At 62.2% G+C, this 56,215-nt stretch carries 51 protein-coding genes, 2 pseudogenes and 1 riboswitch (1 of these 54 cut by a window edge); of the genes and pseudogenes, 41 read left to right on the plus strand and 12 right to left on the minus strand.

Features of this window, described 5'->3' with window-relative positions:
* Nucleotides 1-231 precede the first annotated feature (231 nt).
* The 6 genes from AC0ZT5_RS08725 (at nucleotide 232) to AC0ZT5_RS08750 (ending at nucleotide 8,724) form a co-directional block, all read left to right on the plus strand.
* A complete protein-coding gene (locus tag AC0ZT5_RS08725; RefSeq protein ID WP_488496115.1) occupies nucleotides 232-939 on the plus strand; it encodes a hypothetical protein in 708 nt (235 codons plus the stop codon).
* A 3-nt stretch (nucleotides 940-942) separates the two neighbouring features.
* Nucleotides 943-1,473: a hypothetical protein gene (locus tag AC0ZT5_RS08730; protein ID WP_488496116.1), complete on the plus strand. Its 531-nt coding sequence runs from the start codon at nucleotides 943-945 to the stop codon at nucleotides 1,471-1,473.
* The gene (locus tag AC0ZT5_RS08735; protein ID WP_488496117.1) at nucleotides 1,474-4,266 is read left to right on the plus strand and encodes a hypothetical protein; all 2,793 of its coding nucleotides are present in this window, start codon (nucleotides 1,474-1,476) and stop codon (nucleotides 4,264-4,266) included.
* Complete coding sequence (locus AC0ZT5_RS08740) at nucleotides 4,266-4,865, plus strand: T6SS immunity protein Tdi1 domain-containing protein (protein WP_488496118.1); 600 nt, start codon at nucleotides 4,266-4,268, stop codon at nucleotides 4,863-4,865. The genes AC0ZT5_RS08735 and AC0ZT5_RS08740 overlap by 1 nt, the downstream gene beginning before the upstream one ends.
* 513 nt (nucleotides 4,866-5,378) lie before the next feature.
* Entirely contained in the window at nucleotides 5,379-7,493 is a 2,115-nt protein-coding gene (locus AC0ZT5_RS08745) for an SGNH/GDSL hydrolase family protein (RefSeq protein WP_488496119.1), read from the plus strand.
* Nucleotides 7,494-7,587: 94 nt separating this feature from the next.
* Nucleotides 7,588-8,724 carry an acyltransferase family protein gene (locus AC0ZT5_RS08750; protein WP_488496120.1) on the plus strand — a complete coding sequence of 379 codons (1,137 nt, stop codon included), beginning with the start codon at nucleotides 7,588-7,590 and terminating at the stop codon, nucleotides 8,722-8,724.
* Between the two features lie 105 nt (nucleotides 8,725-8,829).
* Here AC0ZT5_RS08750 and AC0ZT5_RS08755 read toward each other — a convergent pair whose 3' ends face one another.
* Together AC0ZT5_RS08755 and AC0ZT5_RS08760 are read right to left on the minus strand one after the other, a co-directional pair.
* Nucleotides 8,830-10,812, minus strand: coding sequence for an acyltransferase family protein (locus tag AC0ZT5_RS08755; RefSeq protein ID WP_488496121.1), 1,983 nt, complete (start codon nucleotides 10,810-10,812; stop codon nucleotides 8,830-8,832).
* Nucleotides 10,813-11,333: 521 nt separating this feature from the next.
* Nucleotides 11,334-12,407, minus strand: a complete 1,074-nt coding sequence (locus AC0ZT5_RS08760; protein WP_488496122.1) for an acyltransferase family protein — start codon at nucleotides 12,405-12,407, stop codon at nucleotides 11,334-11,336.
* Nucleotides 12,408-12,488: 81 nt separating this feature from the next.
* On the opposite strand from AC0ZT5_RS08760, the gene AC0ZT5_RS08765 reads away from it, so the two are divergent.
* Genes AC0ZT5_RS08765 through AC0ZT5_RS08785 form a run of 5 tightly spaced genes read left to right on the plus strand, consistent with a single transcriptional unit; the run spans nucleotide 12,489 to nucleotide 14,139 of the window.
* Complete coding sequence (locus tag AC0ZT5_RS08765; protein ID WP_488496123.1) at nucleotides 12,489-13,196, plus strand: glycoside hydrolase family 108 protein; 708 nt, start codon at nucleotides 12,489-12,491, stop codon at nucleotides 13,194-13,196.
* Nucleotides 13,196-13,417 (plus strand): hypothetical protein, encoded by a 222-nt coding sequence (locus AC0ZT5_RS08770; protein ID WP_488496124.1) that lies wholly within the window; start codon nucleotides 13,196-13,198, stop codon nucleotides 13,415-13,417. Before AC0ZT5_RS08765 ends, AC0ZT5_RS08770 begins: the two co-directional genes overlap by 1 nt.
* Nucleotide 13,418: 1 nt before the next feature.
* Entirely contained in the window at nucleotides 13,419-13,646 is a 228-nt protein-coding gene (locus tag AC0ZT5_RS08775) for a hypothetical protein (RefSeq protein WP_488496125.1), read from the plus strand.
* Nucleotides 13,631-13,816 carry a hypothetical protein gene (locus AC0ZT5_RS08780; RefSeq protein WP_488496126.1) on the plus strand — a complete coding sequence of 62 codons (186 nt, stop codon included), beginning with the start codon at nucleotides 13,631-13,633 and terminating at the stop codon, nucleotides 13,814-13,816. Before AC0ZT5_RS08775 ends, AC0ZT5_RS08780 begins: the two co-directional genes overlap by 16 nt.
* Nucleotides 13,816-14,139, plus strand: a complete 324-nt coding sequence (locus AC0ZT5_RS08785) for a hypothetical protein (protein WP_477286595.1) — start codon at nucleotides 13,816-13,818, stop codon at nucleotides 14,137-14,139. Before AC0ZT5_RS08780 ends, AC0ZT5_RS08785 begins: the two co-directional genes overlap by 1 nt.
* Before the next feature lie 99 nt (nucleotides 14,140-14,238).
* On the opposite strand, the gene AC0ZT5_RS08790 is transcribed toward AC0ZT5_RS08785, so the two are convergent.
* Entirely contained in the window at nucleotides 14,239-14,946 is a 708-nt protein-coding gene (locus AC0ZT5_RS08790; RefSeq protein WP_488496127.1) for a hypothetical protein, read from the minus strand.
* Between the two features lie 195 nt (nucleotides 14,947-15,141).
* On the opposite strand from AC0ZT5_RS08790, the gene AC0ZT5_RS08795 reads away from it, so the two are divergent.
* Nucleotides 15,142-16,686: a glycosyltransferase family 39 protein gene (locus AC0ZT5_RS08795; RefSeq protein WP_488496128.1), complete on the plus strand. Its 1,545-nt coding sequence runs from the start codon at nucleotides 15,142-15,144 to the stop codon at nucleotides 16,684-16,686.
* A 135-nt stretch (nucleotides 16,687-16,821) separates the two neighbouring features.
* Nucleotides 16,822-17,340, plus strand: coding sequence for a peptide-methionine (S)-S-oxide reductase MsrA (gene msrA / locus AC0ZT5_RS08800; protein ID WP_488496129.1), 519 nt, complete (start codon nucleotides 16,822-16,824; stop codon nucleotides 17,338-17,340).
* An 80-nt stretch (nucleotides 17,341-17,420) separates the two neighbouring features.
* Here msrA and AC0ZT5_RS08805 read toward each other — a convergent pair.
* Nucleotides 17,421-18,513, minus strand: a pseudogene (locus AC0ZT5_RS08805) (nucleotidyltransferase family protein).
* A gap of 185 nt (nucleotides 18,514-18,698) precedes the next feature.
* Nucleotides 18,699-19,436 (minus strand): SDR family oxidoreductase, encoded by a 738-nt coding sequence (locus AC0ZT5_RS08810; RefSeq protein WP_488496130.1) that lies wholly within the window; start codon nucleotides 19,434-19,436, stop codon nucleotides 18,699-18,701.
* Between the two features lie 144 nt (nucleotides 19,437-19,580).
* Here AC0ZT5_RS08810 and AC0ZT5_RS08815 point away from each other — a divergent pair, with 144 nt between their 5' ends.
* The 5 genes from AC0ZT5_RS08815 (at nucleotide 19,581) to AC0ZT5_RS08835 (ending at nucleotide 23,962) form a co-directional block, all read left to right on the plus strand.
* Nucleotides 19,581-20,501, plus strand: a complete 921-nt coding sequence (locus tag AC0ZT5_RS08815) for a LysR family transcriptional regulator (protein ID WP_488496131.1) — start codon at nucleotides 19,581-19,583, stop codon at nucleotides 20,499-20,501.
* Between the two features lie 102 nt (nucleotides 20,502-20,603).
* Nucleotides 20,604-20,717: riboswitch (TPP riboswitch) on the plus strand.
* Nucleotides 20,708-21,316 carry a YkoF family thiamine/hydroxymethylpyrimidine-binding protein gene (locus AC0ZT5_RS08820; protein ID WP_488496132.1) on the plus strand — a complete coding sequence of 203 codons (609 nt, stop codon included), beginning with the start codon at nucleotides 20,708-20,710 and terminating at the stop codon, nucleotides 21,314-21,316. (Overlaps the previous riboswitch by 10 nt.)
* 99 nt (nucleotides 21,317-21,415) lie before the next feature.
* Nucleotides 21,416-22,171 carry an ABC transporter permease gene (locus tag AC0ZT5_RS08825; RefSeq protein ID WP_488496133.1) on the plus strand — a complete coding sequence of 252 codons (756 nt, stop codon included), beginning with the start codon at nucleotides 21,416-21,418 and terminating at the stop codon, nucleotides 22,169-22,171.
* Entirely contained in the window at nucleotides 22,168-22,947 is a 780-nt protein-coding gene (locus AC0ZT5_RS08830) for an ABC transporter ATP-binding protein (RefSeq protein WP_488496134.1), read from the plus strand. Before AC0ZT5_RS08825 ends, AC0ZT5_RS08830 begins: the two co-directional genes overlap by 4 nt.
* On the plus strand, nucleotides 22,940-23,962 hold the full coding sequence (locus tag AC0ZT5_RS08835) for an ABC transporter substrate-binding protein (protein ID WP_488496135.1): 1,023 nt from the start codon (nucleotides 22,940-22,942) through the stop codon (nucleotides 23,960-23,962). Before AC0ZT5_RS08830 ends, AC0ZT5_RS08835 begins: the two co-directional genes overlap by 8 nt.
* 83 nt (nucleotides 23,963-24,045) lie before the next feature.
* Here AC0ZT5_RS08835 and AC0ZT5_RS08840 read toward each other — a convergent pair whose 3' ends face one another.
* Together AC0ZT5_RS08840 and AC0ZT5_RS08845 are read right to left on the minus strand one after the other, a co-directional pair.
* Nucleotides 24,046-24,801 (minus strand): hypothetical protein, encoded by a 756-nt coding sequence (locus tag AC0ZT5_RS08840; protein WP_488496136.1) that lies wholly within the window; start codon nucleotides 24,799-24,801, stop codon nucleotides 24,046-24,048.
* Between the two features lie 49 nt (nucleotides 24,802-24,850).
* Entirely contained in the window at nucleotides 24,851-28,783 is a 3,933-nt protein-coding gene (locus AC0ZT5_RS08845; protein ID WP_488496137.1) for a tetratricopeptide repeat protein, read from the minus strand.
* Nucleotides 28,784-29,141: 358 nt separating this feature from the next.
* Here AC0ZT5_RS08845 and AC0ZT5_RS08850 point away from each other — a divergent pair, with 358 nt between their 5' ends.
* The 4 genes from AC0ZT5_RS08850 (at nucleotide 29,142) to AC0ZT5_RS08865 (ending at nucleotide 32,302) form a co-directional block, all read left to right on the plus strand.
* Nucleotides 29,142-29,822, plus strand: a complete 681-nt coding sequence (locus tag AC0ZT5_RS08850) for a methyltransferase family protein (protein WP_488496138.1) — start codon at nucleotides 29,142-29,144, stop codon at nucleotides 29,820-29,822.
* 482 nt (nucleotides 29,823-30,304) lie between these two features.
* A complete protein-coding gene (locus tag AC0ZT5_RS08855) occupies nucleotides 30,305-30,937 on the plus strand; it encodes a hypothetical protein (protein ID WP_488496139.1) in 633 nt (210 codons plus the stop codon).
* A 252-nt stretch (nucleotides 30,938-31,189) separates the two neighbouring features.
* Nucleotides 31,190-31,354, plus strand: a complete 165-nt coding sequence (locus tag AC0ZT5_RS08860) for a DUF3309 family protein (RefSeq protein WP_379103714.1) — start codon at nucleotides 31,190-31,192, stop codon at nucleotides 31,352-31,354.
* 462 nt (nucleotides 31,355-31,816) lie between these two features.
* On the plus strand, nucleotides 31,817-32,302 hold the full coding sequence (locus AC0ZT5_RS08865) for a pyridoxamine 5'-phosphate oxidase family protein (protein ID WP_488496140.1): 486 nt from the start codon (nucleotides 31,817-31,819) through the stop codon (nucleotides 32,300-32,302).
* A 6-nt stretch (nucleotides 32,303-32,308) separates the two neighbouring features.
* Here the strand turns inward: AC0ZT5_RS08865 and AC0ZT5_RS08870 are convergent.
* The 3 genes and pseudogenes from AC0ZT5_RS08870 to AC0ZT5_RS08880 all read right to left on the minus strand — a co-directional run bounded on the left by AC0ZT5_RS08870 (nucleotide 32,309) and on the right by AC0ZT5_RS08880 (nucleotide 34,282).
* Nucleotides 32,309-33,374, minus strand: a pseudogene (locus AC0ZT5_RS08870) (sensor histidine kinase).
* A gap of 160 nt (nucleotides 33,375-33,534) precedes the next feature.
* Entirely contained in the window at nucleotides 33,535-33,819 is a 285-nt protein-coding gene (locus tag AC0ZT5_RS08875; protein ID WP_488496141.1) for a hypothetical protein, read from the minus strand.
* Between the two features lie 205 nt (nucleotides 33,820-34,024).
* Nucleotides 34,025-34,282 carry a hypothetical protein gene (locus tag AC0ZT5_RS08880; RefSeq protein ID WP_095091414.1) on the minus strand — a complete coding sequence of 86 codons (258 nt, stop codon included), beginning with the start codon at nucleotides 34,280-34,282 and terminating at the stop codon, nucleotides 34,025-34,027.
* A gap of 74 nt (nucleotides 34,283-34,356) precedes the next feature.
* Here AC0ZT5_RS08880 and AC0ZT5_RS08885 point away from each other — a divergent pair, with 74 nt between their 5' ends.
* From AC0ZT5_RS08885 to AC0ZT5_RS08955, 15 genes are all read left to right on the plus strand, one after another.
* Nucleotides 34,357-34,638: a DUF982 domain-containing protein gene (locus AC0ZT5_RS08885; RefSeq protein ID WP_488496142.1), complete on the plus strand. Its 282-nt coding sequence runs from the start codon at nucleotides 34,357-34,359 to the stop codon at nucleotides 34,636-34,638.
* 212 nt (nucleotides 34,639-34,850) lie between these two features.
* Nucleotides 34,851-35,576 (plus strand): GntR family transcriptional regulator, encoded by a 726-nt coding sequence (locus tag AC0ZT5_RS08890; RefSeq protein WP_488496143.1) that lies wholly within the window; start codon nucleotides 34,851-34,853, stop codon nucleotides 35,574-35,576.
* 3 nt (nucleotides 35,577-35,579) lie between these two features.
* Nucleotides 35,580-36,620: an ADP-ribosylglycohydrolase family protein gene (locus AC0ZT5_RS08895; protein ID WP_488496144.1), complete on the plus strand. Its 1,041-nt coding sequence runs from the start codon at nucleotides 35,580-35,582 to the stop codon at nucleotides 36,618-36,620.
* Nucleotides 36,617-37,591: a PfkB family carbohydrate kinase gene (locus AC0ZT5_RS08900; RefSeq protein ID WP_488496145.1), complete on the plus strand. Its 975-nt coding sequence runs from the start codon at nucleotides 36,617-36,619 to the stop codon at nucleotides 37,589-37,591. Before AC0ZT5_RS08895 ends, AC0ZT5_RS08900 begins: the two co-directional genes overlap by 4 nt.
* Nucleotides 37,592-37,649: 58 nt before the next feature.
* Complete coding sequence (locus tag AC0ZT5_RS08905) at nucleotides 37,650-38,711, plus strand: ABC transporter substrate-binding protein (RefSeq protein ID WP_488496146.1); 1,062 nt, start codon at nucleotides 37,650-37,652, stop codon at nucleotides 38,709-38,711.
* A 67-nt stretch (nucleotides 38,712-38,778) separates the two neighbouring features.
* Entirely contained in the window at nucleotides 38,779-39,642 is an 864-nt protein-coding gene (locus AC0ZT5_RS08910; protein WP_477286639.1) for an ABC transporter permease, read from the plus strand.
* A complete protein-coding gene (locus AC0ZT5_RS08915) occupies nucleotides 39,642-40,430 on the plus strand; it encodes an ABC transporter permease (RefSeq protein WP_488496147.1) in 789 nt (262 codons plus the stop codon). Before AC0ZT5_RS08910 ends, AC0ZT5_RS08915 begins: the two co-directional genes overlap by 1 nt.
* Nucleotides 40,430-41,497 carry an ABC transporter ATP-binding protein gene (locus AC0ZT5_RS08920; protein WP_488496148.1) on the plus strand — a complete coding sequence of 356 codons (1,068 nt, stop codon included), beginning with the start codon at nucleotides 40,430-40,432 and terminating at the stop codon, nucleotides 41,495-41,497. The genes AC0ZT5_RS08915 and AC0ZT5_RS08920 overlap by 1 nt, the downstream gene beginning before the upstream one ends.
* Nucleotides 41,498-41,568: 71 nt before the next feature.
* A complete protein-coding gene (locus tag AC0ZT5_RS08925; protein ID WP_488496149.1) occupies nucleotides 41,569-42,819 on the plus strand; it encodes an aconitase X in 1,251 nt (416 codons plus the stop codon).
* Entirely contained in the window at nucleotides 42,816-43,268 is a 453-nt protein-coding gene (locus AC0ZT5_RS08930; protein WP_488496150.1) for an aconitase X swivel domain-containing protein, read from the plus strand. Before AC0ZT5_RS08925 ends, AC0ZT5_RS08930 begins: the two co-directional genes overlap by 4 nt.
* A gap of 212 nt (nucleotides 43,269-43,480) precedes the next feature.
* Nucleotides 43,481-44,569, plus strand: a complete 1,089-nt coding sequence (locus AC0ZT5_RS08935) for a Gfo/Idh/MocA family protein (protein ID WP_488496151.1) — start codon at nucleotides 43,481-43,483, stop codon at nucleotides 44,567-44,569.
* Nucleotides 44,570-44,626: 57 nt separating this feature from the next.
* The gene (locus AC0ZT5_RS08940; RefSeq protein ID WP_488496152.1) at nucleotides 44,627-45,541 is read left to right on the plus strand and encodes a sugar phosphate isomerase/epimerase family protein; all 915 of its coding nucleotides are present in this window, start codon (nucleotides 44,627-44,629) and stop codon (nucleotides 45,539-45,541) included.
* A 20-nt stretch (nucleotides 45,542-45,561) separates the two neighbouring features.
* Nucleotides 45,562-46,653 (plus strand): fatty acid desaturase family protein, encoded by a 1,092-nt coding sequence (locus tag AC0ZT5_RS08945; protein WP_488496153.1) that lies wholly within the window; start codon nucleotides 45,562-45,564, stop codon nucleotides 46,651-46,653.
* Between the two features lie 11 nt (nucleotides 46,654-46,664).
* Nucleotides 46,665-46,979 (plus strand): MocE family 2Fe-2S type ferredoxin, encoded by a 315-nt coding sequence (locus tag AC0ZT5_RS08950; protein ID WP_488496154.1) that lies wholly within the window; start codon nucleotides 46,665-46,667, stop codon nucleotides 46,977-46,979.
* A gap of 38 nt (nucleotides 46,980-47,017) precedes the next feature.
* Nucleotides 47,018-47,818: a 3-methyl-2-oxobutanoate hydroxymethyltransferase gene (locus AC0ZT5_RS08955; protein WP_488496155.1), complete on the plus strand. Its 801-nt coding sequence runs from the start codon at nucleotides 47,018-47,020 to the stop codon at nucleotides 47,816-47,818.
* Here the strand turns inward: AC0ZT5_RS08955 and AC0ZT5_RS08960 are convergent.
* Nucleotides 47,783-49,300 (minus strand): HAL/PAL/TAL family ammonia-lyase, encoded by a 1,518-nt coding sequence (locus AC0ZT5_RS08960; RefSeq protein WP_488496156.1) that lies wholly within the window; start codon nucleotides 49,298-49,300, stop codon nucleotides 47,783-47,785. The genes AC0ZT5_RS08955 and AC0ZT5_RS08960 overlap by 36 nt on opposite strands.
* The gene (locus tag AC0ZT5_RS08965; RefSeq protein WP_488496157.1) at nucleotides 49,297-50,298 is read right to left on the minus strand and encodes an ornithine cyclodeaminase family protein; all 1,002 of its coding nucleotides are present in this window, start codon (nucleotides 50,296-50,298) and stop codon (nucleotides 49,297-49,299) included. The genes AC0ZT5_RS08960 and AC0ZT5_RS08965 overlap by 4 nt, the downstream gene beginning before the upstream one ends.
* A gap of 118 nt (nucleotides 50,299-50,416) precedes the next feature.
* Between AC0ZT5_RS08965 and AC0ZT5_RS08970 the strand changes: the two genes are divergently transcribed.
* The 4 genes from AC0ZT5_RS08970 to AC0ZT5_RS08985 all read left to right on the plus strand — a co-directional run.
* A complete protein-coding gene (locus tag AC0ZT5_RS08970) occupies nucleotides 50,417-51,850 on the plus strand; it encodes a DHA2 family efflux MFS transporter permease subunit (protein WP_488496158.1) in 1,434 nt (477 codons plus the stop codon).
* A gap of 266 nt (nucleotides 51,851-52,116) precedes the next feature.
* The gene (locus AC0ZT5_RS08975) at nucleotides 52,117-53,103 is read left to right on the plus strand and encodes an ABC transporter permease (protein WP_477286665.1); all 987 of its coding nucleotides are present in this window, start codon (nucleotides 52,117-52,119) and stop codon (nucleotides 53,101-53,103) included.
* Between the two features lie 100 nt (nucleotides 53,104-53,203).
* Complete coding sequence (locus AC0ZT5_RS08980; protein WP_488496159.1) at nucleotides 53,204-54,229, plus strand: sugar ABC transporter substrate-binding protein; 1,026 nt, start codon at nucleotides 53,204-53,206, stop codon at nucleotides 54,227-54,229.
* Nucleotides 54,230-54,304: 75 nt separating this feature from the next.
* Nucleotides 54,305-56,215 carry the 5' portion of an ABC transporter permease gene (locus tag AC0ZT5_RS08985; RefSeq protein ID WP_488496160.1) on the plus strand. 213 nt of this gene lie beyond the right edge of the window, so 1,911 of the gene's 2,124 nt are visible here — the first part of the coding sequence; the start codon lies at nucleotides 54,305-54,307; the stop codon falls past the right edge of the window.

The following is a 56,215-nucleotide window of genomic DNA, read 5'->3' on the forward strand; positions in this document are numbered from 1 at the left end:
CCCACCCCCCTCCGGCCTGCCGGCCATCTCCCCCGCAAAGGGGGAGATCAGACGGCACCCCTGCCTTCGCCAATCGCCAACGTTGTAGGCGTAGCGGCAACGCCTGAACTGCCAATCTCCCCCCTTGAGGGGGAGATGGCCGGCAGGCCAGAGGGGGTGCTGTCCCGCCGGCGTTGATCTTTTCCGCTTCGCAGATCGCCCCTCACTCCTCCTCCCAAAAGGACCCCACCCATGACATCCCTCCATGCCGAGCAGCTCGGCAGGGCGCGGACGGCTGCGGAATTCGCTGCCGTCATCGCTTTGCTCGACACCGACCTAACCGACGCGCTTGCCCGCAGAGCCGAGCTGGCGCAAGCCGAGGACTGCGCGGTGTTCGGCGATGGCGACCTTGCCGCCGCGCGCGCCGCGCTCGATGACTGCAACGACACCGTCGCGCTGCTGGAAAGGACCATCGACGCCGCCGGCAAGCGCCGCGCGGAGGTCGCGCAGAGCGAAGCCCGCGCCGACATCGCAGCGCTTGGCGACGAGATCAAGGCGAGGGCGGCTCTGCTCGGCGAGCGCTGGCGCTGCGTCCGCCGGCTGGTCGAAGAGCTGCGCCAGCAACTGTTCGAGGCCGATGCGCTGGCTCGCGCGATCGCCACCGCCAACGGCCTGTTCGACGCCGCCGGCGTCGCCGATTTGAAGGTGAACCTGACCACCACCCGCCGCACTGCGATGGCCGGGCCGCGTGCCGCCGTGCCCGCTCGGCTCAGCCGGCCGGCGCTGCAGGCCGACCGGCTCTTGCTGTCCTTCCTCAGCCCCGGCGGCGCGCTCGACCCGCGCCCGGCGCTCGGCGCGCCAGTCAAGCGCGTCGAAGGCAAGTCCCCCGAAGTGAGGCGTCCCGGGGGCGCCAAAAGCCAATTCCTTCCCGCAACCAAACTCTTCGGCGAACGAGGCTGAACCATGTGCACACTCGCTCTTCTCGGCACCGCTCTTTCGGTCGGCGGCGCGCTGGCCGAGGGCCGGCAGTCGAAGCAGATGGCCGACGCCCAAGCCAGGGCCTACGAGCAACAGGCGCGGGCCGACGCGCAAAGCGCCGCCTTCGAACAGGGCCGGGAGCGCCACAAGCAGGATCTCCTGCACGCGCAGGCGCGCGCCGAGGCCGGCGCTTCCGGCGTCGGCATCGCCGGCTCGCCGGCCGAGGTGCTGGCGGCCAACGCCGGGCAGGGCCAGCTCGACCTCAAGGCGATCCAGTACAGCTCGCAACTGCGCCAGAACAATTTTGGCACGCAGGCTGCCATCTCGCGCTTTTCCGGCCGGCAGGCGGTGGCAGCGTCGATCTTCAACGCGGGCAATGCCCTCGTTGGTGGCCTTTCCAAAATCTACGACCCGACGAAGAGCCCGACCTCAGGCACGGCAACGAGCGCGGTGCCGACACGGTCGGTGATCCTCGGCGGTTCGACCCTCAGGGCTCCGTGGGCAGGGAACATCTAAATGGCGACCATTCCTCTCCAAATAGCCCAGCGCCGGCTCGAGACCGGCAATGCGGTGCAATACCCGCAGGGATCGCCGGCCGGCCGGGCGATGCAGGGTTTTGGCGACGAGCTTTCCGCTGTCGCCGAGCGCTACCGGCAAATGAAAGAGCGGCAGGACGCGTTCGACGCCGAGATCGCGCGCCGCCGCTTCAACGGCCGCATCGCGCAGGCGGAAGACGAGGTGACGGCCAATGCGCCGGCCGACGGCGCAGGCCTGCATGACGCCATGTACGGCCAGGTCGATCCGCGCACCGGCCGGGTGGCCAAAACCGGCCTGTTCGACACGCTGTTCGACGAGGCCTTGCAGACCATGCCCGAGAGCCAGCGCGCCGCTTTCGCCAGCCAGAAGGAGGCGATGCGCGCGCCCGGCTCGCGGCGCATGGCGGCGAGGCAGCAAGCGCGGCGTGATGATTATGAGCTGGCCGAGTTGACCGAGGTCGACAACATCTCGACCAGCGCGATCGCAAAAGGCAATCCGAACGACATCGGAAGTTTCGAAGCGATCCGGCAGAGCGGGCTTGACCTGATCGCCAAGATCGGCAACCCGCTCATCAGGCAGGCGGCGGAGGCCAACTGGCGCGGCAACACGGCCAAGGCGCTGGTCCAGGCGATGATCGCCCAAGACCCGAAGCGCGCCGCCGAGATGCTTGGCACGGCGCAGACCGGAAGCCGGACCAAGGACGGCAGCGCCGAGGCCGTTGGCGAGCAGCAGGGGAATGTCGCAAGTGCTGTGACGACGGCCGTTCAGAGCGCCGGGACGTCAAGCTCTACCCCTGTTGGGGGCCTTCCGAGCGATCGGCAGGGCGCTCCGGTCCAACAGGCTCCCGCCGCTACAACAGACAGCGTCGGTCAGCGCTTGAATGGCTCCAAGGCACCATCCGCGAAAGGCGACCGCGCCGGCAAGGCGACGCCCGATGAGAGAGTGGCTCAGGCTTTCCAGAATCACAATTCGGCACAGTCCGATGGAGAGGTCATTTGGGCCGAGGCTCCATGGATTGCAGACTTGCGACCAGGAGACCTGCAGGATCTCGGTCAGCGGGCCCAAGCGACCATTGCAGTGCAGCTCTTCGATGCGCGCGCCAATGTCGAACTCGCCTACCAGAACGCACCCGACGCCCTCATGTACACCGGCAACTACTCCGGAAAAAAGCCGGACGATGGAGACTTTGCCGCAGTCTATGGCGTCGATGAGGGCGGCAAACAGTCTCTGGATCTCCAACGTACGTTCAAGGTCAGTCTTCAGGCATTCGACATGCTCAGAATGCCCAAAGACGCCATTGATGCGGCGGTTCTCGCGGCCAAACCCAAGCCAGACAGTGCGACGCCGGAACAGGATCAAGCGCAGTTTGAGATAGCAGTGTCGGCTGCCAAGCGGGTTTTGCAGGCACGTGCCGCCGCTCCCGCTGATTTCGCTCGCAAGATCGACCCGACAGCGGACGCCTACTGGAAAGCGGTATCGAGCGAGGACAGCTACGATCCGACTGGCTACCAGAAGGCGATTGCCCGTTCTGTCGCCGTGCAGTTGCAGCTTGGCATCAAAAACATCCAGCCCTTGCCGCAGTCGATCGTCAAGAATCTCGTCGACACGTTGAACGATGAGAACGTGCCGCAACGAGAGCGGGATGCAATCCTGCGTGATCTGTTCACGGGCACATCAGATCCGGGTGTTCAAGCAGCCATGGCGCTGCAACTGGCCAACGAGAACCAGGCGCGGATCGCGCGGGCCATCGCCAACAATTCAGTTCCCGTGTCTGCAGAGGAGCGCGTGAATCGAAATCTGGCGGCCTTCGACGCCTTGCCTACGCCCCTGAAGCCGCTCGTCGCTCTCAATGACACCGTGCGGCTGATGGCGGATGGCGCCACATTTGGCTACGCGGACAAATTTGCCGCCCTCATGAATTCGCTGATCTCGGGCAGCAATTACGAAGAACAACTCGTTGCTCAACGTGCAGGAACACAAGATGCACAGGATCGAGCCGGGTATGCGGGTACTGCGGCAGAGATCCTTGGCGGCTATCTCAGCGGCAGGGCCCTCGGCCAAGCGGGAATAACTCTCGTTGGCCGGTTTGGCACCGCCGCTATGGAAGGCCTGTCCGGATTTCTCGCTCGCACTGGCCTTCTAGACGTTGAGGGTGCCGTGTACGGCACTGTAGAGGCCACTGGTCGCGACCAACCCATTGGCAGCGGAGCAGCTTCCGGCGCATTTTCGAGTGCTGGCAGCAATGTTCTTGGGGAAGGCCTTGGCGCTGCCTATCGCCTGGCGGCAGACTGGTCAAGGAGACGGGCGACGTCTTTCGGGCGATCTGCTGAGCCAACAACGGCAGAAATTGCTTCAGATTCCACGATCTCTGGGGCTGGTCCAAGCTCTCCGGTTGGGGGTGGCGCTCCAACCAATAAGGCCCCTGTCGGCCAAGACCTGGGCTTAACCTACATGCCTCATTGGAACGCCGCGCAGCGGGCGGCCGCAGATCTCAAGGTGAAGATGTTGACGGAGGCCGTTACGGTGGTTAGCCGTGCGGTTCGCGTAGGGACGTCCGCCCGACAAATTTTCAAGAGGGCGGGGTTTTTAATTCCATTCGGCAACGATATCGATCACATAATTGACTTACAATTAGGCGGCCTTCACCAGCTGTCCAACTTCGCCATACTGGATTCAAGTGTTAATCGAAGTTTGGGAAAACAAATTCACGATTTAATCAAAAACTTACCTGTGGGAACTGTCATAAATAAGGTCACAATAGGAGAACGATAGTGTTCGAAGCATTCCGACAAAATTTCCTCATCGACAGCAGGGTTGCGGCGGAAGCCGGCAGACCTGTCGTGGACACCGGAGTCCCCGGCCTGAATGAACTGCTGGCCAGCTTCGGCGGCGCCTCTTTCAAGCAGGGCCTATACAGGATCATTCGGGCGCAGGACATTCCGGCCTGGAATGCGAGGGTTGATCTGGCGTTCCCCGAAGCCAATGGCAGAATCACTTGCTTCGGCTACGAGTGGCAAGGCTCCGTGTTTGCAGTTGACACTCAGAGGCTTGAGGAAGGACAGCCTGGCGTACTCCTGTTTGAGCCGGGTACAGGCGAGGCACTTGAGATCCCTGCCAATATCGAAACCTTCCACGACGGCCTGATCATCGAAAACGCGGATGCCGCACTGGCAGCCAGTCTGTATGAAGAATGGCTGGCGGCAGGCGGGGCGCAGCCAGCCTACGACCAATGCATTGGGTATAAAAAGCCGCTTTTCCTCGGAGGAGAGGACGACATCTCAAACCAGGAGTTGTCGGATCTCGAGGTTTACTGGCACATTATGGGCCAGGTCATAGCCAAGGTTAAGGGACGGCCTCCGGGGTTTCGATAAATCTAAGTCCTCTGCGGCCGGTTCAAGGGCTCTGGGGCCGCTGTGGCAAGTCAATCACGGCGTTCCATCAAAGTTTAACGATCGGGAAAGGGCCGTGGAAAGCACGTGCGGTAACAGTTGATTCAACCATCGCTGGTATATTAGGGAGTGTAAGTAGCGGCTCCGACAGTGCGGGGGGCGCTGTGTGCCGGAGCCGCCGGCGCAGTCCGGTTGGGGTTGACCGCGCCGTCCTATTCTGGGACAGCGCGGTCAACGATTCGTTAAAATTTTCCGGAACTAATAAAGCGCATGCTAATTGCATCGGCGCCCGACAATTTTCTTTTCGGCGGCTGCCTCGCCTTCCCGGTTAACCCGCACACAATGACGGGCCGAACGCACTTGGCAAGAAGTGCGCTGTCACCGTAATTCCGGGCCAGGCCATTTCAAAGCAGGGCTAGCCCGCATCTAACCCCCACACAATCCGCAACGTTCACAGCCTCGCTTTCGCGGGGCTTTTTTCATGGAGCAAGCCCTATGGCCCGACCTGCAACTGCCGCCGTTCGCCTGTTGACCGGCGAACGCGAACCCGTGCGCCTGGCAACCACGGGCAACATCATCTTGTCGGGTCTGAAGACCATCGACGGCGTGCTGACCGAGGTCGGCGATCGGGTGCTGGTGACGAACCAATCGGACCAATCAACCAATGGCATCTACACGGCCAGCGAAGGCGTATGGTACCGCGCAGCTGACGCGCGCACGTCGCGGACTATGCAGAAGGGGACCACTGTCTACGTGCAACTGGGGACGGCGAACGGCGCGAAAACGTACCAGTTTAACACTCTCGACCCAGTCATCGGCACTACCAGCCTCAGCATTACGGGGGATGCCGATCCGGTGCTGAAATCTGACATCGTCGATGAAGATGACATGCACTCAAACAGCGATCAAAAAGTGCCCACACAGCAAAGTGTCAAAGCCTATGTGGACAATAACATTTTGCTTGCCTACGGCGGCGCAAAGGCCGCGCTGGCGGCAAAGGCCGTTGACATGTGGAGCGGCGTGTCCACACAGATCGAGTGCTTTGGGGACAGCACTATGCTCGGTGTTGACAGCGGTCTTGGAGGGATTACTCCGCAGCCCGCCCCGGACAAGCTGCAATCCGTGCTGCGGGATTACTATTTTAGCTCTGCCGTCACGGTCACCAATCGTGCGGTCAGCGGTTCCCGTTCACAGCAGATGCTTGAGGGCACCGATGGTTCCGGCTCAACATTCGAAGCCAAGATGGCCGTCAGCACTGCGGAGATCGTCATCTGTAATCACTGCATCAATGACTGCCAGAACATACCTCCGACCACGCCGGACCAGTATCGGAAAAACCTGCTGGCATTTGTCAATATTTGCATCAAGTACGGCAAAATTCCGATCTTGCAGACGCCCAATCCGATGTTTGCTATTGCCGCCTTGGGGACGCCCGACAAGGCAAACCGGCTGAAGAACTACGTTCAGATCATGCGGGACGTGGCACTGGCTACCGATGCGCCTCTCATCGAGGTTTACGACATGATCAACTCATGGGTGCGCACTGGCCGCTACCGCGTGTCGGACCTTGTGCCGGATGGATGCCACCCCACGGTAATCACCTATCGGGCTATTGGCTTACAGATGGCGACCCCCTTCTTGCATCCTCATGCTGGTCTTGCTGGTCCTGAACAGTTTATATCGACCATCGAGGGAGCCGTTACCATCGATCCAGCGAATGCGCCCCTGCCTGCGCCGGCCACACGGACAGGCTTCCAGTTAATCTCGGACGCCATAGACCACGCCAAGAGCCTCAAGGTTGCGGTGCGCGTCGACGTGCCGGGGTTAGACATCTGCATCGCCTATCCCATCTGGGCTGGCGGCAAGAACGGTGTTGACGTCGCTTGGGATCAAGTGTCGGTCGGTGGTATCAACCAACTGTCGACAGCCGCTTTTGGCGGTGACTTTGTGCATGATCACGAAGTGTGCATCGCGCGGGACGTTCCCGTTGGGCTCCATCTGCTCACCATGGCATCCGGTGGCGGGACAGCCTCCCTCGGCCTTAGCTACGTTAGATCGAGAAGGACGAGAACCAAGAGGGCATTCGTCGGAGGTGCGCAAAGCCGTGACCTTTGGAGGGATCGCGCCTTGCAGACGATTACGCACTATGGGGCCGGTCCAGACAGTGCCTTCATTGAAGATGATCTCCTGATCTCGCCGCATTTTGCAGCGGGTGGGCTCGACATCACCTTCAACTCAAACATGGCGAAGGACACTCAATTCATCCTGTACGGCGTCACGACAGTAGCCTCTGGTGGTGCTGGCCCCCTTACAGCCCGTATGGGAGTCGGCGTCGGACTGGATGCCTCTGGCTTCGTCAACGTCTACCAGTTGACAGGCGCCGCCACATACGCAACGACCGCTCTTAACGCCGTGGATTTTAGCGGTGTGGCCCGCCAATGGCGGCTTATCCTTGCGGCCGGTACGTCTAACCTTCAAGTCTTCGTCAGCGGTGCCAACCTTGGCACCGTGGCGCTCACCGGGCCATACCTTGGCGGCTTCATGGGCGCCCGCGCAAACGGCGCAGGCAAAACCATCATCGTCACCGACCTTCGCGACATCGAGCATTAGCGCCCGGCGTTGATCTCAATTGTTGCGTCGAAATTCTAATCCATGTACGGCAGGGACATCACGGTTTGGCGGTGGGGTCGATCTGGGAAAAACAATGACGCCGGGCAAGTCGGACCGCTTCCCCTACCTCAGCGCGCTGCGTGGTATAGCCGCACTGTGGGTCGTGATGGCCCACGTCGCGCTGATGCCCAATCCGCGCTTTGTGCTTTCATGGTGGCCGGAAACATTAGTCCGAAGCGGCGTCATGGGCGTCAATCTGTTCTTCCTTGTGAGCGCATTTTCCCTCTGTCTCACAATGCCGAAGCACGACAACGAACAGAGGCCATATCTCGGCTTCATGCTGCGGAGGTTTTTTCGGATAGCTCCGCTGTTCTATGCCGTCGTAATCTTTTCGTATTGGTGGAACCCGGCCGGCCTTCCGTACAATCTCAAAACGGTTCTGGCGAACCTGACGTTTATTTTCAACTTCATCCCAGGCCGTGGTTACCAGACCTCAATCATCTTTGCGGGTTGGACCATTGGTGTTGAGATGGCGTTCTACCTGGTGTTCCCCTTCATTTACGCGAGGACCAAAAGTGTAACCTTGGCGATCCGAGCGCTTGTCATTGCGCTCGTCGTGGCCACGGTCTTTCGCTCGGTCATCGGGTTTCTAGTGGCAGACCCGGGCATCTACATTCGTCAGTCGATATTTGACCTGGCGCCGATGTTCATGTTCGGAATCATCGCGTTTCATGTGGTTCAGATTGCCGGCGAATGGACCCATAGACGGGCGATCGGCGCTGTCCTGCTGGCGTCCGTGCCGCTTCAGTTCTATGTGATTGTCACGGGTAGGGTGCCATTTGGCCCGGCTATCTATTGGCAAGGGCCGATGTTTTTTTGCCTGCTGGTTGGGCTCTACCTGTTCCCCATCAAGCCGCTGGTCAACGCGGCAACGAGATGGCTAGGCGATATCAGCTATTCGGTCTACCTGGTGCATGGTCCGATTATTGCTGCTCTTTTTCCGTTGTTCGGACGGCTTCGGCACTCAGGGCTCAGCGAACTTCAGGCCTATGCGCTGGCGCTAGCAATATCGTTACTGTGTATCGTCCCGGTCGCAACGCTGACTTTCTACGCATGGGAGAACTGGACCAATGAATGGGGCAAACGCTTTGCCTCGCGGCGGGCCGGTAAAAAGCGTGTCGAGATAGATGGGGTCAAAGTCGAGAGGCCGGCAGTGCCTGTCGCCGCCTAATTCGCGGCTTACGCAGGGCATTGAGAACCGCATCGGCATCATTGTGACCGCTGCTCTTAGCAACCGACGACCGGGTCGAAGTCCGTTCGGCTGCCGAACCTAACCCTAGGGTGAGTTCTTGCCGGCCGTCTGCTTTGTTTCGAGAAACGGGAAGATGGCTACGCCGTTCTTGGCCGCTATAAGTTGCACACCGGCTTTCGTCCAATGCATGCTATCCCAAAAAACCGGCGCGGATTTGTCGGTAAATATTTCGCACTGGTTATGCGGGCATACGGCAACCAACGGATCGATATAATTTACGTGCGATAGCGTCTTGAGGAAAGTGTCGATCTTTTTCGCCACGGGGCTGATTTCTCGGAATGCGTACTCATCGATGCCTGCAAAGGTGCCGTGCTTATTAAGCAACTGAAGGCTGCTGCCTGTGAAATTTTTGCTGCCGACAACGTAGATTGGAGCGCTTGTTTGGGATCGCATTTCGTCAACCGACGTCTGGACGTATGGAAATGCGAAATCTTGCCAATACAGCGCGATCATCACCAGATCGGCATGCTCTAGCGGCGCCGGTGTGGACCGGATGAGTGAGTACGCTTCGTTGCAGGGTTTCATAACTGCTGCAGCAAACGGGTTTATTGATTTCCAATATCTGTCAGACAGGTCGACAGGGAGGGTCGGTACGCCACACCGCCAATCGAGTTGGCGATAGATAATTTCGAATTGTTTTGCCGCACCAGTCTCAACGAGCAGGTTAATGATATCCGCTCCCTGAGAGTCTCCAATGATCAGAAGATGCCTTTTGGTGGTTTTGAAATCGTGCGGTGTCAGCAACGGAGTGGAGTTCGAAAACGTGTATGTATGTTCCTTTTTCAGGTCCAAAACATAAGCATTACGGAATGCAGCGGGCATCCGCCAGACCCAACCATCTGTCGCCCAGCTCTGTGTGGCGGCTGCCATGAAGCCGGCAGTGAGGCAGGCGAAAATCAACGTCTTCCCCGACTTCAACGGGCGCGGCTTGCGATAGCGCACTTCGATGAAATGGTAACTGGCGGCGCCAAGGGCCAAGGTTGCAACAAGCGAGGCGAGGATCTGCCACACTTCCAAAGCGCCAAATCTATACACCATGAAGACAACCAGCGGCCAGTGAACCAGATAGACCGAATAGCTGATCTTGCCGAGGTAGATAGCCGGTCTGAACTGAGCCTTTCTTGCCAGCCGGCCTTGACCGCCGAGCAGCATCAATGCCGCGCCCAGGACGGGCGCGAGAGCGGCAACGCCAGGATAAGCCGTCCGCCCTGAATAGCCGAAGATGGCAAACAGGATCGCGGCCAGCCCCACGACATAGAGCAGGTCCGCATACACTTTCGACAACCGTCTCTCGGCAAGAAACACCAGCCCGCCTGCAGCGAACTCCCAGACCCGGAATGGGACGAGGAAAAAGGCTGCCGTCGGATCGTACCCCATTATCCACAGGCAACCCGCCAGTGATGCCGCGAAGGCTGCAGCGATCAAAGAGAAGGCCACCCAATAGCTTTTTCGAACGGCCATGGCGATGAGGAAGGGCCAGAACGCGTAGAACTGCAATTCAACGGCGAGCGTCCAAATGTGAAGCAGCGGCTTCAGAATAGCGCCGGAATCGAAGTAGCCTGACTGCATCCAGAAATCGACGTTGGCCAGTCCAAGCAGAGAGAATATCGCTGACCTCGACAGGTCCTGGAATTGCTCTGGTATGAACAGAAAAGCGGCGACGACGAAGGTGACGACGATCGTTGCAAACAGGGCTGGCAACAGCCGGCGAGCGCGCCGAGCGTAGAAATTCTTGAGTGAAAACCGACCTTGCGCGCTCTCAGTCCAGATGATGCGCGATATCAGATATCCGCTGATTACGAAGAAAACATCGACGCCAACAAACCCGCCGCTAACCGTCGTCCAGCCGAGATGAAACAGCACGACCGCAGCAACCGCAATCGCCCGCAAGACGTCGATATCTGAACGATGATCCGACCTGCTGCCAATACCCGTGGTCGACTTGGCTTCTACCATTTGATCCATAGAAATCGTCTCTACGCGAAGGCTATATTCCAGGCAATCCATTGCGTCTTCCGGGTGCTGATAATCCCCAATCCCCAACGCAATGCGACCTACCTGTCATCGCATCGGGCGGCGGTGCGATGCTGGAATTGCCCGCCAACCGCCGATAGAGGATGGCTTTGGAGGCTTCGGGGCTATGCACTATCGGAACGTCCAGGGCCTGCGCGCCGTCATTGATGGTCCTGGTCAGTCATGTGCTTCGTGCCGATGCGGGAGCACTGGACAACGCCTTGCATCTACAAATTCGGGCCGGGCGGCGTCGACATCTTCTTCGTGATTTCGGGCGTCATCATCTACGCCGTTGGAGAAAGGGCCGGCAGCCAGTCCATGGACAGGGGCCGGTTTGCCGTGTCGAGCGGTGGCTGCCGGACAGGGTCGGCAATGCCTTGATTGGAAAGCGCGTCAGGGTTTCGACAATCCAGCCGGCCGAGTGACTGGACCACTCGCCGAGCGTTTCGGGTTCAGAGTGGTATTTCCCCAACCCGAGCTGTTCCATCCAGTGTGATGTTCGCCAACGTTCGCCGCTATGTGAGCGCCGGCGCCCCCAAGGGTGCCTCCGGTGTCGGCTGGCCGGATCGAACACCGCCATTGGCAACCGGTTGCTGAGGCGCCGGTGGCTTGGGCGCCAGGCGCGATATGCGTCTGCGCAGGGGCGTCTCGACGTAGCGGAATGAACAGTAGCTGGCGATCGTCACAACGATCAATGTCAGCCCGAACCAGATGGGTTTCGGCAAAAGCGAAATTGGCGTCCACATCTTGAGCGCGACGTGGATGGGCAGGTGGAGCAGATAGAGGGAATAGGAGATGTCGCCATACCACTTCAGCACGCCCCGCCCCAACAGGCGCTGGGCCAGCGGGGAGGCTGTCGAAACCAGGACGAGAGAAGGCAGATAGACAAGGTACAGCGTGCTGCCGAAAAGGGATCTTGGCAATTCCAGGACATCGATCATTCCAGGCCAGGACAAGACGTAGAGGACCAGCAGCGCAACCAACGGGACATCGTACGACTTGTCCGGCTCAAGCTCGATACGCCCGGCGACGACGCCGGCGAGAAACAGAGGGGCGGCCTGCATGAAAACTGGCGTGCCGATAGCGGCTCCCAGGAGAATGGCCGCCGCCGCGAGCAGCAAGAAGTTGGCAGCATTGCCCAGACGCTGGCAAATCCACCAGATCAGCGGAAAAACCAGATAGAACTGGATCTCTCTCGGGATCGTCCAGAACACGGATTGGCCGGCCCAGAAAACGTAATGGTGCCACCATCCATCCCACTGCAGCCCGTAAAAAGGCTGCCCCCGACCTGTCAGCAAAAGCCAGGCATAGGCTGCCGTCACGCAGATTAAAAACAGTGGAAGGACGCGCGCCGCGCGCTTGACCCAGAAGTCGATCACCGCCGAGCCTGAAATTGGGGCAGTCGAATACTTCCTGCCCATCAGAAATCCGGACAGCACGAAAAACAGTTCAACGCCGATGAGGCCGCACCAGGCAAAGGTGAGGGGATGCCAGGGTGTATCGGTCGCGAAATGCTGAAGGAAGACTGACAGCGCGGCGATGCCGCGCAGCCCATCGAGCGCGAATATTCGCGCATTGTTGTTCAGCAAGTTAGATCCCTCGTCCTGCGCCAACTATAGCCAAATTCCAAAACTCAGCAACCTGCCCGGAGAGGGCGGAAAGGAACTGCCATGGACCGCAACTTCGCGCGGGCGCTTGCGCTCGTCTTGAAATCGGAAGGCGGGTGGTCGGACAATCGGGCCGACCCCGGCGGCGCCACCATGAAGGGTGTCACGCTCGCCAACTTCCGCCGTTATGTGAAGGCGAATGCCAGCAAGGCCGACCTACGCAAGATCAGCGACCAGCAGGTCGCCGCCGTCTTTCGCCGCTACTACTGGGATGCGGTGCTCGGGGCCGAATTGCCCGACGGGGTCGACCATGCCGTGTTCGATTTCGCCGTGAACAGCGGGCCGGGCAGGGCGGCGAAAGCCCTGCAGGCGGCCCTGGGCGTCGCCCAGGATGGCCGGATCGGGCCGGCCACCCTTGCCGCGGCCAGGGCAAGGCCGGCCGGCGTCACCATCGACGCGCTATGCGATGCGCGGCTGGCGTTTCTCAAACGGCTGCCGACATGGGCAACATTCGGGCGCGGCTGGTCCGACCGCGTCACGTCGGTGCGGGCTCAGGCCTTGCTGATGTCGGCGACACCTGTGACCGCGCCGGCGCCTGTGCCGGCCACGCCGTCGCCCGGCGCCGAAAAGGCCTTTGGCGGGGCGCCGGCGGCCCAGCCCGTGTCGCCGGCCGTCAAGACTGCTGCCGCCGCCGGCATCCTCGTCCTCATCGCCGGAGCGCTCGCGGCCTTCCGGCAGCACGTCACCGATATTTTCGGGAGCCTCTTTTGATGAAACTCCTCAACACCAACGCGCTGCACAATCTGCTCAACACGGTGATCGCGATCATCTGCGGTGGCGCCCTGGTCGGCTTCGACTGGACGATGTTCGGCGTCACCGATCGCACCGCGCTTCAGATCAGCGGCGCCATTGCCCTAGCCAAGATCATCATCAACGCGGTGCGTGACGGACCGCGCGGCATGGTCGCGCCGCCGCCGGTCGAGGAGAAATGAGATGGGAGCGCTCGCCCTGCTTGGCCAGCTCTGGCCGTATCTGCTTGCAATGGGTGCCGCGCTCGCCGGTCTCTGGACGGCCTACGCCAAGGGCAAGGCCAGCCAGAAGGCCAGGCAAAATGCCGCCGACGCCGCGGCGCGCAGCCAGGCCCAGAAGATCGACGACGCCGTTGCCGGCCGGACGCCGGACGACAACAGGGGGAGGCTGGCGAAATGGTCAAGATCATAGCGCTTTCGCTCCTGCTGACCGGCTGCGCAAGCGCTGGTGGGTCATTCTGCGCGGTCGAGCGTCCCATCCGGCCGGCAAAGGCAGAGGTAGCGACCCTTTCCGGCGCGTCGGTGGCGGCGATCCTGGCGCACAATGAAAAGGGCCAGGCGCTTTGTGGATGGAGGCCGTGATGCACGATCTTTTCGACCTGCTCGGCATCAAGGGACCGGTCGTCGCCGCCGGCCTTGCCGGTGGCGTCCTGCGGGCGCTGTCGCGGCATCGCTACAAGCTGCGCGAAATGGTGGCCTCACCGATCTGCGGCGCGCTTGCCGCGGCCTATTTGACGCTGCCGGTGGTGTCCTATGTCAGGATCGCCGGCCTGCCGATGCCCGACCCCGCCGACGACACCACCACGCTGGCGGCGGCTTTCCTGATCGGCGTCTGCGCCATGTGGATATCGGACATCCTGTTCGAGTTTGTCGTTCGCAGGTTCAAGCCTGCGCCGGACGAGTGAACTCGCCAGCCGCAACCAACCGCCCTGCCGGATTGGTCCCAATTCGCCATAGCCTGCCCGCTGCCGCAAGGTGGCGGGCTTTTTTGCGTTCCGGCCCGATCAGGCCAGGATGTTGACGGCGCGTGCCGCGACCAACGCTATGGTCAGCAGCGAGATGATGGCCTCGGCCATCATCAACAGCTTGGCGCGTTGGGAAAGCGGCAAGGTATCGGTGGGCGAAAAAGCTGTCGCGTTGGTGAAGGCGAGGAAGAAATAGTCGACGAAGCCGGGCAGCCAGTCGCGAAGCTCACGGTCGTTCAGCGTCATCTGCGCAAACAGGAAATCAGCCTGCGCGAGCTTGACCAGGCCGCAGGTCGGCGGCCCGCCCCGGTCGGTGCTCCAGAACCACAGGGCAAAGACGATGACGTTGGTCACCCAGATGTTGAGCGCGTCGACCAACAGCGTCGTGCCGCTGTTGCCGGCATGGCCCTCCAGCAAGGCTCGCACCAGCAAGGCCAGCGAGCCGCAGTTCATCACGCTGATGATGGCGGTCATGGTCAGGGCCGTTCTGCGGATCATGATGCGAAACTGGCCGATCGCATGCCATTCGTGATCCTCGACCGCCTTTCTTGTGGCGACCTGTGTCCAGGCCGTGGCCACCGACAAGGGCAGCAGCAGGGCGGCCTCCAGCGCCGGCGCCAGCCAGCGCGGCCCGAAGGAGAGGTTGTTGATGACCAGAAGCTGCAGGCAGATGATGACGAGGACGGCCGCACGCGCCATCCAGAAGTCGAGCGCACGGTAGTGGATGACGGCATGGTGGTGGCGCATCGGGACCCGGATTTTTTCAGACAGGGTCAGACGTGCAACGCTGTCCTGCCTAGAGAGAGGAGCGCCGATGCTCCTGCCCGATCTTGGTGCTGCAATGGCACACAGCTATACTTTTTCGTAAGCTTCGATTTTTGGGGCTGTTCGTCAAACCGGACTATGTGATTTAAGCGCCGAATGGCGGGGATAGATGGATCCATGGATCACTTGGTGCCGGCGGGATTGCCCGCCGCCGGCGTCGATTCCCCATCGGTTTTGTCCAGTCTGATCCGTCATCCCTGGCATCTGCTGGCGCTTTTGTGCCTGATGCAGATCCTGTGCTGGACGGTGGCACCGGCGCTTATCAACGTCTCACCGCCCAACGATGTCGTCGAAGGCTTCATGTGGGGACGCGAATGGGTGCTGTTGACCTACAAGCATCCGCAACTTCCGGCATGGCTGCTCGAGACCAGCCATCTCCTGACCGGATCGTTCCGCTGGCCGCAATATCTCGTGGCGCAGTTGACGATCTCGGCGACGTTCGTCCTGGTCTATCTGCTGGCCCGCGACATGCTCGGGCAGAGGCGTGCGCTGGCCGCGGTGCTGTTAATGCCGTCGCTCTATTTCTTCGGCTGGCCGACCCCGCAGTTCAATCATGACTACGCGCAGATGCCCTTCTGGGCCGCTATCTGCTGGCTGTTGTGGCGTGCGGGCCGCGGCGGTGGGCCGGTCTGGTGGCTGGCGCTCGGACTGGTGTCGGGCGTCGGGCTCTACGCCAAGTTCTCGACCGGCCTGCTGTTGCTGTTTGGCGCGATCTGGCTGTTGTCCGACGCGCGGGCACGCAGCCGGCTCGCCACGCCTTGGCCATGGCTTGGGCTTGCGGTTTTCGTCGCTGTCGCGGCGCCGCTGGCCGTCGAGCTCTACCGCGTCGATTTCCTGCCGCTGACCTACGCCGCCTGGCGCGATCAGTGGGTGATGGCGCATCGCTCCCGCTTTTATTATATCGGCGTCCAGACGGCCGGACTCTGCGGCTTTTTTCTGATGCTGGCGATATCAGGGCTGCTGCGGCGCTCGCCCCCGCCGCAAGAGCCAGTCGGGCGCGGTACGCTCGTCTATCTCTTGTGGATGGGACTTGGCCCGGCGATCCTCATCATGGTGGCGTCCCTGTTCACCGGCACAGGCGAGGCCTGGGGCGCGCCGATGTACAATCTTGCGGGCGTTGTGGCGCTCGCCTTCCTGGGCCACCGTCTTGGCGCCGTCGAGATGCGAAAGCTGGTAATCTGCGCGCTCATCTGCATCGTCGGCATATCTGGTGCCTATGCGGGCATCCGCTGGACGAAATGCAATTTGCGGGGGCGCATGGACGCCGTCTGCTGGCCGGCGCAGAATATCTCGGATGAGGCAGAAGCCGTCTGGCACGCGGCGACGCCCGGTCGGCTCGACATCGTCGGCGGCCATAGCATTGTTGCGCCGCTGGCGGGCCTCAATGCTTATGACAAGCCGTCGATCTTCACCGAGCTGAACATGCAGTACGCCCCCTGGATCACCAAGCAGCGGCTGCGCGATCACGGCATACTCCTGGTCTGGCCCGGGCGCGACGTGCCACCCTATCTGCAGGCGTGGCTAGGCAAACTGCCGGTCAAAACCGTTCTCTTCGACTGGTCGCTCAAGGCGCCGCCGATGGCGATCAGCTTTGCCGCCGTTCCGCCCGGCGCGCCGCAGCTGCCGAGTGTGATCGACAGCCTCGCCCAACCCGGCACCTGAAGCAGGTCGGCCGGTCCGCTGGACGAAGCAAGAGACAATGCCCATTTATGGGGAGATCCAACTTGCTTTTTGCGCAATTCCAGACGGAAAATCGCCACGCATCTTTCCTGGAATTGCTTTTTGAGGAGACGTGATATGGCGACTTCGACCGAACGCGCAGTGCTTGCCGGCGGCTGTTTCTGGGGCATGCAGGATTTGATACGGCGCTATCCCGGCGTCATCTCCACCCGTGTCGGCTACAGCGGTGGCGACGTGCCCAATGCCACCTACCGCAACCATGGCACCCATGCCGAGGCCATCGAGATCAATTTCGATCCGGCCATCATCAGCTATCGCACGCTGCTGGAGCGCTTTTTCCAGATCCACGATCCGACGACCCGTAACCGGCAGGGCAACGATGTCGGAATGAGCTATCGCTCGGCGATCTATTACACGAGCGATGAACAGAAGCGGATCGCCGAAGACACCATCGCCGATGTCGACGCCTCTGGCCTATGGCCGGGCAAGGTCGTCACCGAGGTCGCACCGGTTGGCCCCTTCTGGGAAGCCGAGCCTGAACATCAGGACTATCTGGAGAAATACCCCAACGGCTATACCTGCCACTTCGTCAGGCCGGGCTGGAAGCTGCCGGTTCGCGAGAAGGCGGTTTCGTAAGGTTTACAGCTCCGGTTCTGCCAGGCATGCCGCTCGACGAGGTCGCGAGCGGCATCGTTGCATTCCAAGCGCCTTTTCAGTCAACTTGCCGCGTTGGTGAAGCCGTCCAGCTTTTCACCAATGTCCGAAAGTGCCCTTAGAACGATTGTTGCGACCATGTCTTGCCGATCGGGATCGAGCATACGAAGACCCCGCTGGATTGTATCACGCCAGCTGGTGCCACGGTTCCATGCTTCGGCAAACACCGCGGCGAGGTCGTCTTGCCTGCGGGCAGTTTTCATCGCCTCGACAAGCAAGCTTGCCTGAAGAACGTCCTTTTCCCGCTTTGCGGCACCGTTTGCATTCGTTTGGCGCAGGGAGGCAACAATCAGTTTGTGGACAGCATATCGCTCGGGTGAGGGGACCAGCACCGGGACTCCGGATCGATGCAGCAAGACGGTTCGTACGGGTTCGCGGATCAGAAAATCCAGGAATCGAAAAGGCCGCGCCGACGCGCCGCCCAGAGACGGCATCGCGCTCGCGTGGTCGGCATAGTCGTCGCTGCCCCGGTTTGGGGTCAGGAATTCGACCTTATACCGGGAGGCATTTTCGAACTGCGTCGTGCGACTGGCATCCGTTCGGTGCGGAATTTCGCGAAACGAAGGATCGATATCGCGCAGTACATCCATAATCGGCGGCAGACTGTCGTTCACTTCGATGGAAACCGAGTGAATTGAGCAAAGTCGGCATCGCCTGTTTGTAGCGCCACCCCCGGCAGCCTTACCCCCAGATATCCGGCGTAGGTCTGGAACGCGACGGTGCCGACCAGTACGCCTCGCAGGCGGAAAACCCGGCCTTGCCAAGGGCTTCAACGATATCACCGGTGAATTTCTCCGGCTCCATTAACCCAGCCTCGCGGACAAGCGTCGATACAAGCTTGCGACGGCTCTTCAGGTCGCTTTTGATTTCCCTGAAGGCGGCAACGCGTTTTGCGATCTCGGGATTGTCGGCCGGGCCGACATATCGTCTTGTTGTCTTCGGCCGAGTCTTCTCAAAATACCAGTAGTCGCGGCCTTTTACCGGGACTCGCACGAAATTGCCCGCGGTCGAGAAGTCGGTTTGGAACGAGGCGTCCAGGCTTCGTTGCACGAGTTCAGCGAACAAGGTGCGATAAGCGATGTCGATCGATTTCATCGTGCGTTCGACCAATGTCTCTGGGTTATAAGAAATTTGCGGTTCTCTTATAGCTGCGCGCTTTTGCTCCCGCATTTCAAGCGAGTTATAAGAAAATTGCGGAACATTTATAACCGTCGGACTGATGCCACGCTCATACGCCACGGAGCAATCTATTGCGGCGGGGAACGGGCTGCGGCGGGTTATCAAGCCTGCTGCGTCGGATAGACGGTCAGGATATTGACGTTGACCCTTGGTGGCTGCGAGACCGCGTAGAGCATGGCGGCGGCGATGTCCTCGCTCTCCAGTTGCTCCATGTCGCCCAACCTTTGCTCGACAGCCAGCCGAACATCGTCGCGCATATTGGCGGTGAACTCGGTCCTGACCGCGCCCGGCTCGATCACCGTGACGCGGATGCCGTCCTTGCTGATTTCGCGGCGCAGTGATTCCGCCATGGCGCTGGCCGCATGTTTGGTACCGGAATAGACCACAGATGGATGGATGTAGCGGCCGGTGCCCGACGAAACGATGACGATGTGGCCTGATCCCTGCCGTTTCATTGTCGGCAGCGCCGCGTTGATCGTGTAGAGCAGACCCAGAATGTTGATGTCGACCATCTCCCGGTATTCGCGGGTGGTGGTGTTCTGGAAGGGTGCGGCGACGCCGACACCGGCAACATTGAACAGCATGTCCAGCCGGCCATGGCTTTCCAGCACGCGCCGGACCATGGCTGTGGCCTGCGCTTCATCGGTGATGTCGACCTCGATTGCCAAGGCCTCGCCGCCGTTGTCGCGGATGCGTGCGGCCAGGTCGTCGAGGCGCTGCCGACGTCGCGCCGCAATGGCGACGACAGCACCTTGCTCCGCCAGCGCCAGCGCGGTTGCCGCGCCAATGCCCGAGGAGGCGCCGGTCACCAAGGCGATTTTTCCGTTGAGTTCCTGCATGTTCGTTGCTCCTGCTCAGAGGGAGATTCAGGTGTGCTCGACGCCGATGATCGCAGCCGTTCGAAGCATGTCCTCAAGCTAGGCAGCAGACACCTACCGAAAATGCGATAGAATGCCATCATACTCATTGGAGAATATGGCATAATGCGAGGTAGCGAATATGCAGAGCTGAAAGCCTTTGCCGCTGTAGTGGCGCACGGCAGCTTCGCCCGTGCCGCTGAAGATCTGCGGATTTCAGCATCGACGCTCAGCCAGACGATCCGTCAGCTCGAAACGCGGCTTGGCCTGCGCTTGCTCAACCGGACGACACGCAGCCTCTCTTTGACCGAAGCCGGCGCGCGCCTGCATGCGCGCTTTGCGCCGGCGATGGCCGAGATGGAGGCGGCGGTCGGCGATGCGACCGCCTTGCGAGACACGCCGGCCGGCGTCTTACGCGTCCATATGCCCAGCGTTGCCGCCGCCACCTATCTGGAGCCGGTGCTTGGCCGTTTTCATGAGGCATGGCCGGACATCGTGCTCGACGTGACGATCGACGATGCCTCCGTCGATATCGTCGAGGCCGGCTATGATGTCAGCGCCAGGCTTGGCGAATTTCTCGAAGCCGACATGGTCGCGGTGGCGCTTGGCGGCACGCAGCGCCAACTCGCAGTGGCCTCGCCGGACTACCTCGCCCGCTACGGATCGCCGTCGGCACCTGCGGATCTGCTCCAGCACCGCTGCATCAATTGGCGCCGGCCGGGGAGTGCTGGGCCCTACTCATGGGAATTCGCCCGGGATGGCCAATGGTTCTCGGTCGCGGTCAATGGTCCGCTTGTCGTCTCCAGCCGCGACATGGCGATTGCCGCCGCCGTGCAGGGCGTCGGCATCGCCTTTTGGGCCGAAGACCTCGTGGGTCCGCTGATCGATGCCGGCAAGTTGGTGTCGCTCCTGGATAATTGGTGCGCGACCTTTCCCGGCTGGTTTCTCTGCTACCAGAAGCAGCGTCATACATCACCGGCGGTACGCACCTTCGTCGATTTCCTGCGCCATGCGCATACCAGGCGCCAAACGCCGCCTGATGGTTGAGCGTCTGTCGCTCGACGGTCCGGTTTCGCGGGCCTGGCGCAATGCTTTGGAAGAGCGCACCAAAAAACCACTTTCGTTTCAGCTCGAATGGTGCTTTAACCCGCGCATCCACAGGGGTGCTCCGTACGGTCGGGGCTGAGACGGGGGCGGCAAGCCCACAGACCCTAGAAGCTGATCTGGGTAATACCAGCGGAGCGAGGCGGGCGATGTTTTCAGGCGCACAGATTTCCCTATACCCCATGGCCGACGATTTCGTCGGCGTCATCTTTGGCGCGCTGGATGGGCTCGACCCCTACCGCGATCGGCTCAGGATCGAGACCGACGACATCTCGACCTTGCTGGTCGGGCCGCCCGAAGTGCTATTTCCGGCGATGCGAGACCTGTTCGTGGCGGCGGCACGCAGCGGCAAACATTGCGTGTTGTCAGCCACCATCTCGCGCGGCTGCCCTGGCGAGCCGGATGATCCAATCTGCCGTTCCGATGTACTTGGTGGGCCTGTCGGCCCCCTCGGTCCGCGCAAGGATGCGGCAATCGCCGCGGTGCGTGGCGCGGCTTTGACCGGCCAGCCGGCGGCAGCGCAGTTCTCGCTCTATGTGATGGGCACCGACGACCACATGGACGAGATTTACGGCTGCATCGATTTTCTCAAGCAGTCCGGCGTCTATGAGCGCTCGAAGCATTTCTGCACGAAATTGCGCGGGGATGCCGGCGCGATCTTTTCGGCGCTGGACGAAGCCTTCTGCCGCTTCGGGCCAGGCGCCGGCCACGTAACCCTCGACGTCACGGTCTCGGCGAACAGCCCGTCGGCCAGCTGAGCGGCCGCGTTCGCGACCCCGTCAACGGTTATGCCCGTGGCCTCATCATCAGCCGCTTCGAGTCCGATCGCGAGCCTTCTTGTCAAGGCAGCACCGGCCATGATTTCGGTCGGGTTGCTGCTGCTGGCATGGGAGCTCTATGCCACTTATTCCGGCATCAAGCCGACGACACTGCCGGCGCCGTCGCGCGTGTTCGAGCAGGCGATGCTCAATCGCGAGGCGCTGGTCGAAAACGCCATTCCCACCATCCGCGCCACGCTGATCGGCTTTGCCTTTTCGCTCAGCGCGGCCTTTGCGTTGTCGATGCTGGTCGACTTCTCCCGGCCGCTGCGGCGTGCGCTGTTTCCCGTCTTCATCGTCAGCCAGACCTTGCCGCTGGTGGCGATCGCGCCGCTGGTGGTGCTGTGGTTCGGCTTCGGGTTGATGCCCAAGATCATGCTGGTGGCGCTGGTCACCTTCTTTCCGATGCTGGTGGCACTGGTGCAGGGCTACGAGGCGACGGAGGCCGAGATCGGGCAGATGCTGCGCGCCATGGGGGCGGGGCGCTGGCGCGTCTTCGTGTTGGCGCGGCTGCCCTCGGCGCTGCCCTATTTCTTCGCGGGCCTGAGGATCTCCATCACCTATGCCGTGGTCGGCGCAATCTTCGCCGAATATGCCGGTGCCGCGAAGGGGCTGGGCATCTACATGCTCAACGCCAAGAACAATTTCCGCCCCGATCTGGTGCTGGCCGCCGTCGGTGTCAGCGCCGCGCTCACGCTCACTCTGTTTGGGCTGACGGTGCTCCTGCAGCGCCTTGCCATGCCCTGGGAACGGGCCGCCGGCCAGCACCCCGCCGGGACGGGGCCGTGGCGATGAGCCGGCTCGAACTGCGGCATGTGCGCAAGGCATTTGGCCGGCTCGACGTGCTCGCCGACATTTCGCTCAGCGTCGGCGCCGGTGAATTCGTCTCCATCCTCGGGCCGTCGGGCGCTGGCAAGTCGACGCTGTTCCAGCTTCTGACCGGCGCGCAGCACGGCGAGGGCGAGATGTTCTTCGACGGCACGCCGCTCGACGACCACGGCAGGCATTTCGCCTTTATGCCGCAGCGTGACGCGCTGATGCCGTGGCGAAGCATCCTCGACAACACGACGCTTGGGCTCGAAGTGCAAGGCATCAGGCGCAAGGCGGCGCGGGCGCGCGTTGCGCCGCTGTTTGCCGAGTTCGGGCTCGCCGGCTTCGAGCGGCATTTTCCGGCGCAGCTTTCGGGCGGTATGCGCCAGCGCGCGGCTCTGCTGCGCACCGTGGTGCAGGAGCGAGACATGCTTTTGCTGGATGAGCCGTTCGGCGCGCTCGATGCACTGACCCGCACCGCCATGCAGCGCTGGCTCGAGCAGATGTGGCGGCACCATCGCTGGACGGCACTGTTGATCACCCATGATGTGCGCGAAGCCGTCTTCCTGTCCGACCGCATCTATGTGCTGTCGGCGCGCCCGGCCTGCATCGTCCGTGAAATTAAGGTGCCGCTGTCACGCCCGCGCAGCCTTGGCGGCACTGACGCGTTGCAGACAAGCGCAATCGAGGCCGAGATCCTCGACATACTGCTCAACCCCGAGCCCAACCCGCACTCATCCAAAGGACACGACCATGACTGACTTGACGCGCCGGCAGGCCTTGTTGCTCACCCTTGCCTCCGGTCTTCCGCTGGTGGCCGGAGCGGGCCGTGCCCAGGCACAATCGGCGGCGCAAAAGGTCACCGTCGCCCTCGACTGGACGGTCAACACCAACCACATCGGGCTGTTCGTCGCCCGCGACAAAGGGTTCTATTCCGAAGCCGGGCTCGAGGTCGACATCCTGCCCTACAGCGATACCGGCGCCGGCACGCTGGTCGCCAACCGCGTCGCCGATTTCGGCATCAACGGCACCATCAGCCTGTTCACCCAAAAAACCGCCGGCGCCGACCTGAAGGGCGTCTATGCCGTCGTGCAATCCGAAACCGGCCGGCTGGTGTTCAACGCGGCACGCAGCGAGATCAAAAGCCCGAGGAACCTTGACGGCCTGACCTATGGCGGCTTCGGCAGCGCCTGGGAAAACGCCCTGATTGGCACCATCATCCGCCAGGATGGCGGCAAGGGCAATTTCGAGACGGTGACACTCGGCACTTCAGCCTATGAAGCGCTGGCCAACGGTTCGGTCGATTTCACGCTAGAGGTTTCGACCTGGGAAGGTGTCGAAGCCGGGTTGAAAGGCATCAAGCAGCGCAGCTTCGTCTACGCCGACTATGGCGTGCCTGATGAGCACACGACCCTGATCTCCTCGAGCGAGGCCTATCTCCAGGCAAACCCCCAACCTGCGGCCGCCTTCGTGCAGGCGACGCGGCGCGGCTACCAGTTCGCCGTCGACCATCCCGATGCGGCTGCCGCACTTCTGATCGCCGCCAACAAGGACACATTGACAAATCCGGCGCTTATCGAAGCCTCGCTAAGGGCGCTGATCGATGGCCACTATTTGCGCGGAGACAATGGCGCAATCGGCACGATGGATCCAGCCAAGATGCACGCGATTGGCGACTACCTCTTCGCTGCGGGCATTCTGCGCGATGCCGATGGCAAAGTTCTGACGCAACACCCTGATTTCGCGGAGTATTTCAGCAACTCAACTTTGGGGTAGGAGCTATCTGACTCTCGAAACTTCGAAGGACTCGCGTGGCGTGGCAGCTTCCCGTCAAACGCGCACACATTGGCAGATTCCAGCTAATTCCTCGCGATCTCATAGAGCAGAGTGGTTTTGATGTGCCGCCCGGGTTCACCCTGCAGCGACAGAGCGGCTGTGTAGAGTTTCACCACGGCCGGGCAGAGTCCTTCGAATACCGGGTTGACATTGGCAATGGCATTCATCTCGGCGGGGGTGCCGCCGGCGTTGATGAAAGCGTCGGCCAGCAGCGACCAATCTTCGTCGCTGGCGGCAGCGGCCGGCAGCCCCCCATTCTTCGCTGCGCCGAAGGCGCGAAACATGGTGGCCCCGATCTTGTCCATGTCGGCCAGGAAATCCTGATCCGGCGTGCTGAGCGCGCCCGGCCCCTGGCGAAGGTAGTTGTTGCAGGTGGCTGCGGTTTCCCGCGACATGACATGGTTGAGCATGGCCAATTGTGCACGCAGCGCCTCGGCGGCTTTGCTGTCTGGAGCCGACGACAGCAGAGACGCGTATCTTTGCCTGAGGCCGGTAACCGCCATCCTGCTCGCGTTTCGCACTTGCTCCACGTTTCCAAGTCTGGCCACGGCCGTGATCTTTTCCACGACGGTGTCATAGTCGTCTGGAAACTCCTGCTTGATCGCGAGGAATATCTGGCTTCCCTGGCTCTGAATCTGTTCGTTCACCTGAGCGGCAGTCAGTGTCTGCGGATCGGGCGAGCCCGCCACCGTCTGGTAGAGATATTTGCCGCCGGCGAAGCCGAGCGCCCAGGGCAACACCTTTACCGCAACGAAAGACAAAGCGGCGACCGCCGCCACGCCCAAACCTTTCCAACGCGTCATTTGGCAGCGCTCCCGAGCCTTGTCTCTATTTCGCCCCGAGGCTCATCGCTTTCTTGCGGTCGGCCTCTGCGCGCTTGTGGTTGCCCTTGGCGTCCCACGCCCTGCTCCGCACTTTGTAGGCAGTGGCGAAATCCGGTTTGAGCCTTATCGTTTGGCTCAAATCGGCGATGGCTCCGTCATAATCCGCCTTGCTGATCCGAACCACGCCTCGACCCAAATAGGCAAGGGGGTTCTTGCGATCGAGGCTGAGGGCCTCTTCGAAATCACGTAACGCTGCAACGTCCTCATGCCTGCCCATCAATATGAGGCCCCTATCGGCAAAGACCCTTGCGTCCTTGGTATTGAGACTGATGGCTTTTCCGTAGTCAGCAAGCGCCCCGTCGTAATCTTTTTGGAAACTGCGGTTCTGACCACGGTCATAGTAGGTGTCGGCAAAATTCGGATTGAGCGTGATTGCCTGGCTGTAATCGTTGACGGCATGAGCGTATTCGCCCTTGGATTCCCAGGCCATCGCCCGGGCCAGATACGCCGGAAAGAGCGCAATCGCCTTGTCGTAAAGCGCTATGGCGCCGTCATAGTCATCCCTCTCGTGCAGCGTCCAGCCCTTGCTGAGCGCTTGCGCGGCTGGCGAAGTGCTACTTGGCTTGATCGCCTCGTCGCTAGCCTGGCCAGCGGTTTCGTTTGATGTTTTTGAGGCGTTCGCTTTCGCCGCCACTGCCTGCTTGCGACCCTTACGAGCGATGGCCAGCTTTGGATCGAGCTTGAGCGCCTGGTCGTAGTCGGCAATGGCCCGATCGTAGTCGCCCTTGGCGAACCAGGCGCTGCCGCGCCCGAAATAGACAGGTACGTAGCCTGGCTCGATTTCGGCCGCGCGATTGTAGTCGGCGATGGCTCGATCCAATTGGTCCTTCTTGCTCCAGGCAATGCCGCGGCCGAGGTAAGCGTCGAAATAGGCCGGATAGAGTTCGATCACCTTGCTGTAGTCGTCGATGGCTCCATCATAATCACCCTTCTCGGCGCGCGACATTCCTCGCCCGACATAGGCGGCGGCCTTCCTTGGATCGAGCGCGATCGCGCGGCTGTACTCGGCAATCGCGCGACCGTATTTGCGCTTCCTGTAGAACGCATCGCCGCGATCCATGAAGGCCTTGAGGTTCTTGGGATCCGAACCGACGGCCTCAGGTGCCACACCGCCTTTCTTTGACGCAGCCACCGCCCCCTTGCGGGCCACCGCGTAGTCCGGATTGCCCGGATGCAGCTTGATCGCCTGGTCGAAGTCGGCAATGGCAGCGTCGTAGTCTTTGCTGTCAGCCCGCTCTATGCCTCGCCCGTAGTAGCTGGGGGCATCCTTCGGATCGATTTCGATTGCCGCCGAATAGGCTGTGATCGCTCGCCCGGCATCGCCCTTCACGTGCCAGGCCATGCCCATGCAGAAATATGCATCCACCACCTTCTGATCGAACTCGGCGGCCTGGCCGCAATCGACGAGAGCACCTTCGGCATCACCAGACGTGGCCTTGGCCATGCCTCGGCGAATATGGACCGAGACCAGATCCGGTAGGATCCGGATCACCCGATCATAGTCGGCGATCGCCCGATCATAGGCTCGCTTGGCGGTCCAGGCATTGGCCCGACCAAAATAGGCGAGGGGACTGTCGGGGTCGAGCGCGATCGCCTTGTCGTACGCGCCGATTGCCTGATCGTATTGGCCCGCGTCCGACAGGCTGTCACCGTTCTGAACCATGGCCAGGACACGCGGGTCGGTCGCCTGAATGAGCTCCGCGATTTTGGCGGTGGAAAGCTCGCCGTTAGACCGGGTATTATTGCTGGCCTCCTGCCGGGCCGCAGGTTCGGTGCCGACCGGGGCCGCCGCCGTGTCGCTCTGTCCTTTCGCCGCCACCGTCGCCTTTCGGCTGACGAGGTAGTCCGCATTGTCCGGATCGAGCTTGATCGCCTGGTCGAAGTCGGCGATGGCACCGTCGTAGTCTTTCCCATCGGCACGCGCCATGCCGCGCCCATAGTAGCTGGCGTCGTCCTTCGGATCGATTTCGATCGCCACCGAATAGGCGGCGATCGCGCTTCCCGGGTCGCCATTTGCATGCCAGGCCATGCCCTTGCAGAAATAGGCGTCGCGCGCCTTTGGATCGAGTGCTGCAGCCCGGCTGCAATCAGCAAGCGCGCCCTCTGCATCACCTGACGTGACCTTGGCGAGGCCCCGGCGAAAATGAGCCGGGGCAAAATTGGGGGCGAGTTCGATGGCCTTGTCGTAGTCGGCGATCGCCTGCCCGTAGGCGCGTTTGGCGGCACAGGCCTTGCCGCGGCCGAAATAGGCGAACCGGTTGTTGGGATCGAGCGAGATCGCCTGGTTGTAGGCGCCGATCGCCTGATCGTACTTGCCCATGTCCAGGAAGGCGTCGCCGCCAAGGATCGCCTCCAGGGCCTGTGGGTCGGTCGCCTCCAAGGCCTTCGCGGCCAGCGTGTCTTGCGTGGCCGTCACATTCGGAACGACGGCTCGCGGCTCCGGTTGTTGTGTGTCTGGCAACGGTGCCGGTTTGCTCTCGTCGCCGGAAACCCGGTCGCCGCAGCTTGCTGCCCGCGTCGGATCGAGCGCTATGGCGCGCCGGCAATCCGCTCCTGCTCCGGCGCTGTCTCCCTTGAGCGTCTTGGCACGGCTGCGGCCGAGATAGGCGTCGGCATCGTCCGGATCGAGGCTGATGGCCTTGTCGAAATCGAGCAGGGCGCCGTCGACGCCATATTTCGACAACCGCATCCCAGCGCGCTCGATCAGGGTCTTTGCGGCCGCGGGATCCCTCGTCGTATGCTTGGCGGCAGATAGGTCTTGGCCGGGCGCGTTCTCGCGGCAGGTGCCGGCGCGCTTTGGATCGAGCTCGATCGCGCGCCGACAGTCGGCGGCGGCTACTTCGTAGTTTCCCTGGGATGCTTCAGCTAGTGCCCGGTCGTAAAACGCTTCGGCATTGTAGGGATCGAGGTCGATCGCAGAGCTGAACCGGCCTATGGCGCTGCCGACGTTTCCGCGAATCTGTTCTTCCAACCCCTGTTTGAGGTTCCAGGCAATGCGCTCGGAGTTATCTTCCTTGGGGACGACGAACTGTATCGCCGGTTTGGCCGCCTGGGGTGCAGCCGGCGACTCGGCTCCCGTTACTTTCGTGCTGCAGGCACCGGCCCTCTTCTGATCGAGCTCGATGGCTTTTCGGCAATCGGCGGCTGCACCGGCGAGGTCTCCCTCAATCGCCTTGGCCAAGGCTCGATTATAGTAAGCGCCGCTTTTCGGATCGAGGCTGATTGCCTGGTCGTAGTCGGCGATTGCCTGGTCATGGTCGTTCTTGTCGGCCCAGACAGTACCGCGGGCAAAATAGGCCTCGCTGTTTTGCGGGTCCAGGCTGAGTGCCTGGTTGTAGTCGGCCATGGCACGCACATCGTCGGCCTTGCGCGCCCAGCTATAGCCTCTGGCCGTGTAAGCCTTGGCGAATTTTGGATCGAGCGCTATCGCCTGGTCAAAATCGACAATGGCGGGGTCATCCTTGCCTTTGCGGAACAGGGATAGACCCCGCTTGTAAAAGGCATTGGCGAAACCCGGATCGAGGCTGATCGCCTTGTTGAAGTCGGCTATGGCGTGCTCGTCATCGCCCTTGTTGAACCAGGCCGTGCCGCGATTGTAATAGGTAGAGGCCTGCTTCGGGTCGAGGGTGATTGCCTCGTCGTAGTCCGCGATGGAGCGGTCGTAATCGTGCTTGTCATCCCATGCGATACCGCGCTTGAAATAGGCGATCCTGCGGTTTTGGTAGAACTCCGCCTTGTCCTCGATGATCGGCGTGCAGGCTACGATGCGCTTGTCCGGATCGATGTTCTTACCGATGCAGCCGGCGTAGTCTTGTCGGCGGCCATCGCGGAAGCGCTTGAGATGTGTATGACGACAAGGCTTGCCAGCGACCAGCACACCCAGGGCGGGGCCTTCACCGGCACGAATGATCCGATCGCGGCGGCAGCCAGCCCCGCACCTTTCCGTCTCGCCATCTCACTGGTCCTCCCCCGAAAACCCTGGTCCGCATTAGCGGTAATCCGCCTATTGTTCTTTATTTGTTCCAGAATGCAAGCATAAATTGCAATGCGACGGAATGGGCTGTAAGCGTCTTGGCGCCGGTCGAACCCTGTCGCGATCGGTGAAGTTGTGCGCTCCGCTGGCGTCCGGAGACGGATAAGCGGTTTAGTGCCGATCTGATCTTCTCGATTAACCGTACGGCAATGGTTGCGTGCAAAGGTCGCCCCGAGGGATAACCGGGTGCCTGGCCTTGCTCATGTCAAAAATTGAAACCCTTTCGCACGTCAACGACGAAGGGATTTTGTCCGCAGCCCGAAAGCGGGAAATCCTGGTCGACTTACGGGAAGGCTTCTTTCGGCTCTGCGCGCTGGCTTTCGCGGGGCTGTTTGTCTACCGCGGCATATATCACCTCATGCTCGACCCCACCCGTATCAACGTGGCGCTGGTGGCGACTTCCGAGATCCTTACCTTTACCTGGCTGCTTCTGTCGCGGCGACCGCAGGTTCGCGACTGGAATCCGCTCACGGTGATCGTATCCGTGATTGCCAGCTTCGGTGTCGGCTTCATCACCTTCGAGCCGGGCGTTGCCATCATTCCGGTCTATGTCGCCGCGCCGCTGCAAGCCCTGGCATTGAGTTTCGTGATCTGGGGAAAGGCATCGCTGGGGCGTTCGTTCGCCATTCTGCCGGGCAATCGCGGCGTGATGACGGGTGGTGCCTACCGCCTGGTGCGACACCCGATCTATGCCGGCTATCTGGTCGGCCATGTCCTGTTCCTGCTGTCGGCCTTTTCCTTCTACAATCTCGCCGTCTACGCCGTCATCACGTTCTTCCAGGTGCATCGCATCCTGCGCGAAGAGGCGCTGCTTGCCGCCACGCCGGAATATCGGGATTATATGAAGCGCGTCCGCTACAGGCTGTGCTACGGGATCGTCTGACAACTAGGCCAGTGGACGGCGTCGTCTGCCGGCAATTGCGCCGGCAGCCTTTTGGCATGACCGGCCTTCCATTGCTGTCTGGCGCAGATTGACGTCGATCGATCAGCCGTGACGCGAATGCGTTGCGTTGCGTTTTGATGCGCGCTTCTCGCTGACAGGCTCCGGCACCCATCGGGCCGGCACTGTTGTTCTGGCCAAAAGTTCATGGGGTCTCTGGCTGGGTGCGGCCCCGAAAAAATGTCATAAAAATCGATTCTTTGCGCATTTCGAAATACATATCGATCATAACTGTCCGCTACATATAACGATTTTGAAGATTATGCGTCAATTTTAGTAATTTTATACTCGTGCAATTTCCAAACTAAATACCATTAATCTCGCCATCGAACCGCCATGTGAAACTTAAGTTCACTCCCTGCGTAAATTAACTCGCAATCGGCCTCTGGCTGACTGCCTTGTCGCAACGACAACAGGAGAGTGTTATGACTTTTACGATCAAAGCAGTCACCAGTGTGTTGGCAGGTAGTGCAGTAGTCTTCGTTCTTTCGCTGCCGGCGAATAGTGCAGGGCTCGGTCTTGGCGCTGGCGCCTCGGTGGGCGGTAGCGGCGGCGTCAATGCTGGTGCCGGTGCGTCGGTCGGCGGCCGCGGCGGCATCAACGCCGGTGTTGGCGCATCGCTCGGTGGCAGTGAAGGCGTCAATGCTGGTGCCGGTGCGTCGGTCGGCGGCACCGGAGGCGTCAGCGCAGGCCTCGATGCATCCGCAGGTGGCAGCAACGGCATCAATGCCGGTGCCGGTACCAATGTCGGCGGGTCTGGCGGCATCACGGCCGGCCTCGGCGCTAGTGTTGGTGGAACGGGTGGCGTCGGCGTTGGCGTCGGCGGAGGCGTTGGTTCAATCAACCCGAGCAATCCCGGCAATCCGGACACAACAGGGAACCCGGCCAACACCGGAACATCGGGTACTTCGGGACATAGGAACCTGCCGGGTGTCGTCGCCGACATGTCGGACAGTCAGGTGGCACGGTTGAAGAAGCGCTGCGTCGATGTCCTCGGCAGTTCCGGAGACTACGACCGCGACCTGCGCCAACTGTGCCTTTTGATCGCACGCCGCTGACGCCAAGAGTACCGGGAGCGGAAGTGCCGAACCAGCCGTGAGGCTTTGACCGCACTCTCCTGGCCTCCGACGGGCCGGAAAGCCCGCCAATCCTGGCGGACTTTTCGGCCGCGGCTGCACTGATTGCTCCATGGGGCCTACATCGCCCCGCCGGCGGAACGCTAATGCGTTGAAAGCGTTCACATCCCAAGCAACACGCGAATGGCGCGTTGCTGCGCCGGCGCAGAAGCGCGCACAAAGGAGCGGGAAACCATGAGCCTAGGAACCATACTTATCATTCTTCTTGTCATAGCGCTGCTTGGGGGCTTCAGCGGCTTCGGCGGCGGTCCTTTCTATGGCACCGGCTACTATGGCGGCGGCGGTCTCGGGCTCGTGCTGCTCATCATCATCGTGCTTGTCGTGCTCGGACGGATATAGCCGCGTTGCTCGCCGAAGCGGTCGCAATTCCGTGACCGCGTCGGTGCCGGCGCGCACCGGAATGTGAACTTCGCAAGCCGGCTTGTGATCCGGCTTGCTTGGAAAACTTTGTAAGGTGATCGCGGTCCACACCCCCCGTGGAAACAAGAGGAAAGGGTCCCACCCCTTGTCCTCCTCCAAGGCCCGCTCCGGTTCGCCGTGGCGGGCTTTTGCTTGGCGGTCGGCGGAACCAGCTTGCCGTCGAGACAGTTGAGTTGCGGAAGGCCACCAAATGCCCGCAACTCTTCGGACAACACTCTGCGAAATTCGCGATGATCTTCACGTCCTGCGACGGATGGTGGCGGCTCGCGGCCATATCGAGACCATCCAGGGAATTGATGCGCTTATTGGGTAGCGGGAGCAGAGGCCATCAAGGTCATCCGCCGCATCGATCGCGCTGGCTGAAGAGAAAGGAGGATCGGGATGAACGTCAAGGAAATGACGCGGCAGGACTGCGTCGCCCTGCTTAAAACGCAACGCACAGGCCACCTGGCCTGTGTGCGTGACCTCAAACCCTATGTGGTGCCGATCCATTTTGCCTTCGGTGACAACGCCATTTTCAGTTTTTCGCTTCCCGGCAGGAAGGTCGGGTGGATGCAGGCCAACCCGAACGTCTGTCTTCAGGTCGATGATGTTGGTGGCCCGCACGGCTGGAGAAGCGTCGTCGTGGACGGCGTCTTCGAAGAATTGCCCAAAGGGCCGGATCTGGACGACAGCGCCGCCGGCGTCGAAAGGATGAGCGCTCCGATCGACGTTGAGCGCAAATTTGCCTGGTCGCTTCTTGCAAAGCACGCGAACTGGTGGGAACCGGGAGCCCTGAAGCCAGGTGCCGCGCCAACGGTTTCGGGCAGCCATCTCTTCTATCAGATCAGGATCGAGGCGATATCGGGAAGGCAGGCATCGTGGTAGCGGTTCTTACGCCGCTCGCGGCACCCGTGAGGTGAACGTCGCTCGGGTCACCGACACGCTGGTGCCGTCGGCGTCGCTGATGACGTCCACCTTGGCCTCCAACTGTTTGACCAGCGCCTCGACGATGGCTGTTCCAAGTCCGGTAGCCGGGACGTCATTGGCGATCTTGCCGACGCCATTGTCCGAAACCGTCAGTTTCCAGTCGCTGCCCGCAGTCTCGTAGCTCACCTGGATACGGGCGCCGGCCTTCTCTTTGGGGAATTTTGATGGCGTTGAGGACGAGTTCGGTGACGATCAGACCGAGGCTGACCGCGCGCTGCGAGTCCATCCTGCCACCTTCGGCCGTAACGGCAACGTCGATCGGTTGGGTTTCGCCGATCATCGACGAGGCGAGGCTTCCGCACAGTTTCGAAAGATAGGAGGCGACATCGATCTCGTCGGCACCGGCCGAGGTGTGAAGATGGCGTTGGACCTCTGCCACGGACAGAACGCGCTGATGGGCGTCCTTGAGATGCTGGCGCGTCTCTTCCGACGTGACCGAGCGAGCCTTCAGCAACAGGATGCTGGCGATGATCTGGAGGCTGTTGGCAACCCGATGTTCCATTTCGCGCAGCAGGACGTCCTTTTGCCGAAGCAAATCCTCCGTGCGGCTGAGCAGTTCTTCCTTTTCCCGCTCGATGACACGACGGGCTGTTATATCGTTGAACGCGAGAAGGATGGTGATGGCCGAGCTGTGGTCGTAAAGCACCTTGCGAGCGTTGAGCAGCATGGTGCGGCGGCCGATGCGCGGGAAATCATGCTCGACCTCGAAACCGTCCATGGCGGTCTTTTCGGGAATGATCGTCTCCAGCAGCAGGCGAAGCGCGGGAATATCCCACTGACCGTCACCGAGCGCGTAGAGCAGCGAGCCCTGGGTCTGCGCGGGGTCGACGTCGAATGTGTTGTAGAAGGAGCGGCTGGCCGCCAGCACGCGAAACTGCTCGTCGAGCACGAGAAACGGCTCGGTGATCGTGTTGACGATCGCCTGCGCCAGCGTCTGCGCGTCCTCGATATTCGCAATGGGTTGAAACATGGGCACAAAGCCAAATGAGCGGCGTTCTGCCACTTCAAGTAGGGACATTACACATTTGCCCGACTGTTGTCGCGATCAGATTGCCGCTGGACAAAGGCGGGCATTTGGCCCGCCTTTGTGCAGCTGTTCGATTTCGGGCATGCGCCCAAATCGAGCTGCGTCAGTTCGCGCCGAGTTGCTTGGTCATCTTGCAGAAATTGTCGTGCGACTTGGCAATGGCCTCGTCGCCACATTCCTTCGTCATGCCTGCGCGGTCTTCTTCCTTCATGGCCATCCAGGCGGCCTTGAACTCCGCCTCGGACTTCATGGTCTTCATGCCGGCATCGGTGAAGAACGGCGACATCTTTGCCGGATCGTCGAGCGCGGACGTGTGGGTAGCAGCAAGCGCCGAGCCTGTCATCATTGCAAACGCCATCGCGCCCATAGTGAGCATCTTGAAGTTCATTTGGGGATTCCTCTCTGTGGAGGCCATTGGAATAAACGACCTGTAGACAAAACGGGATCGATAGAAAACAGTTCCTTCAGATGAGCTAATATTAAAACCGAAAATTATTTCCTGACCCTAGCCGGTCCGCCGCGGAACCAACTGGAGCTTTGGCAATATTTCCGATCTGGCCGCAGACATGGAGTGCGGGCTTGGCGCCAACGGACTACTCCATGTCAGGCACGTCGCCGCTGACGAACAGGGTGTTCGGCGGACCGTACTCGCCGAGTGTCGGGTCGGCTTCCCGACTCCAGGCGATGACGCCGACATGTTTTGCCGCCAGTGCCCTGGCCGTGCGTATGGCGCGGTCCTCGCTCTGCTGGTCGGCAGGGCCGAAGGCCGGAAACAATTCGCCGTCATCACCGCGGTCGAACGCGACCACGACAATCAGTTTAGGACTTTTCTGGCCTTGGGAATCGGACATCTTGCACCTTCCTCAGGAAATCTATCACACTACAAGGAACTAGGTCGGCACGTTCGACTTCGGGAGGTGATGTGGTGCAGGACCAGCGTTTCGATGAGCCGGTCAGGATTGCGCTCGGCCGGTCGCGAAACTCGATCTTCAACGTGGAGCGGGTCGCTCAGGCCGCCGACATTCTGATGAACCGATGGCCGGTGGCGACAGGGCAAAGGCACATGGCAGCCCGCAAGGTCTGCCTGGCCGTGCTTGAGGGAAGGAAAGAAGCCTCGGCGGCACGAGCGGCATTCATCAGGGCCGCAATCGAGGCGGATATCCTCGTTGAACCCCGTGAAGTGTCGATGCCATCGGGCCAAAATTGAATCAAGACTGGCTCTATCCTCTTGATTGATCGCGATGTTTTCGGCGATCGGGATCTGCTTTTCGGGGTTCATACTGTCCGGCCTGCCGACGCTTTGCAGGCATATCTGTACCGTTCGCTGGTCATTTGGCTTTGACTTCGGCATCCCGTTGACACGGTATCCACGTCCGTATATTGAACAGGACTATACAGGTTCACTAGACAGGTACGCATATGATGCGGCGCGCGGTTCAACTGTCTCCCGGCACGGGCAAGCCCGAGCAGATCGCCACCGTTCTGGAGCATGAAATCCGTTCCGGCGTTCTCGGCTTCGGCGACCGCCTGCAAAGCGAGAACGAGCTGGTCCAGCGCTTCTCCGTCAGCCGCAACACGGTTCGCAAGGGCCTCGAGGAACTGTCCAGCCGCGGGCTGATCACCACCAAGGTCGGCATCGGCTCGTTCGTCACCTTCGACGGCAAGCCGGTAGACGACGCGGTCGGCTGGTCGCGGGCGCTGGCAAATGCCGGCGCCAATGCCGAGACGCGGACGCTGCGGCTGGAAGTGATCGAGGACGCCGACCTGGCCGCCTGGCTTGGCATTGAGAGCCCGTTTTTCATCGCCGTCGACCGGGTGCGCACCAACGCCAGCGACGGCCATGCGATTTCCATCGAGCGTAGTCGGCTGCCGCTGTCGCCGGAACTGGAGGACGTGCCGCTGCGCGGCCTGCGCGAGGGTTCGCTGCACCAGACGCTGCGCGGCGCCGGGCTTATTCCCGACCATGGCGAGGAATGGGTCGAGATCGAGATGCTCAATGGCGAGGACGCCGCCATCCTCGGCTGCCCGCAAGGCTCGCCGTTCCTGCGCGGCCGCCGGTTGACGCGTGCCGCCGACGAACGGCCGATCGAATATGTCACCAGCCTGCTCAACCCGGCGCATTTCGCGCTGCATATGAGGTTCTGAGCGATGTCGGATGCAACAAGCAAGGCGATCGACCGCGCCATGGGCGCACTTGTCGGCGGGGCGATTGGCGATGCGCTGGGGATGCCGACGCAACTCCTGTCGCCGGCCCGGATCGCCGAGCTCTATGGCCATGTCGACGATTTCGTCGCCCCGGTGGCCGACCACCCGGTGTCGAAAGGGCTTCTGGCCGGCACCGTCACCGACGACACCGAACAGGCGCTGCTGCTTGGCCGCATCCTGGTGGAATCCGGCGACCGCTTCGACCATGCGCGCTGGGTCAACGCGCTGCTCGACTGGGAACGCGAGGTCAAAGCGCGCGGCAGCTACGATCTGCTGGGACCGTCGACCAAACGCGCCATCGACGCCATCAACAATGGCGTGCCGGCGGAAGAGGCCGGGCGCGGCGGCGACACCAATGGTGCGGCCATGCGCATCGCGCCTGTCGGCATCATGATGCCGCTGGAGCCGCTCGACGCGCTGGTCGCCAAGGTGGCGGAGACCTGCCGGGCGACGCACAACACTTCGATCGCCATTGCTTCGGCCGCCGCCGTCGCTGCCGCCGTCAGTCGTGGCGTCGCCGGCGGCGGCTGGCGCGCCGCGTCCGACAGCGCCGTTGCGGCAGCGAGGCTCGGGGCCACGCTCGGCCATTGGGTGACCGGCGGCGACATCGCCGCGCGCATCGTCTGGGCGCAGGATCTCGTGCGTGGCAAGGTGATGAAGGATGCGATCCGGCTGATCACCGATCTGGTCGGCACCGGCGTCGCCAGCCAGGAATCGGTTCCGGCGGCCTTCGCGGTGCTGGAAGTCGCCGGCGGCGATCCATGGCAAGCGGCCGTCATCAGCGCCAATCTCGGCGGTGACACCGACACGATCGGCGCCATCGCAGCCGGCATGGCGGGAGCCTGCACCGGCTTTTCCCGATTGCCGCAGCAGCATATCGCCAGGCTTGTCGGCATCGACATGTCGGACGTTCGCGCCCTTGCATCTGATCTCATGGCGGCGAGGGTTGCGAAAAAAGGTTCCGGCAAGGACGCGGCGGCATGAGCGGGCGCCTCGTCCATATCGGCAGTGCCGTGGTCGACTATGTCTACCGCATCGATGCCTTGCCGGCGCCCGGCACGGAGAAGACCGCATCGAGCTTCGCCCAGGTCGCCGGCGGCGGCTTCAACATGATGGTCTCGGCCAGCCGTACCGGCATGAAGGTGGTGTTCGGCGGCCAGCTCGGCAGTGGACCGAACGGCGACTTCCTGCGGGCCGCTTTCGCCAACGAGGGCATCGAGACACTGACGCCGCCATCGCAGTTGATGGACAGCGGCAATTGCGTCGCCATGATCTCGAGCGACGCCGAACGCACCTTCGTGTCGTGGCCAGGTGCTGAGAGCGTGCTCAGCCCCGACATGATGGCGCCCGTTTCGGTCACACCGGGTGACTGGCTGTTCACCTCCGGCTACACGCTGAGCTATCCCGCAAGCCGCGACGCGCTCACCGACTGGATCGAGGCACTGCCGGCAGTCATTCCTTTTGTCTTCGATCCGACGCCGGTGGTATCGGACATTCCGCGCCCCATCCTATCGCGGGTGCTGGCCCGCACCACATGGCTGAGCTGCAACACGACCGAGGCGGCCGAGATTGCCGGTCCGGGCGACGTTGAAACGGTTGCCGCGCGGTTGCTGGAGGTCCATTGCCCGAAGGCAGCGGGCGTGGTCATCCGCGCCGGCGCCAAGGGCTGCCACGTACGGCTGGCCGACGGCTTGGTCCAGACCGCTGCCGGCTTCAAAGTCACCGCCATCGACACCAATGGCGCCGGGGACACCCATATCGGCGCCTTCGTCAGCGCGTTGTCGCGCGCCATCCCGCCTTTCGAGGCAGCGCGCTACGCCAATGCGGCGGCGTCGATTTCGGTGACGCGCCATGGCGGCTCGTCAGCGCCGACCGATCACGAAATCCAGACATTCCTGAGCCATGTCGCCGACCCGTCGGGCGCACAGGGCCGGACACTGAAGGCCAATGCATAACTGCCAGAAAGCCTGACAAGCCCGGGAAAGCGGGCAAACCCACAGAGAGGAACCAACCATGCGCATGCCTGATTTGACTGCTCTGCTGACGGCGACCGCCGTCTTCACCTCTGCACTTACCTTTGCCGCCAAGGCCGACGAAGTGCATGTGCTCAACTGGAAGGGCTACGGCACCGATGAGCCGTGGGCCGTCGAGGCGTTCGAAAAAGCCACCGGCAACAAGGTCATCAACGACTTCTTCAATTCCGAACAGGAAATGCTGACCAAGATACGGACCAATCCCGGCCTCTATGACGTCGTCATGATCAATGCCGCCTTCAACGACCAGGCGATGGACGGAAAGCTGATCCAGCCGATCGATACGTCCAAGTTGCCGAACTACGCCGACATCAGCAAGGACAAGGCGGGATCGCCGATGCTCGTCCATGACGGGAAAGTCTATGGCGTGCCGTGGGTGTGGGGACTGACGGCGCTCGCCATCAACGAGAAATCCTTCGACAAGCCGCCGACCAGCATCGCCGCGATGTGGGATGCCGCCCACAAGGGCCGCGTCGTCATTCGCGACGATGCCGTCGAGGCGGTGCAGTTCGGCGCCATCGCCACCGGCCAGAACATCAACGACATCAAGGATATGGATGCGGTCAAGACGAAGCTCACCTCGCTGATGCCGCAGATCAAGACCTTCTGGAGCTCGGAGAACGACTGGAACCAGATGGTCGCCTCCAACCAGATCGACATCGGCACCTACTGGAGCGGTTCGGCTGATCGCGCCAAGACGCATTTCAAGCTGCCGGTCTCGCTGGTCGTGCCGCAGGAAGGCGCCGTCGCCTGGCTCGATGCCTTTTCCATTCCCGTCGGCGCCAAGAATGTTGCCGGCGCTGAGGCCTTCATCAACTACATGATCGACCCGAAATTCTACGTCGAATGGGTCACCAAGGTCGGCGCGCCGGTGTCGGCCAACACCAAGGCGGTGGAAGCGCTGCCCGAGGATGCCTTCAACCGCAAGGTGATGGGCGACCCCGAAGTGGCCAAGCGCATTCAGTTCCAGGCGCCGATCACCGACGCGCAGCGCGAAGCCTATCTGGCGCTGTGGCAGCAGCTCAAGGTCGACGTGAAATAAGGCCGACATCCGGGCCAGCCGGCGGTTCGCGCCGGCTGGTTCTTTCAATCCTGGGGAGGAGGGCATCATGGCAGCTGCGACAGCATCGCGAAGCGGGCTGAGATCGGCATTGCCGCTGCTGGCACCGGCCTATCTCTGGCTGACGGTGGCGATCTTCCTGCCGCTGTCGGCCATGGTCTTCTTCTCTTTCATGACCGAGCTGCCGCTGTCGGGGAAGCCGTGGGCGTTCACGCTCGGCAACTATGCCGCCTTCTTCTCGCAAAGCCTCTACCTGACGCTGCTGCTTGCCTCGCTGCGGCTTGGCCTTGAAGTGACGCTGTGGTGCATCGTCATCGGCTATCCCGCGGCTTACGTGCTGGCCAAGGTGCTGAAGGGCCGCAGCCGCGAGGCGATCTTCCTGCTCGTCATCCTGCCGTTCTGGTCGAACGGGCTGGTGCGCATCTTTTCCTGGGCGATGGTGCTGCGCGAAGGCGGCATCCTCGATACGGCGCTTAACGCAGTGCTGCCGTTCAAGATCAACATCGACCTGATGTATTCCTATCCGGCCGTGATCATCGGGCTTGTGCATTCCTACGTGCCCTACATGGTGTTGACCTGCTACCTGACCCTGCAGGCGATCGACGACTCGCTGATCGAGGCCGGGCGCTCGCTCGGTGCCTCGCGGCTGCAGGTGCTCAAGCGGGTAATCATTCCGCTGTCGATGCCCGGATTGGTGGCGGGCGCGGCGCTTATATTCGTACCGGTCGTCGGCTCCTTCATGGAGCCGCGCATCCTCGGCGGCCGCACAGGCACCTTCTACGGCACGGTCATCGAGGACCAGTTCGTCGCGGTGTTCAACTGGCCGCTGGGTGCGGCGCTCTCCTTCATCCTGCTGGCCGTCGTGCTGGTGATCCTGGCGGCTGCCTCGCCAGTGCTCAGGAGGGCCGCCTGATGGCGACGACCCGCATCCTCGAATGGCTCGGCCGCCTCTACATCTCGGTGCTGCTTGCCTTCCTATACCTGCCGATCATCATCATGGCGCTGATGTCATTCAACGTCTCGCCCTTCTACCAGCTGCCATTCGAATGGACGACGGAGTGGTACGCATCGCTGTGGCAGAACGATCAACTGATCGCCGCCACATGGAACAGCGTCGAGATCGCCGTCATCACCACCGTCATCTGTACGGTGCTTGGCTCGGCGGCGTCGCTGGCGCTCTATCGTTACGAATTTCGCGGCAAGAAATTCCTGCAGGCGCTGCTTTTCCCGCCGATCGCCATTCCGTGGCTGATCACCGGCACCGCGATGCTGATCTTCTTCTTCGGCGTCGGCATCGGCCGCGGTCTGCATGCCATCCTGCTCGGCCATGTGGCGTTGGCGCTGCCCTATGTCATCGTCGTCGTTTCGGCCCGGCTTCAGACCTTCGCGCCGGAACTGGAAGAGGCGGCGCGCTCGCTCGGCGCCAACCAGTGGCAGGTGACGTGGCGTGTCACGCTGCCGTGGATCATGCCCGGCGTCATTGCCGGCGGGCTGTTCGCCTTCGCCGTCTCGTTCGACCAGTTCGTGGTGTCCTATTTCCTGGCGACGCCGGGGCAGACGACGCTGCCGGTCGAAATCTACGCCGCGATCCGCAAGGGCTTCACGCCCGAGATCAACGCGGTCTCGACGATCATCATTGTCGTGTCGATGGCGCTGATGCTGCTCACGGCGCGCTTCTTCAAATTCGGCGGAGAGAAATAATGGCCGGCGTGCAGGTATCGAATGTCTCGCGCAGCTTCGGCGCGCACAAGGCGCTGGACGATGTCTCCATCGATTTCGCCGATGGCGGCTTCTACGCGCTGCTTGGGCCGTCCGGCAGCGGCAAGACCACGCTGCTGCGCCAGATCGCCGGGTTCGACTTTCCCGATTCCGGCCGCATTGCCATCGGCGGCGAGAGCGTCGAGCGGGTGCCGGTCGAGAAGCGCCGCATCGGCATGGTGTTCCAGAACTATGCGCTGTTTCCCAATATGAGCGTTGCCGACAATGTCGCCTTCGGCCTGTCGGTGCGCGGCGAGGCCAAGGCGGTGATTGCCGCCGAGGTGCAGGGCGCGCTCGATCTTGTGCAACTCGGCAAGCTCGGCGGTCGGCGGCCGCACCAGCTGTCAGGCGGCCAGCGCCAGCGGGTGGCGCTGGCGCGTGCCATCGTCACCAAGCCGCGCGTGCTGCTGCTCGACGAGCCGCTCGGCGCGCTCGACAAGGCGCTGCGCGTCGACATGCAGATCGAACTGAAGCGCATCCAGCGCGAGATCGGCATCACCACCATCTTCGTCACCCACGACCAGGAAGAGGCGCTGACGATGAGCGACCGCATCGGCATCTTGCGCGACGGCAGGCTGGTGCAGGAAGGGCCGCCGGAAGAGATCTACGACCGGCCAAAGAGCGAGTTCGCCGCCACTTTCCTCGGCGACGCCAACATCTTTCGCGGTGACACGACGGGCAGCGGCATCCGACTGGCGGACGGCACGGCGATCGCCGCGGGCGCGGGCGCGACGCTTGCAGCCGGCGCCAAGGCGAGCTGCGCCGTGCGGCCTGAACGCATCCGCATCGCTACTGACGCAGGGGCTTCGAATGCCACCGATACGAACGTGCTCAAGGGTCAGGTTTCCAAGCGTATCTTCGCCGGCAACAACAGCACGTATTTCGTCGACCGTGCCGGCCAGACGCTGAAGGTCATTGTGCAGAACACCGGCATCGAGCGGCTGTCGGAGGGCCAGGACGTGGTGCTGCGCTGGTCGCCGGAGAGCACGGTGCTGATCGCGGCAAACTGACCCTTGCCGGGTCTTGCCAGACTGTTCGTAATCAGGGACAGCATAACCGGGCACGAGCCCGGAGCACATTGATGACGCTGGAATTGACGGCCAAGGACCGATCCATACTCGATGGCGAGCAGGGCCCGTCGGCAGCCGCTGCGATGAAGATCCTGGTCGCGTTTTCCAATGCGGTTGGGGCGGCCAGCCTGCTCGACATTGCCGGTGCCCATATCGATGGTTGCCTTTACCACGGCAAGGCCGGGCTCGATTTCGTCGATCGGCTGGTCGAGGGCGGCGGCCGTGTCCAGGTGCCGACGACACTCAATGTCGGCTCGTTCGACCTCATCCACCCCGGCATGGTGAAGATGCCGGCGGCGGAAGAGGTGCCGGCGCGGCGGCTGATGAAGGCGCATCTTGAACTCGGCTGCCAGGCGACGTTCACTTGCGCACCCTATCAGACTCGGTTCCGGCCGGGCTTCGGCGAGCAGATCGCATGGGGTGAATCCAACGCCATCGTGTTTGCCAATTCGGTTATCGGCGCGCGCACCAACCGCTATGGCGATTTCATCGACCTCTGCTGCGCCATGACCGGGCGTGCGCCGGCCTGGGGCCTGCATCTGTGCGAGAACCGGCGCGGCCGGATCCTGTTCGAACTGGCCGTTCCTGATCCAGAACCGAGCGACAGCCTGTTCGTCGGCGTCGGGCTATTCATTGGGCAGGCGAGCGGCGATCGCATTCCGGTGGTCGCCGGCCTGCCACAACCGCGCGACGAGGACCAATTGAAGGCGCTGGGCGCCGCCGCGGCAACCACTGGCGCGGTGGCGTTGTTCCATGCGGTCGGTATCACCCCGGAAGCGAAGACGCTCGACGAGGCGTTCCAGGGCCATGCGCCAGAGGAGACGATCCGCATCAGCCGCGCCGACATCGATCAAGCGCTCGCCAGGCTATCGACCGTGCCCGATGGCGCGCCGCTTTCGGCCGTATCGCTGGGCACACCGCATTTCTCGCATGGGGAATGGATGCGTTTGTTGCCGATGCTGCGCGAGATCGCGCCGGGCAGGCGTATCCCGATCTATGTCAACACCGGTCGCGCAACGCTGACCCGATTGCAGGAGGAGGGCGCGCTGGCTGGCATGGAGGCGTTCGGCTTGATCCCGGTCGCCGACACCTGCACCTATGTCACCTCGATCCTCGAGCGCCTCGACGGCGTGGTGATGACCAATTCCGGCAAATGGGCGCATTACGCACCTGGCAACATCGGCGTGTCCGTCGCCTTCGCTGACTTGCGGGATTGCATCTGCTCAGCCGCAGTCGGATATGTCGTGCGGGGTGCGCCATGATCTGGTCGACAGAAGCCGGGGCCACCGAGCGGTTCGGCACCTTCCAAGTAACCGGCGAGGCCGAGGGCCAAGCGCTGGTGTTTTCGCAGCCACTCAGCTTCTGGGGCGGCATCGACGCCGAGACTGGCGACATCATTGACCATTCGCATCCCGGTCTCGGCCAGAATATCGCCGGTAAGATCCTGGTCATGCCGAGCGGGCGTGGCTCGTCATCCTCATCCTCGGTCCTGGCCGAGGCGATCCGCAGGCGCACGGCACCGGCCGGTATTCTCCTGGAGCGTCCGGACCCGATCCTTGCCGTGGGCGCCATCGTCGCCGAATTCCTCTACGACATCCGCATACCGCTGGTCGTGGGCGACATTGCGGGTATCGCCTCAGGCGACCGGATCGCGATCGGCCTCGACGCAAATGGCCGGGCGATCGTCAGCATCGGGAGACGCCCAGACTGATCTTCTTCCCAAACCGCACCGCCGCCACGGAAGTCGCCGCCGTCCGGTAGAGCAACCATCCAATTCTATGAACGCCGCGCCTCATCAGCGCGGCCTTCGTCATTCCTGGTCTGAATGGTCGGTCGTCACGCCCCGTGATGGGAAATGATGGTGTCGGCCTTGGCCGAGGCGCAGGCCATCGCGTTATATCCTGTCCTCCACGGGAGGAATGAATGGCAGGCACCGATTTCGAGCCAGATGTGAAGATTCGCAGCAGAGAATACCGGATCGGCTGCGTCGGTGCCGGCATGATCATGGCCGAATGCCATCTCGCCGCCTATGCACAAGCCGGCTTCCCGGTGGTCGCGATCGCTTCGCGCACGAAAGCCAGCGCCGAAAAAGTGGCCGGGCGCTGGGGCATCCCAACCGTTCATGAGACGCCGGAACAGCTGATCGAGGACGACCGGGTCGAGATCGTCGATCTTGCCTTTCCGCCTGACCAGCAACCGGCGCTGATCCGCCATGCGCTGAAGCAGAAGCACATCAAGGCGATCCTGGCGCAAAAGCCATTGGCGCTGTCGGTAGCGGAAGCGGTCAGGCTGCGCGAAGAAGCGGCCGGGTCCGGAAAGACCCTCTCGGTCAACCAGAACATGCGCTACGATCAATCGATGCGCGTCTTGAAACAGATCATCGATAGTGGCGCGCTGGGCGACATCGTCTTCGCGCAGATCGACATGCATGCGATCCCGCACTGGCAGACTTTTCTTGCCGACTATGACCGGCTGACGCTCGCCAATATGAGCGTGCATCATCTCGACGTGCTGCGTTTCCTTTTCGGCGATCCGCAGGAGATCACGACGCTGACGCGCAAGGATCCGCGCACGAAATTCGACCATTCCGACGGCATCACCGTATCGACCCTACGCTTCCCGTCCGGCGTGCTCGCCGTGTCGCTGGAGGATGTCTGGTCCGGCCCGCGCCAGGAGGGCTACAAGGACGATCAGCACATCAACTGGCGCGTCGACGGCACCAGGGGTGTCGCCAAGGGCACCATCGGTTGGCCGACGGGCGTCGCTTCGACCCTGACTTATGCCTCGAGCGAGACGACGGGCGGCGAGTGGGTGACGCCCAGCTGGGACACGATGTGGTTCCCGCATGCCTTCATCGGCGTGATGGAGCAGCTGCAGCACGCGGTGAAGACGGGCACGCCACCGGCGCTGTCCGTCGCCGACAACGTGAAGACCATGGCGCTGGTCGAAGCCGGCTACCGCTCCATGGCGGAGGGCCGCACGGTCAAGCTGTCCGAGATCTCGATCGACTGAACATCTATCCGCCGAATAGCGTGGCGGCTGAATCGCTTACCGGGAGGAGTTCACATCATGATGCAGGCGGGTATCTTCACCGGCTATTTCCCCTATGACCTGAAGGAGGTCGCGAAGCGCATTCGCGCGCTCGACTTCAACACGGTACAACTCGACCTGCATTTCAAGGATATCGACCTGTCGGCTGGGCAGATCACCAAGGATAAGGCGAGGACCGTGCGGGATACGTTCCGCGACCACAATCTGCCGGTCTGCTGCATTTCCGGCTACACCAACATCATCCACCCGGACAAGGTCGAGCGCGAGAAGCGCGTCGGCCATCTCAAGGAGATCATCTGCAACGCGCGCGAATTTGGCTCGCCTTACGTGATCTCGGAAACCGGCACCTACAACACCGAATCCGATTGGGTGCACCACCCCAGGAACAAGACCGAGGAAGGATTCGAGGAGTGCCGCAAGGTGATCTCCGACCTTGCCCAGACGGCCTATGACCACGGGGCGGTGTTCCTGCTCGAAACTTATGTCAACAATGTCGTCGGCTCAGTCGAGGAAACGGTGAAGATGTTCGCGCAGGTCGACCATCCCGGCCTTGGCCTGCTGATGGACCCGACCAATTATTTCGAGGCGCACAACATCGACCGCATGGACCAGGTGCTGAACCAGGTGTTCGACACGCTGGCCGACAAGATCAGGATCGCGCATGCCAAGGACGTCAAGCGCTCCGGCAGCGACAAGTCGGAGAAGCACGCCGACATCGGCGATGACAAAGCTTCGGAAGGCCTTACCTTCCGCGGCGTCGGCGAGATCGAATTGCCGGCTCCCGGTCTCGGTTCGCTCAATTATGATCTTTACCTCAAGCGGCTCAGCGAAAAGCACCCGAACATCCCGGTCATCATCGAGCATCTGACCGAAGACGACGTGCCACGCGCCAAGACATTCCTCGATGGAAAATTCCGCGCCAACGGCCTTTGAGGACCGCACGGGAGGCGACGATGGCCACGGTCAGGACAAAGCGCGACTACAGCCTGGTCGGTGAAAGCACGCGGATCGCGATCGAGACCGGGCTGGCCTCGGCCGAGTGGTATCACACGGATGTGCCGCGCAAGATGATGAAGGAACTGATGCAGCGCTCCGACGGGCCGGCGATCCGCGACACCATCATCTGGATCGCCGCCATATTGGGCTCGGCTGCAGGCGGCATCTGGTTCTGGGGTTCATGGTGGTGCGTGCCGTTCTTCTTTGTCTACGGCGTCCTCTACGGTTCTTCCAGCGACTCGCGCTGGCATGAATGCGGCCACGGCACCGCCTTCCGGACACGCTGGATGAACGACGTCGTCTACCAGATCGCCAGCTTCATGCTGATGCGCAATCCGGTGACCTGGCGCTGGAGCCATGCCCGCCACCACACCGACACGATCATCGTTGGACGCGACGCCGAGATCGCCGTGATGCGTCCGCCCGACCTGTTGCGCGCCGCACTTGCCTTCACCGGCGTCCTCGATTTCCGCTATTCGCTGCCAACGCTGGTGCGCAATGCGTTAGGCAACCTCTCGCCGGACGAGAAAAGCTTCGTGCCGGAGATGGAACGGCGCAGGGCGGTGATCGCCGCGCGCTGGCATATCGCCATCTATCTCGCTGCGATTGCGCTGGCGATCTACCTCTGGTCGTTCCTGCCGCTGGTGCTGATCGGTCTGCCGCGCCTCTACGGCAGTTGGCACATGGTGCTGACCGGGCTGCTGCAGCATATCGGGCTGGCCGACAATGTGACCGATCATCGGTTGAACTCGCGCACTGTCACCATGAACCCGATCAGCCGCTTCATCTATTGGAACATGAACTACCACGTCGAACATCACATGTTTCCAATGGTGCCCTATCATGCGCTGCCGACGCTGCACGAACTGATCAAGCATGATCTGCCAGAGCCGAACCGTTCGATGTGGCAAGCCTATCGCGAGGTCTGGCCGGTGCTGGTCAAGCAGCTCCAGTACGAGGACTATTTCCTCAAGCGCGAGCTGCCGCCGACGGCGCGGCCGTACCGCGACGAGTTCCATGCGCTGACCGTCCCGGCGGCAGCGGAATAGGGGAGAAACAGATGGCCGACTGGGTTGAAGCGTGTGGCGTCGATGATGTCGAGGAAGAGGACGTCATCCGCTTCGACCATGCCGGTCGAACCTTCGCCATCTATCGCAGCCCGGATGACGAGTTCTTCGCCACTGACGGGTACTGCACGCACGAGAAGGCGCATCTGGCTGACGGGCTGGTGATGGACGACATCATCGAATGCCCCAAGCACAATGGCCGCTTCAACTACAAGACTGGTGCCGCCAAGGGCGCACCGGTGTGCGTCAACCTCAAGACCTACCCAGTGCGGATCGAAGCTGGCAAGGTCATGATCGAGATCGGCTGACCGGCCAGTTAGCAAGCAACAAAAAGGGAAAGATGCCGATGAGCCGAAAGAGACCGACCGTCGCCGACCTGCGCGCCATGAAGGGCAAACGCCAGCTGACCATGCTGCGCGTGCTGACGATGGACGAGGCCGAGGCCGCCGAGCGGGCAGGGGTCGACATCGTCTCGGTGCCGCCCGAACTGGTGCTCAACCCGCAATACCGTGACGCAGCCCCTAGCCTGTTCACCATGCCGGGGGAGAATTTCTTCGAGATCGGCACGGCGGACGATTTCCTGCGCTGGGCCTTCCGGCTCTACAAGGCCGGCGCCGACGCGGTCTACTGCAGCGCCGGCTACGCCACGATCAAGCGGATGGCCGACGATGCCATCCCGGTCATCGGTCATGTCGGCCTCATCCCGTCACGTGCCACCTGGACCGGCGGGTTCAAGGCGGTCGGCAAGACCGCAGACACGGCCATGGAGGTCTTCGCAGCGGTGAAGCAGCTTGAGGCTGCCGGCGCCATCGGCGCCGAGATCGAAGTGGTGCCGGTCGAGGTGGCGAAAGCGATCTCGGAGCGGACGTCGCTGATCATGCTGTCGATGGGGGCTGGCACCGGCTGCGACGCGCAATATCTTTTCGCCGATGACATTCTCGGCCAGAACCGTGGCCACATGCCTCGCCACTCCAAGGTCTATCGCAATTTCGCCGCCGAATATGACCGCTTGCAAGGCGAGCGCATCGCGGCGTTCTCCGAATATGTCGCCGACGTCAACAGTCTGGCCTATCCCGAGGACAGGCATGTCGTGCATATGGACCCCGGTGAGCTACGACTTTTCCTCGACAAGGTCGGCCGGGCGTAAGGTCACCGGCCAGGGCCCATTGGCGAGGGCGGCGTAGAGCGCTTCGGCGTCGATGCCGAGCGGCCGGTCTTCCTTCAGGGCAGGGACCAGCGCGCGTATCGCCATATGAACAGCGGCGGTTCGGGGCGCCAGGGTGAGCCCGTCGCGCAGGTCGACCGCCTGTGCCGCTGCCAGCAGCTCAAAGGCGATCAGCCGCCGCCAGTGTGTAATCATCGCGGCGCATTTCGCGACGGCCAGAGGTGTCTGCGTGGCATGGTCCTCGACGCCTTCCGAGACGGCTAAGAAATCCAGCATCACCGGATTGGCCGTGTGGCGGATGGCTGCCAGGATCGATGTCGCCGTCTTTTGCAGCGGCACAAAGCCGGCCGAGGCGCCGCCGACCGGCGACAGATATTTCGGCAGGCCGTTGCGGCCGGAGCCAGTGAGCTGGATGAAGCGGGCGGCGCTCGCCGCGGCGCACTGGGCGATAGCCAGGCCGAGCGTTTCGAAGGCGAGCGACAGCGAGGCAGTGTGGAAATTGCCGGTCGACAACACCAGCTCGTCGTCGCTGAGCACCAGTGGATTGTCGGCGGCGGCATTGAGTTCGATCTCGACGGCACGCCTCGCCTGACCGAGCGCCTCGATCAGAGCGCCATGGATCGAGGGCATGCAGCGGATGGACAGAGGATCTTGCAAGGTAGTCGGCGCCGGCGCCTCGTCGCGGGCAAGCAGATCCTGCAAGGCCTTTGCCGCTTCCTGCTGGCCGGCCGCCGGCCGTGCCATGTGCAGGCGCGGATCGAGGATGGTGCTATTGGCGCCGATACCTTCCATGGTCAGCGCGCCGGCCTGGTGCTGCTGGGCAAGGGCGGACAGCGCATCCGTCACCACGAGCGCACCGCTGCCCGCTGAAACAGCCGAAGCGTTGATCAGCGACAGCCCGTCCTTGGGCGCCAGGCTGATGGGGACGAGGCGGGCCATCATCAACGCCTTGGCCGCCGGCATGCGCCGGCCCTGATAGTCGGCGTCTCCTTCGCCGGTCAGCAAGCGGGCAAGCGCCGTCATCAGCACCAGATCGCCGGCGCCGATCGAGCCGAGCGACGGCATCACCGGGTGGACGCCGGCATTGAGCGCGTCGACCAAAGCGACAAACACGGTGGGCGAAAGTCCGGAGCCTCCCGTTGAAAGCATCGCCGCGCGGGCAAACATAGTTGCCCGCACGGTCTCGACCGGCAGCGCTTCGCCGACCGCGCCGCTGCGTCCTTCCAACAGCTGGCGCTGGAAGGCGCTGGCATTGCCCTCGACCGTCGTGCCGAGATTGGCGCCGAGCCCGGTGTTGAGGCCATAGATCTGCTGGCCGGAGGCGGCGGCCTTGTCGAGCACTGTTCGCGCCTTCTGCAGCCTGCCGAGGACATCGGGTCGGACCTCCACCTTGCGCGCTTCGCGGGCCACAGCGGCGACATCCGCAGTGCCGACGCCGGCTCCTGTCAGGACGAGCGCACTCATGCGAAGCGCAGCCGTTGGCCGATGCCTTGCGCCTGCGCCTTGGCCAGCATCGCCTTGCCCAACGCAATGTCGGACAGCGACAGGCCGCGGTGCCAGAACAGGATCGTCTCGCTGTCATTCTCTCGCCCGGCCTTGAGGCCGGCGGCGATCTGGCCAAGCTCGGCATACAGCGTCTTCTCGCTCAGCCGCCCGGTCTCGACATGGGCGCGCAGCGAGCCGAACTTGCCCCCCTTGCACTGGCCCCAATCGTCGACGACCATCTTCTGCATGATGTCGGTCAGCGACAGCTCCACGGCGCTCATGGTGCCGTAGGGCACGACCAGCGCGCCGGGCTTGATCCATTCGGTCTTCAACAAGGGCTGCGGTTCCGGCAGCCGCGAGGCCTCGACGACGATGTCGGCGCCTTCGACGCAGCTCTTCCAGTCGGCCACAGCGGTCACAGGCTTGCCGAGATCGGCGGAGAGTTTTGCGGCGAAACCGTCACGGCTTTCCGGGCGGCGCGAATGGACGCGGATCTCGTCGAAGTTGAAGAGATGGTCGAGCAGGCGCACGTTCCAGTAGGCGGTGCCGCGCGCGCCGATATGGGCCAGCACTTTTGAGCCCTTGCGCGCCAGATGCTTGGCGCCGATCGCGGTGACAGCGCCGGTGCGCATGTCGGTGATGACGGTGGCGTCGAGGATGGCGCGCGGCGTGCCGGTGCGCGGATCAAACAGATTGAGGATGCCGAATTCCGAGGGCAGGCCGTGCAGGTAGTTGTCGACATAGTCGCCGACGATCTTGACGCCGGCGGTGTCGAGCGGCGCGACGTAGCCGCGCAGGACATTGAAATGGCCATGGAAGGACGGGTCCGGCTCGAGATGGACGCGGGGCTCGATCACCGTCTGGCCATTGCCTTGCGCCACCAGGCCGGCCTCGACGGCGGCGATGATTTCACCATCGGTCATGGCAAGGGCGTCGATGTCGAGGGCATTGAGATAGTCGATATAGATGGGTTTCATCTGCAGTGTGCACTTTCCCCGGTCGCCGCTCATCCATAACAGGCCGTGACGCGACACGAAAGTTTGTTGCGCCGTCTATGGACGCGGCCGGCTAATTGCTGTTCAAACCGGTTCCGTCATGACTGCCATTCCCGACACTGAAGCCTTACCCGAAACGGCCACCAATGCGCGGCGCGTGGCACTGATCGTCGCTATCGCCTTTTTCATGCAATTGCTGGATTCGACGATCATCTCGACATCGCTGCCGCAGATGGGCGCTTCCTTCGGCGTGCCGGCGGTGGCGATGAGCATCGGCATCACCGTCTACATGCTGACCATGGCGGTGTTCGTGCCGCTGTCGGGCTGGCTCGCCGATCGCTTCGGTGCGCGCAACATCTTCCTGCTGGCAATCATCCTTTTTACGCTGGCCTCGCTCGCCTGCGGCTTCTCGCAAAATCTGGCCCAGTTCGTCGCAGCACGTGTCGTACAAGGGCTGGGCAGCGCACTGATGACGCCGGTCGGCCGCATTCTGGTCTTGCGCAGTGCGTCGAAGTCCGAGCTGCTCAACGCCACCGCCCTGATCACCTGGCCGGCGCTGTTCGCGCCGGTGGTCGGGCCGGTGCTGGGCGGCTTCATCACCACCTATCTGTCCTGGCACTGGAACTTCTTCATCAACATCCCGCTCGGCGTGATCGGGCTGGCGCTGGTCGCCCGCTTCATTCCCGGCGACCGCGAGGCCAACCCAAAACCGCTAGACTGGCCGGGTTTCGTCCTGACATCGGCGGGACTTGCTTGCCTTCTGTACGGGCTCGAACGCATCGCGCATCCAGAAGACGGTGTCTTGCCGACGGTGGCGCTCATCGCCTTCGGCGTCGCCATCGGCTGGCTGGCGGTGCGCCATCTCAGGCGCGCACCGCATCCACTGCTCGACCTCTCATCGTTCAAGGTGCTGACCTTCGCCATCTCGACGCTTGCCGCCGGCACCAATTTCCGGGTGGCGATCAACGCCACGCCGTTCCTGTTGCCGCTTCTGTTCCAGGTCGGCTTCGGTCTCAGCCCCGTCGATGCCGGCATGATGATCCTGGCCTATTTCCTCGGCAATCTCGGCATGAAGACGGTCACGACGCCGACGCTGCGGCGCTTCGGCTTTCGATCTGTGCTGGTCGTCAACGGCCTGATCGCCTCGGCGTCGATCATGGCGTGCGCGGCGATCTCACCGCAGACGCCGCAAGCGCTGGTGATTGTACTGATGCTGATCGCCGGCCTGTCGCGCTCGATGCAGTTCACCGCCCTCAACACGCTGGCCTTCGCCGATATCGACGCGGCGCAGCGCAGCTCGGCCGCGACACTGTCCAGCATGCTGCAGCAAGTGGCGATGCTGTTCGGCGTCGCGGTGGCGGCGGCGATCCTCAACCTGTCGCAGATCGCCAGGGACCAGCCAGCGCTCGACCTCGTCGATTTTCGAATCGCCTTCCTGGCGATCGGCGCTATCGGGCTGGTGGCGGCGTTGCGTTTCCTCGCGCTGCCACTAGGTGCCGGTGCCGAGGTTTCCGGCCACGCACCCGGGAACTGAAATCGAATTTTCCACCTGACGCGGAGATAAATTCCGCCTTGCCCTTTCGCCTTGGTCGGTGCTTTCGCAAGCGATCGCAATGGCGCAACCAATTGCTAAAAATCCAGGCTTTTCCAGGCATTGCGCCAGTTTTGGCAATCGATGCGTCCACTCGAGGAATATCGCCGCCGACCGGGCTTCTGAACGCGGATTCATTTGACGAACCGGCGCTAAGCCGATTAGCTTTCCGTGGGATGGCAGCGCTGCCATTGGGGCGTAAGCGGGACATGAACGCGATCGGCTGGCCGAATTTCAGGAGCCTGAATCAGGAAGGCATCGTCTTTGCCATTGCCGTGGTGCTGTTCGTTGCCGCTGCCATCGGCCTGCCGGGCTTCATCGACCCAAACAATCTCGTGGCCATCGTCCGCTCGGTGTCGGTGCTCGGCATACTGGCGCTCGGCATGGCTGTCGTCATCATCGGCCGGGGCATCGACCTCTCGGCCGTGGCGATCATGGCAATGTCTGTCGCCTGGTATCTGCAACTGCTGAATTCAGGAACGCCGGACGGGCTGGCCTTCGCCTATGTGCTGGCCGGCGTGCTCGCGATCGGCCTGCTCAACGGCTTCCTCGTCGCCTATGCCGATGTGCCGGCGATCTTCGTGACGCTGGCGACCGGTTCCTTCGTCTTCGGCTACGTGCGCTCGCAATTGATCACGCAGGATGCCGTGCCGGTGCCGCAGGGCCATTGGGTCGAGCTGCTCGGCGGCCTGCGCTTCCTCGATATTCCCATCGAGGTGTTCGTCTTCGCGGGCCTGGCTTTCTTGTTCTTCCTGTTCCTGCGCTACACTAAATGGGGCCGCTACATCTATTTCGCCGGCGACAATCCGGTCGCGGCGCGCAATATCGGCATTCCGGTGCGGCCGATGCTGGTGCTGCGCTATGTGCTGTCGGCCTTCGTCGCGCTGATTGCCGGCCTGCTGACGGCGGCCAGCCTGCATTCGATCAACACCCGCGTCGTCAACTCGACCCTGCTCTACGACATCGTGCTGGTGGCGGTGATCGGCGGCATCGGCCTGTCCGGCGGGCGGGGCGGGGTGCGCAATGTGCTGGTCGGGGCGGCGCTGATCGGCATCCTTCTCAACGCCATGACCATCATCGATATTCCGCTGCTCTACCAGAACCTGATCAAGGCGGCGATCCTGCTGGGGGCGATCATCGTCGACGGCGTCATCAATCCACGTGACGAACAGACCGCGCAGCAGGGCGATATCTGAGCATGGTCCCGAAGAGAGCATGCTCAAACCGGAAGACTTGACCAAACGCGGACGGTTGGGGCCGTCGGTGAACCACAGTGACCAAACAGAAGGATGTGACATGAAACTGATCAGAACACTCATGGCCGCCGCAACGGCGCTTGCCGTTACCGCCTTCGTGGCGCCTACCTTTGCGGCCGACGATCCGGGCCCGGCCGCCTATGCGCAGTCGCTGAAGGGCAAGCGCGTCATGCTGGTGCCGCTGGCGATGGGCTTCGACCTGGCGCAAGGATGGGCGCATTATCTGAAGACCGAAGTCGAAGCCTGGGGCGGCGTGTTCGAGACGCGCGATCCGAACTGGGTCGTCGATGCCGGCGCGCAGGCAATCACCGACGCCATCTCGTCGGACACCCGGCCGGACGTGCTGATCATCCACGCGCCGGACCTCAACTCCTATTCCAAGCTGATGAAGAAGGCGCAGGCGGCCGGCACCTATGTGCTTCTGGTCGACAATCCGGCCAACTTCCCGGCCGATGCCTTTGTCGGCAGCGACTGGGACCGGCTCGGCCAGCTCGAGGCCGAAGCAGCGATCAAGGGCTGCGGCGAAAACTCGTCGAAGAAGATCGGCCTGGTGCAGGGCGACCAGGCGAACTCGTCCAGCCTTTATCAGTATGCCGGCATCATGAAGGTTCTGGACAAGCATCCCGACTTCAAGGTGGTGGCCAAGCCCGACTCCAACTGGGATGCGACGACCTCGCGCAACGTGACGACGACGATGCTGCAGCAGAACCCCGATATCTGCTCGATCATCGACTTCTGGGATGGTGACGCCACCGGCGCTTCGGCCGCGATCCGCGACGCCAAGCTCGATGGCAAGGTATTCCTGGTCACCACCGGCGGCGGCGAGAAGACCGCCGATTGCGACAAGCTGCAGGACGGCACCTATGGCGCCGTGGTGATGACCGAGCTTGCCCGCCAGTCGGGCGACATGAACGCCATCATCAAGTTCCTGCTGCAGAGTGGCCAGCCTGCCGGCACCTCGCACACCTATATCTACACGCTGGAGAAGGCGACGACCAAGGCGGACCTCAAACCCGACAGCTGCTGGGACCTGAAGGCGCTCCAGGCCGAAGCGGCTGCGAAATAAGCCGATCCTCACCTACACCAATCAACGAGGTGGCCGGATTGTCCGGCCGCCTCTTTCTCTTGCAACAGTGACCTGATGTCCTTTCGCGAACGCCTCCAGTCTTGGCGCTACAATCTCGTGCCCGATCATCTCGTCGGCGAGATCCTGACCAAACGCTGGACTGACAACGCCATTCCGTTCCTGGCGCTGGTGGTGACATTGGCGACTTTCGGCTCGATCATTCCGGGCTTCTTCAAGCTGACCTCGCTGCAGGAATCAACCCGCCAGCTCGGCGAGTTCTCGATGGTGGTCACCGGCATGACGGTGGTGATGCTGGGCGGCGGCATAGACCTGTCAGTCGGCTCGATCTTCGCGCTGTCCTGTTTTTCCGCCGTCTATGTCTTCTTCATCCTCGAACAGTCGATATGGTTGGCGCTGGCCGCCTCGCTCGCCACGGGCCTCGTCTTCGGCGCCATCAACGGCTATCTCGTCGGCTACCTCAGACTGCGCGCCTTTCTCACCACGCTGGTCACTTTCATCTTCGGGCGGGCACTGTTCGACATCCTCGTCACCACCTATGCCGCCGACGTGCAGCTCTCGACGGCTACCTCCGACGTGCTCGACTTCATCGGCGACAGCACCTTCTGGGGCCTGTCGGTCTCGGTCTGGCTGGCGATCATCCTGGCGATCGTCACCCACATCGCGTTGACCCGTTCGCGGCCGGGCTGGCATGTGCTGGCGGTCGGCGGCTCCAGGCGCTCGGCGCATAATGCCGGCATCCGCGTGCGCCGCACCGTGTTCATGACCTATGTCTTCTCCGGCTTCTGCGCCTCGATCGGTGGCTTCCTCATCGCTTGCCGCCTGAGCGGGGCAGGGCCAGGCACGGGTCTGAACCTCGAGATCATGGCGCTGACGGCGGCGGTGGTCGGCGGCGTCAGCCTCGGTGGCGGCCGTGGCTCGGTGATCAAGGGCCTGATGGGCGCCATCATCGTCTTGACCATGACCAACGGCCTGATCCGGCTGGGTTACGGCACCGGCACCAACCAGATGGTCTTGGGCATCATGCTGGCAGTGGCGGTGACCATCGACATTCGCTGGCTGAAGAACCGCCACAAGGTGCTGAACGAGGTCTATGTCGCGCCGGTCTATCTCATGATGGGCGCAACCCAGTCGGCTGCGCCCGGTTCGGGCACGCCCTACGAACTCGACAACAGGCTCTCGGTCGCCGACCATATCGGGCTCGGCGAACTTGAAGGGCCGGAAGACGTCATCCTCGACCGCGCCGACCATCTCTATTGCGGTACCCGCCATGGCGAGATCGTCCGTTTCTTTGCGCCGGACTATGTCAGGTCGGAAGTGTTTGCCCACATTGGTGGCTTTCCGCTTGGACTTGCCTTCGACAGATCAGGCAATCTGATCAGCTGCGTCGGCGCCATGGGGCTCTATTCGGTCTCACCGGATCGCGAGGTGAAACGCTTGTCGGCCGAGACGTCGCGCTCCTGGACCTCGATCGTCGACGATGCGCGGCTGCGCGATCCCAATGACTGCGACATAGCACCCGATGGCCGCATCTACTTCACCGACTCGACCAAGCGCTACGACGCGCATGACTGGGCGCTGGACTCGATCGAGAACCGCGCCACCGGCCGGCTGCTGGTCTACGATCCGAAGGACGGCTCGACGAAGACGCTGCTCGACGGTTATCGCTACACCAACGGTGTGTGCATGGCGCATGACGGCAAGTCGCTGTTCTTCGCCGAAAGCTGGGCCTGCCGCGTGCACCGCTATTGGCTGGACGGGCCAAGGGCGGGCACCGCCGAATGCGTCATCCGCGACATGCCGGGTTATCCCGACAACATCAACCGCGCATCCGACGGCAATTACTGGATGGCGTGGCTCGGCATGCGCACGCCGAGCTTCGACCTGTCGCTGCGCCACCCCGACATGCGCAAGCGCATGACGCGCCGACTGCCGCAGGATGAATGGCTGTTCCCCAACATCAACACC

It is taken from the genome of Mesorhizobium sp. CNPSo 4670 (genome assembly GCF_057784235.1).

Bases quoted from the DNA above. Each gene is read 5' to 3' on its own strand.
- AC0ZT5_RS08770 (WP_488496124.1), top strand. From the start codon at position 13,196: ATGAAACTCCTCAACACCAACGCGCTGCACAATCTGCTCAACACGGTG.
- AC0ZT5_RS08890 (WP_488496143.1), top strand. From the start codon at position 34,851: ATGATGCGGCGCGCGGTTCAACTGTCTCCCGGCACGGGCAAGCCCGAG.
- AC0ZT5_RS08955 (WP_488496155.1), top strand. From the start codon at position 47,018: ATGAGCCGAAAGAGACCGACCGTCGCCGACCTGCGCGCCATGAAGGGC.
- AC0ZT5_RS08855 (WP_488496139.1), top strand. From the start codon at position 30,305: ATGACTTTTACGATCAAAGCAGTCACCAGTGTGTTGGCAGGTAGTGCA.
- msrA (WP_488496129.1), top strand. From the start codon at position 16,822: ATGGCGACTTCGACCGAACGCGCAGTGCTTGCCGGCGGCTGTTTCTGG.
- AC0ZT5_RS08750 (WP_488496120.1), top strand. From the start codon at position 7,588: ATGACGCCGGGCAAGTCGGACCGCTTCCCCTACCTCAGCGCGCTGCGT.
- AC0ZT5_RS08780 (WP_488496126.1), top strand. From the start codon at position 13,631: ATGGTCAAGATCATAGCGCTTTCGCTCCTGCTGACCGGCTGCGCAAGC.
- AC0ZT5_RS08975 (WP_477286665.1), top strand. From the start codon at position 52,117: ATGAACGCGATCGGCTGGCCGAATTTCAGGAGCCTGAATCAGGAAGGC.
- AC0ZT5_RS08830 (WP_488496134.1), top strand. From the start codon at position 22,168: ATGAGCCGGCTCGAACTGCGGCATGTGCGCAAGGCATTTGGCCGGCTC.
- AC0ZT5_RS08970 (WP_488496158.1), top strand. From the start codon at position 50,417: ATGACTGCCATTCCCGACACTGAAGCCTTACCCGAAACGGCCACCAAT.
- AC0ZT5_RS08880 (WP_095091414.1), bottom strand. From the start codon at position 34,282: ATGTCCGATTCCCAAGGCCAGAAAAGTCCTAAACTGATTGTCGTGGTC.
- AC0ZT5_RS08865 (WP_488496140.1), top strand. From the start codon at position 31,817: ATGAACGTCAAGGAAATGACGCGGCAGGACTGCGTCGCCCTGCTTAAA.
- AC0ZT5_RS08960 (WP_488496156.1), bottom strand. From the start codon at position 49,300: ATGAGTGCGCTCGTCCTGACAGGAGCCGGCGTCGGCACTGCGGATGTC.
- AC0ZT5_RS08745 (WP_488496119.1), top strand. From the start codon at position 5,379: ATGGCCCGACCTGCAACTGCCGCCGTTCGCCTGTTGACCGGCGAACGC.
- AC0ZT5_RS08810 (WP_488496130.1), bottom strand. From the start codon at position 19,436: ATGCAGGAACTCAACGGAAAAATCGCCTTGGTGACCGGCGCCTCCTCG.
- AC0ZT5_RS08925 (WP_488496149.1), top strand. From the start codon at position 41,569: ATGACGCTGGAATTGACGGCCAAGGACCGATCCATACTCGATGGCGAG.
- AC0ZT5_RS08755 (WP_488496121.1), bottom strand. From the start codon at position 10,812: ATGGATTGCCTGGAATATAGCCTTCGCGTAGAGACGATTTCTATGGAT.
- AC0ZT5_RS08940 (WP_488496152.1), top strand. From the start codon at position 44,627: ATGATGCAGGCGGGTATCTTCACCGGCTATTTCCCCTATGACCTGAAG.
- AC0ZT5_RS08980 (WP_488496159.1), top strand. From the start codon at position 53,204: ATGAAACTGATCAGAACACTCATGGCCGCCGCAACGGCGCTTGCCGTT.
- AC0ZT5_RS08795 (WP_488496128.1), top strand. From the start codon at position 15,142: ATGGATCACTTGGTGCCGGCGGGATTGCCCGCCGCCGGCGTCGATTCC.
- AC0ZT5_RS08735 (WP_488496117.1), top strand. From the start codon at position 1,474: ATGGCGACCATTCCTCTCCAAATAGCCCAGCGCCGGCTCGAGACCGGC.
- AC0ZT5_RS08920 (WP_488496148.1), top strand. From the start codon at position 40,430: ATGGCCGGCGTGCAGGTATCGAATGTCTCGCGCAGCTTCGGCGCGCAC.
- AC0ZT5_RS08820 (WP_488496132.1), top strand. From the start codon at position 20,708: ATGTTTTCAGGCGCACAGATTTCCCTATACCCCATGGCCGACGATTTC.
- AC0ZT5_RS08850 (WP_488496138.1), top strand. From the start codon at position 29,142: ATGTCAAAAATTGAAACCCTTTCGCACGTCAACGACGAAGGGATTTTG.
- AC0ZT5_RS08790 (WP_488496127.1), bottom strand. From the start codon at position 14,946: ATGCGCCACCACCATGCCGTCATCCACTACCGTGCGCTCGACTTCTGG.
- AC0ZT5_RS08965 (WP_488496157.1), bottom strand. From the start codon at position 50,298: ATGAAACCCATCTATATCGACTATCTCAATGCCCTCGACATCGACGCC.
- AC0ZT5_RS08860 (WP_379103714.1), top strand. From the start codon at position 31,190: ATGAGCCTAGGAACCATACTTATCATTCTTCTTGTCATAGCGCTGCTT.
- AC0ZT5_RS08915 (WP_488496147.1), top strand. From the start codon at position 39,642: ATGGCGACGACCCGCATCCTCGAATGGCTCGGCCGCCTCTACATCTCG.
- AC0ZT5_RS08835 (WP_488496135.1), top strand. From the start codon at position 22,940: ATGACTGACTTGACGCGCCGGCAGGCCTTGTTGCTCACCCTTGCCTCC.
- AC0ZT5_RS08875 (WP_488496141.1), bottom strand. From the start codon at position 33,819: ATGAACTTCAAGATGCTCACTATGGGCGCGATGGCGTTTGCAATGATG.
- AC0ZT5_RS08825 (WP_488496133.1), top strand. From the start codon at position 21,416: ATGATTTCGGTCGGGTTGCTGCTGCTGGCATGGGAGCTCTATGCCACT.
- AC0ZT5_RS08945 (WP_488496153.1), top strand. From the start codon at position 45,562: ATGGCCACGGTCAGGACAAAGCGCGACTACAGCCTGGTCGGTGAAAGC.
- AC0ZT5_RS08950 (WP_488496154.1), top strand. From the start codon at position 46,665: ATGGCCGACTGGGTTGAAGCGTGTGGCGTCGATGATGTCGAGGAAGAG.
- AC0ZT5_RS08785 (WP_477286595.1), top strand. From the start codon at position 13,816: ATGCACGATCTTTTCGACCTGCTCGGCATCAAGGGACCGGTCGTCGCC.
- AC0ZT5_RS08815 (WP_488496131.1), top strand. From the start codon at position 19,581: ATGCGAGGTAGCGAATATGCAGAGCTGAAAGCCTTTGCCGCTGTAGTG.
- AC0ZT5_RS08935 (WP_488496151.1), top strand. From the start codon at position 43,481: ATGGCAGGCACCGATTTCGAGCCAGATGTGAAGATTCGCAGCAGAGAA.
- AC0ZT5_RS08930 (WP_488496150.1), top strand. From the start codon at position 42,816: ATGATCTGGTCGACAGAAGCCGGGGCCACCGAGCGGTTCGGCACCTTC.
- AC0ZT5_RS08900 (WP_488496145.1), top strand. From the start codon at position 36,617: ATGAGCGGGCGCCTCGTCCATATCGGCAGTGCCGTGGTCGACTATGTC.
- AC0ZT5_RS08725 (WP_488496115.1), top strand. From the start codon at position 232: ATGACATCCCTCCATGCCGAGCAGCTCGGCAGGGCGCGGACGGCTGCG.
- AC0ZT5_RS08765 (WP_488496123.1), top strand. From the start codon at position 12,489: ATGGACCGCAACTTCGCGCGGGCGCTTGCGCTCGTCTTGAAATCGGAA.
- AC0ZT5_RS08905 (WP_488496146.1), top strand. From the start codon at position 37,650: ATGCGCATGCCTGATTTGACTGCTCTGCTGACGGCGACCGCCGTCTTC.
- AC0ZT5_RS08730 (WP_488496116.1), top strand. From the start codon at position 943: ATGTGCACACTCGCTCTTCTCGGCACCGCTCTTTCGGTCGGCGGCGCG.
- AC0ZT5_RS08775 (WP_488496125.1), top strand. From the start codon at position 13,419: ATGGGAGCGCTCGCCCTGCTTGGCCAGCTCTGGCCGTATCTGCTTGCA.
- AC0ZT5_RS08910 (WP_477286639.1), top strand. From the start codon at position 38,779: ATGGCAGCTGCGACAGCATCGCGAAGCGGGCTGAGATCGGCATTGCCG.
- AC0ZT5_RS08895 (WP_488496144.1), top strand. From the start codon at position 35,580: ATGTCGGATGCAACAAGCAAGGCGATCGACCGCGCCATGGGCGCACTT.